Annotated in this window: 51 protein-coding genes (1 of these 51 running past the window's edge); 14 read left to right on the forward strand and 37 right to left on the reverse strand. The window is 72.7% G+C overall.

What is annotated here, in order from left to right; genetic code table 11:
* Positions 1-586 precede the first annotated feature (586 nt).
* Positions 587-1,330: an ABC transporter permease gene (locus ACFQ11_RS00005; protein ID WP_378295565.1), complete on the reverse strand. Its 744-nt coding sequence runs from the start codon at positions 1,328-1,330 to the stop codon at positions 587-589.
* Positions 1,327-2,223 (reverse strand): ABC transporter ATP-binding protein, encoded by an 897-nt coding sequence (locus ACFQ11_RS00010; protein WP_378295566.1) that lies wholly within the window; start codon positions 2,221-2,223, stop codon positions 1,327-1,329. The genes ACFQ11_RS00005 and ACFQ11_RS00010 overlap by 4 nt, the downstream gene beginning before the upstream one ends.
* A 101-nt stretch (positions 2,224-2,324) precedes the next feature.
* On the opposite strand from ACFQ11_RS00010, the gene ACFQ11_RS00015 reads away from it, so the two are divergent.
* The 4 genes from ACFQ11_RS00015 to ACFQ11_RS00030 all read left to right on the forward strand — a co-directional run bounded on the left by ACFQ11_RS00015 (position 2,325) and on the right by ACFQ11_RS00030 (position 7,134).
* Complete coding sequence (locus ACFQ11_RS00015) at positions 2,325-3,419, forward strand: sensor histidine kinase (RefSeq protein ID WP_378295567.1); 1,095 nt, start codon at positions 2,325-2,327, stop codon at positions 3,417-3,419.
* Complete coding sequence (locus ACFQ11_RS00020) at positions 3,416-4,072, forward strand: response regulator (RefSeq protein ID WP_378295568.1); 657 nt, start codon at positions 3,416-3,418, stop codon at positions 4,070-4,072. The genes ACFQ11_RS00015 and ACFQ11_RS00020 overlap by 4 nt, the downstream gene beginning before the upstream one ends.
* A gap of 167 nt (positions 4,073-4,239) precedes the next feature.
* Complete coding sequence (locus ACFQ11_RS00025) at positions 4,240-5,106, forward strand: helix-turn-helix domain-containing protein (protein WP_378295570.1); 867 nt, start codon at positions 4,240-4,242, stop codon at positions 5,104-5,106.
* Between the two features lie 72 nt (positions 5,107-5,178).
* Positions 5,179-7,134: an ABC1 kinase family protein gene (locus ACFQ11_RS00030; protein ID WP_378295571.1), complete on the forward strand. Its 1,956-nt coding sequence runs from the start codon at positions 5,179-5,181 to the stop codon at positions 7,132-7,134.
* Here the strand turns inward: ACFQ11_RS00030 and ACFQ11_RS00035 are convergent.
* Entirely contained in the window at positions 7,068-8,243 is a 1,176-nt protein-coding gene (locus tag ACFQ11_RS00035) for an MFS transporter (RefSeq protein WP_378295573.1), read from the reverse strand. The two genes, ACFQ11_RS00030 and ACFQ11_RS00035, sit on opposite strands and share 67 nt — an antisense overlap.
* 104 nt (positions 8,244-8,347) lie before the next feature.
* Here ACFQ11_RS00035 and ACFQ11_RS00040 point away from each other — a divergent pair, with 104 nt between their 5' ends.
* Together ACFQ11_RS00040 and ACFQ11_RS00045 are read left to right on the forward strand one after the other, a co-directional pair.
* A complete protein-coding gene (locus ACFQ11_RS00040) occupies positions 8,348-8,965 on the forward strand; it encodes an alpha-ketoglutarate-dependent dioxygenase AlkB (protein WP_378295574.1) in 618 nt (205 codons plus the stop codon).
* Positions 8,966-9,125: 160 nt separating this feature from the next.
* Positions 9,126-12,065: an AAA family ATPase gene (locus ACFQ11_RS00045; RefSeq protein ID WP_378295575.1), complete on the forward strand. Its 2,940-nt coding sequence runs from the start codon at positions 9,126-9,128 to the stop codon at positions 12,063-12,065.
* Positions 12,066-12,210: 145 nt separating this feature from the next.
* On the opposite strand, the gene ACFQ11_RS00050 is transcribed toward ACFQ11_RS00045, so the two are convergent.
* The 6 genes from ACFQ11_RS00050 to ACFQ11_RS00075 form a co-directional block, all read right to left on the reverse strand.
* Positions 12,211-13,086 (reverse strand): hypothetical protein, encoded by an 876-nt coding sequence (locus tag ACFQ11_RS00050; RefSeq protein WP_378295576.1) that lies wholly within the window; start codon positions 13,084-13,086, stop codon positions 12,211-12,213.
* Positions 13,087-13,188: 102 nt separating this feature from the next.
* Positions 13,189-15,702 carry an ATP-dependent Clp protease ATP-binding subunit gene (locus tag ACFQ11_RS00055; RefSeq protein WP_378295577.1) on the reverse strand — a complete coding sequence of 838 codons (2,514 nt, stop codon included), beginning with the start codon at positions 15,700-15,702 and terminating at the stop codon, positions 13,189-13,191.
* Between the two features lie 528 nt (positions 15,703-16,230).
* Positions 16,231-16,557, reverse strand: coding sequence for a histone-like nucleoid-structuring protein Lsr2 (locus ACFQ11_RS00060; RefSeq protein ID WP_026403522.1), 327 nt, complete (start codon positions 16,555-16,557; stop codon positions 16,231-16,233).
* A gap of 933 nt (positions 16,558-17,490) precedes the next feature.
* The gene (locus tag ACFQ11_RS00065; RefSeq protein WP_378295578.1) at positions 17,491-18,129 is read right to left on the reverse strand and encodes an RDD family protein; all 639 of its coding nucleotides are present in this window, start codon (positions 18,127-18,129) and stop codon (positions 17,491-17,493) included.
* Between the two features lie 17 nt (positions 18,130-18,146).
* Entirely contained in the window at positions 18,147-19,031 is an 885-nt protein-coding gene (locus tag ACFQ11_RS00070; protein ID WP_378295579.1) for an RDD family protein, read from the reverse strand.
* 4 nt (positions 19,032-19,035) lie between these two features.
* On the reverse strand, positions 19,036-19,551 hold the full coding sequence (locus ACFQ11_RS00075) for an amino-acid N-acetyltransferase (RefSeq protein ID WP_378295580.1): 516 nt from the start codon (positions 19,549-19,551) through the stop codon (positions 19,036-19,038).
* 371 nt (positions 19,552-19,922) lie between these two features.
* Here ACFQ11_RS00075 and ACFQ11_RS00080 point away from each other — a divergent pair, with 371 nt between their 5' ends.
* The gene (locus tag ACFQ11_RS00080) at positions 19,923-20,951 is read left to right on the forward strand and encodes a C40 family peptidase (RefSeq protein WP_378295581.1); all 1,029 of its coding nucleotides are present in this window, start codon (positions 19,923-19,925) and stop codon (positions 20,949-20,951) included.
* A gap of 200 nt (positions 20,952-21,151) precedes the next feature.
* On the opposite strand, the gene ACFQ11_RS00085 is transcribed toward ACFQ11_RS00080, so the two are convergent.
* Positions 21,152-21,382 (reverse strand): LuxR C-terminal-related transcriptional regulator, encoded by a 231-nt coding sequence (locus tag ACFQ11_RS00085; protein WP_026403525.1) that lies wholly within the window; start codon positions 21,380-21,382, stop codon positions 21,152-21,154.
* A gap of 473 nt (positions 21,383-21,855) precedes the next feature.
* Here ACFQ11_RS00085 and ACFQ11_RS00090 point away from each other — a divergent pair, with 473 nt between their 5' ends.
* Positions 21,856-22,974, forward strand: coding sequence for a LacI family DNA-binding transcriptional regulator (locus ACFQ11_RS00090; RefSeq protein ID WP_378295582.1), 1,119 nt, complete (start codon positions 21,856-21,858; stop codon positions 22,972-22,974).
* A 131-nt stretch (positions 22,975-23,105) separates the two neighbouring features.
* On the opposite strand, the gene lysX is transcribed toward ACFQ11_RS00090, so the two are convergent.
* Both lysX and ACFQ11_RS00100 read right to left on the reverse strand, forming a co-directional pair.
* Positions 23,106-24,596 (reverse strand): bifunctional lysylphosphatidylglycerol synthetase/lysine--tRNA ligase LysX, encoded by a 1,491-nt coding sequence (lysX, locus tag ACFQ11_RS00095; protein ID WP_378295583.1) that lies wholly within the window; start codon positions 24,594-24,596, stop codon positions 23,106-23,108.
* Complete coding sequence (locus tag ACFQ11_RS00100) at positions 24,593-25,594, reverse strand: LysR family transcriptional regulator (protein WP_378295584.1); 1,002 nt, start codon at positions 25,592-25,594, stop codon at positions 24,593-24,595. Before ACFQ11_RS00100 ends, lysX begins: the two co-directional genes overlap by 4 nt.
* Before the next feature lie 251 nt (positions 25,595-25,845).
* On the opposite strand from ACFQ11_RS00100, the gene ACFQ11_RS00105 reads away from it, so the two are divergent.
* Positions 25,846-27,000: an MFS transporter gene (locus tag ACFQ11_RS00105; RefSeq protein ID WP_378295585.1), complete on the forward strand. Its 1,155-nt coding sequence runs from the start codon at positions 25,846-25,848 to the stop codon at positions 26,998-27,000.
* Here ACFQ11_RS00105 and ACFQ11_RS00110 read toward each other — a convergent pair.
* From ACFQ11_RS00110 to ACFQ11_RS00160, 11 genes are all read right to left on the reverse strand, one after another.
* A complete protein-coding gene (locus tag ACFQ11_RS00110; protein WP_378295586.1) occupies positions 26,979-27,761 on the reverse strand; it encodes a type III pantothenate kinase in 783 nt (260 codons plus the stop codon). The two genes, ACFQ11_RS00105 and ACFQ11_RS00110, sit on opposite strands and share 22 nt — an antisense overlap.
* 14 nt (positions 27,762-27,775) lie before the next feature.
* Complete coding sequence (gene nadC / locus ACFQ11_RS00115; protein ID WP_378295587.1) at positions 27,776-28,633, reverse strand: carboxylating nicotinate-nucleotide diphosphorylase; 858 nt, start codon at positions 28,631-28,633, stop codon at positions 27,776-27,778.
* Complete coding sequence (locus tag ACFQ11_RS00120; RefSeq protein ID WP_378295589.1) at positions 28,630-30,285, reverse strand: L-aspartate oxidase; 1,656 nt, start codon at positions 30,283-30,285, stop codon at positions 28,630-28,632. The genes nadC and ACFQ11_RS00120 overlap by 4 nt, the downstream gene beginning before the upstream one ends.
* A gap of 156 nt (positions 30,286-30,441) precedes the next feature.
* Positions 30,442-30,867, reverse strand: a complete 426-nt coding sequence (gene panD, locus ACFQ11_RS00125) for an aspartate 1-decarboxylase (RefSeq protein ID WP_378295590.1) — start codon at positions 30,865-30,867, stop codon at positions 30,442-30,444.
* Positions 30,867-31,733 (reverse strand): pantoate--beta-alanine ligase, encoded by an 867-nt coding sequence (gene panC / locus ACFQ11_RS00130; RefSeq protein ID WP_378295591.1) that lies wholly within the window; start codon positions 31,731-31,733, stop codon positions 30,867-30,869. The genes panD and panC overlap by 1 nt, the downstream gene beginning before the upstream one ends.
* Before the next feature lie 70 nt (positions 31,734-31,803).
* Positions 31,804-32,733 (reverse strand): Rossmann-like and DUF2520 domain-containing protein, encoded by a 930-nt coding sequence (locus ACFQ11_RS00135; RefSeq protein WP_378295592.1) that lies wholly within the window; start codon positions 32,731-32,733, stop codon positions 31,804-31,806.
* A gap of 215 nt (positions 32,734-32,948) precedes the next feature.
* Complete coding sequence (locus ACFQ11_RS00140; protein WP_378295593.1) at positions 32,949-35,459, reverse strand: ABC transporter permease; 2,511 nt, start codon at positions 35,457-35,459, stop codon at positions 32,949-32,951.
* On the reverse strand, positions 35,459-36,232 hold the full coding sequence (locus ACFQ11_RS00145; RefSeq protein ID WP_378295594.1) for an ABC transporter ATP-binding protein: 774 nt from the start codon (positions 36,230-36,232) through the stop codon (positions 35,459-35,461). The genes ACFQ11_RS00140 and ACFQ11_RS00145 overlap by 1 nt, the downstream gene beginning before the upstream one ends.
* A 268-nt stretch (positions 36,233-36,500) precedes the next feature.
* On the reverse strand, positions 36,501-36,806 hold the full coding sequence (locus ACFQ11_RS00150; protein ID WP_378295595.1) for a chaplin family protein: 306 nt from the start codon (positions 36,804-36,806) through the stop codon (positions 36,501-36,503).
* Between the two features lie 142 nt (positions 36,807-36,948).
* Entirely contained in the window at positions 36,949-37,641 is a 693-nt protein-coding gene (locus ACFQ11_RS00155) for a response regulator transcription factor (protein WP_378295596.1), read from the reverse strand.
* Positions 37,634-38,827, reverse strand: a complete 1,194-nt coding sequence (locus ACFQ11_RS00160; protein WP_378295598.1) for a sensor histidine kinase — start codon at positions 38,825-38,827, stop codon at positions 37,634-37,636. Before ACFQ11_RS00160 ends, ACFQ11_RS00155 begins: the two co-directional genes overlap by 8 nt.
* A 110-nt stretch (positions 38,828-38,937) precedes the next feature.
* Between ACFQ11_RS00160 and ACFQ11_RS00165 the strand changes: the two genes are divergently transcribed.
* On the forward strand, positions 38,938-39,951 hold the full coding sequence (locus ACFQ11_RS00165) for an SAM-dependent methyltransferase (protein ID WP_378295599.1): 1,014 nt from the start codon (positions 38,938-38,940) through the stop codon (positions 39,949-39,951).
* Positions 39,952-40,124: 173 nt separating this feature from the next.
* On the opposite strand, the gene ACFQ11_RS00170 is transcribed toward ACFQ11_RS00165, so the two are convergent.
* On the reverse strand, positions 40,125-41,267 hold the full coding sequence (locus tag ACFQ11_RS00170) for an epoxide hydrolase family protein (protein ID WP_378295601.1): 1,143 nt from the start codon (positions 41,265-41,267) through the stop codon (positions 40,125-40,127).
* 63 nt (positions 41,268-41,330) lie between these two features.
* Here ACFQ11_RS00170 and ACFQ11_RS00175 point away from each other — a divergent pair, with 63 nt between their 5' ends.
* Positions 41,331-42,284, forward strand: a complete 954-nt coding sequence (locus tag ACFQ11_RS00175) for a helix-turn-helix transcriptional regulator (RefSeq protein WP_378295602.1) — start codon at positions 41,331-41,333, stop codon at positions 42,282-42,284.
* 58 nt (positions 42,285-42,342) lie between these two features.
* On the opposite strand, the gene ACFQ11_RS00180 is transcribed toward ACFQ11_RS00175, so the two are convergent.
* The 4 genes from ACFQ11_RS00180 to ACFQ11_RS00195 form a co-directional block, all read right to left on the reverse strand.
* Positions 42,343-43,488: an RNA polymerase sigma factor gene (locus tag ACFQ11_RS00180; RefSeq protein WP_378295896.1), complete on the reverse strand. Its 1,146-nt coding sequence runs from the start codon at positions 43,486-43,488 to the stop codon at positions 42,343-42,345.
* An 8-nt stretch (positions 43,489-43,496) separates the two neighbouring features.
* A complete protein-coding gene (locus ACFQ11_RS00185) occupies positions 43,497-43,904 on the reverse strand; it encodes a YciI family protein (protein WP_378295897.1) in 408 nt (135 codons plus the stop codon).
* Between the two features lie 292 nt (positions 43,905-44,196).
* Entirely contained in the window at positions 44,197-45,399 is a 1,203-nt protein-coding gene (locus ACFQ11_RS00190; protein ID WP_378295603.1) for a cytochrome P450, read from the reverse strand.
* Between the two features lie 175 nt (positions 45,400-45,574).
* Positions 45,575-46,984, reverse strand: coding sequence for an aminotransferase-like domain-containing protein (locus ACFQ11_RS00195; protein ID WP_378295604.1), 1,410 nt, complete (start codon positions 46,982-46,984; stop codon positions 45,575-45,577).
* On the opposite strand from ACFQ11_RS00195, the gene ACFQ11_RS00200 reads away from it, so the two are divergent.
* A complete protein-coding gene (locus tag ACFQ11_RS00200) occupies positions 46,983-47,924 on the forward strand; it encodes a DMT family transporter (protein WP_378295605.1) in 942 nt (313 codons plus the stop codon). The two genes, ACFQ11_RS00195 and ACFQ11_RS00200, sit on opposite strands and share 2 nt — an antisense overlap.
* A gap of 60 nt (positions 47,925-47,984) precedes the next feature.
* Entirely contained in the window at positions 47,985-48,392 is a 408-nt protein-coding gene (locus ACFQ11_RS00205) for a RidA family protein (RefSeq protein WP_378295607.1), read from the forward strand.
* Positions 48,393-48,454: 62 nt separating this feature from the next.
* On the opposite strand, the gene ACFQ11_RS00210 is transcribed toward ACFQ11_RS00205, so the two are convergent.
* The gene (locus ACFQ11_RS00210) at positions 48,455-49,783 is read right to left on the reverse strand and encodes a PH domain-containing protein (RefSeq protein WP_378295608.1); all 1,329 of its coding nucleotides are present in this window, start codon (positions 49,781-49,783) and stop codon (positions 48,455-48,457) included.
* A 203-nt stretch (positions 49,784-49,986) separates the two neighbouring features.
* The gene (locus tag ACFQ11_RS00215; protein ID WP_378295609.1) at positions 49,987-50,628 is read right to left on the reverse strand and encodes a PH domain-containing protein; all 642 of its coding nucleotides are present in this window, start codon (positions 50,626-50,628) and stop codon (positions 49,987-49,989) included.
* A gap of 78 nt (positions 50,629-50,706) precedes the next feature.
* Here ACFQ11_RS00215 and ACFQ11_RS00220 point away from each other — a divergent pair, with 78 nt between their 5' ends.
* Entirely contained in the window at positions 50,707-51,867 is a 1,161-nt protein-coding gene (locus ACFQ11_RS00220; protein ID WP_378295610.1) for an NADH-quinone oxidoreductase subunit D, read from the forward strand.
* Between the two features lie 243 nt (positions 51,868-52,110).
* Here ACFQ11_RS00220 and ACFQ11_RS00225 read toward each other — a convergent pair whose 3' ends face one another.
* From ACFQ11_RS00225 to ftsH, 7 genes are all read right to left on the reverse strand, one after another.
* Positions 52,111-52,587, reverse strand: coding sequence for a DUF3180 domain-containing protein (locus ACFQ11_RS00225; protein WP_378295611.1), 477 nt, complete (start codon positions 52,585-52,587; stop codon positions 52,111-52,113).
* On the reverse strand, positions 52,584-53,171 hold the full coding sequence (folK, locus tag ACFQ11_RS00230) for a 2-amino-4-hydroxy-6-hydroxymethyldihydropteridine diphosphokinase (protein WP_378295613.1): 588 nt from the start codon (positions 53,169-53,171) through the stop codon (positions 52,584-52,586). The genes ACFQ11_RS00225 and folK overlap by 4 nt, the downstream gene beginning before the upstream one ends.
* Positions 53,168-53,533 (reverse strand): dihydroneopterin aldolase, encoded by a 366-nt coding sequence (folB, locus tag ACFQ11_RS00235; RefSeq protein ID WP_026403549.1) that lies wholly within the window; start codon positions 53,531-53,533, stop codon positions 53,168-53,170. Before folB ends, folK begins: the two co-directional genes overlap by 4 nt.
* The gene (locus ACFQ11_RS00240; protein ID WP_378295614.1) at positions 53,530-53,967 is read right to left on the reverse strand and encodes a nuclear transport factor 2 family protein; all 438 of its coding nucleotides are present in this window, start codon (positions 53,965-53,967) and stop codon (positions 53,530-53,532) included. The genes folB and ACFQ11_RS00240 overlap by 4 nt, the downstream gene beginning before the upstream one ends.
* Complete coding sequence (folP, locus tag ACFQ11_RS00245) at positions 53,964-54,866, reverse strand: dihydropteroate synthase (RefSeq protein ID WP_378295615.1); 903 nt, start codon at positions 54,864-54,866, stop codon at positions 53,964-53,966. Before folP ends, ACFQ11_RS00240 begins: the two co-directional genes overlap by 4 nt.
* A 167-nt stretch (positions 54,867-55,033) precedes the next feature.
* Positions 55,034-55,648 carry a GTP cyclohydrolase I FolE gene (gene folE, locus ACFQ11_RS00250; protein WP_378295616.1) on the reverse strand — a complete coding sequence of 205 codons (615 nt, stop codon included), beginning with the start codon at positions 55,646-55,648 and terminating at the stop codon, positions 55,034-55,036.
* Between the two features lie 4 nt (positions 55,649-55,652).
* A protein-coding gene (gene ftsH, locus ACFQ11_RS00255; protein WP_378295618.1) for an ATP-dependent zinc metalloprotease FtsH crosses the window boundary here: on the reverse strand, positions 55,653-56,699 show its 3' portion. The gene runs 972 nt beyond the window's last position; the window shows 1,047 of its 2,019 coding nt (coding positions 973-2,019); its start codon lies beyond the right edge, outside the window; it ends in the stop codon at positions 55,653-55,655.

Below are 56,699 nucleotides of genomic sequence, written 5' to 3' on the forward strand. Positions count from 1 at the left end.
CGGGTTGTCGGACTCGGCCACCACGGCCTCCGTGCTCGCTTCGGTTGTCATGCGTCACTCCTTGATCAGGAGTTACACCGAAAACCGTACAGTCCCGTCTCAAGCCCTGACCCGCGCCCGTCCGGAGTTGGTCTTGTGGCCAGTGTCGGACTTTCGGGGACCGCCATGGACTGTCGGTACAACGCTATGTGGGAGGGGCCGACGGTCCATGGCGGCCCACGTCAATGCGGGGTGGTGTTCATGTCGGAGTCCGAGGTTGTGGGTGGCGGCGTTCAGGGTGAAGTGGAGGGGTCTTGGTTGGGGCGGGGGGTTGCGCTCTTTACTCCTGTGTTCGCTGTGTTCGCGGGGTGGCTGGCTGGGGTGGTGGCTCAGTTGGTGCCGGGGGCTGATTTGGACGAGACGCAGGTGACGGCGTTCATGGTGGCTGCTACTACTGCGGCGCTTGGGTCTGGGTGGAAGTGGTTGCAGGGGTGGCAGCAGCATGAGCGGTTCGTGGCGGAAGGGAAGGCCGCTCCGGTGAAACGGCGGGCTGCGCCGAAGTAGCCACTTCGGAGCAGACCTTGCAAGGCGCGTCCTGTGCAGGTGGTCACGCCCAGCGGAAGGTTTTGGCTGCTAGGGCTGTGCAGGTGAGGGTGGTAATGGCGAGGGCTGCCAAGGGGGCGAGTTCTGGGGTGGTGCCTGTCCAGGTCGCGGAGAGGGCTTCTAGGGCTGCGCCGTAGGGGAGGTGGGCGCCGATGGTGGCCAGCCAGGTGGGGAGGTTTTCGCGGGGGCCGAAGCCGCCGCCGGTGGCCATGGTGGCGAAGAAGGCGAGGAGGCCGATGGCCACGGCGGCGTTGGGGGACGGGGCCAGGGCGGCTATGAGGAGGCCGGCGGCGAACATGGCGGCCGTGGCCAGGGCGAAGGTGGCGGCTGCGGCGAGGGGGGCGCGCGGGAGGGCGGCGTCGAAGGCGAGCTTCGCGGTGAGCAGGGCGATCGTGGTGCCGATGAGGGTGTGGGCCAGGGCTACTGCGGCTTGGGCGGCGAGGACGGCCAGGGGGTTCGCGGGGGTCACGGAGAGGCGGCGGAGGATGCCCGACTTGCGGTAGGCCGCGATGAAGGACGGCATGTTCACGATGCCGATGAGCGCGACGATCATCGCGAGGGTCAGCGGGAGGACGTACGCGTCGAAAGCGGTGAGGCCGTCGTATTCGGGGGCCGGGTCGGACGTGCCCAGGCCGTTCATCACCATGATGAGGGTCGGGAGGGCGAAGGGGACGATCAGGCCGGCGGTGTCGCGGGCCACGAGCTTGGCCTCGGTCCAGGTGAGCAGGGCGTATGCGCGGGGTGTCACTCGAACCTCCGGCCGGTGAGGGCGAGGAACGCGTCCTCGAGGGTCGCTTCTTCGAGGCGGGTCTCCGTGGCGGTGACGCCGTGGTCGAGGAGGGTCGCGGTGACCGTGCGGAGGAGGTCGCCGCCGCCGGTGATGGTGGTTCGTGTGCCGTTGCCTTCGATCTTCTCGATGTCGGCGTTCGCGAAGATGGCCGGGTCGAGGGGTGTCGCGGTTTTCACGTGGACGCGCTGTGGTGCGTCCACGTGGGCGATCAGGTTGCCGGGGGTGTCGAGGGCGACGAGGCGGGCGCGGTCGATGACGGCGATGCGGTCGCAGAGGCGTTCGGCCTCGTCCATGAAGTGGGTGACGAGGAGGATCGTCACTCCGGTGTCGCGGATCTGGGTGATGAGGTCCCACGTGTCGCGGCGGGACTGGGGGTCGAGGCCGGTGGTGAGTTCGTCCAGGATCGCGATGCGGGGCTTGCCGATGAGGGCGAGGGCGATGGAGAGGCGCTGAGCCTCGCCGCCGGAGAGGGCACCGTACGGGGTGTTCCGGAGGTGTTCCAGGTTCAGGTCGGTGAGGAGTTGGGCCGGGTTTGCTCCGTTGGAGTAGAAGGAGCGGTAGAGGGCCACTGCTTCGCCCACTTTGAGCGCGTCGGGCAGGACGGTGTTCTGGAGCTGGACGCCGACGGTGCGGCGGAGCCGCTTGCGGTCGCGGACGGGGTCGAGGCCCAGGACGCGGACGCGGCCGGCGTCGGGACGGCGCAGGCCCGCGACGCACTCGACGGTGGTCGTCTTGCCGGCTCCGTTCGGTCCCAGGATGCCGAAGATCTCGCCGGGTTCGACGGTGAAGCCGATGCCGTCGGCGGCCAGGACGTCGCCGTAGCGCTTGGTCAGGGATTCGACTTCGATCACGGTCCGGACGCTAGGCCGCGCGACCCGGTTTGTCGGGTGCCGGACGTCACGTGACTTCCGGCACGGGTGGCCCCGCGCGGACGGGCCGTACGCTGCTGGGTATGGCCGACTCGCGTCTGGAACGGTGGGGGACGGCGTGCATGGTGGGCGTCTGCCTGGTCATCGCGTGTCCGGTGGCGCTGGCGCGACTGGGCGGAGAGCGTCCCACCGCGGGGCCCGTCTGGGTGTGGTGGGCCTGCTACGCCCTGTTCCTGGGGTTCCTGGTCGCCCTGTTCCTGGTGGCGCGGCCCGTCCTGCTGGGCGGGGTCGCGGTGGCGGCCGCGGGGGCGGTGCTGCTCGCGCCGGACGTCGCGTGGACGGCGATCCTGCTCGTGTTCGTCACCGCGATCGGCGCGCACGTGGCGGGGGGCCGCGCGACCGTGGGGCTGCTGGTCGTGAACAGCGGCGTCGTCGGGCTGGCGGCCGTCCTGCGGGACGGCTCCATGATGGACGTCGTGCTGTCATCGGCCATCTACGCGATGCTGCAGGTCTCGGCGGTGTGGGCGGTGCTGAGCGAGCGGCGGAACGCGGAGACGAGCGAGCGGCTGGCGGTCGCGAACGCCGAGCTGCGGGCGGCGACGGAGCTGCTGGCGGAGTCGAGCCGGTCCGGTGAGCGGCTGCGGATCGCGCGGGAGCTGCACGACCTGGTGGGGCATCAGCTGACGGCGCTGGTGCTGGAGCTGGAGGTCGCGGCGCACCGGAGCGGGGGGCCGGAGAAGGCGCACGTCGAGCGGGCCCGGGGGCTCGCGCGCGATCTGCTGGGGGACGTCCGGGTGGCGGTGGGGGAACTGCGGGGACGGTCGGTGCGGCTCGATCGGGCGCTGCAGGAGATCGTCGCGGACCTTCCCCGCCCGCGGGTGCACCTGCGGGTCGGCGACGTCGAGCCGGACGAGACGTCCGCGGCGGCGCTGGTCCGGTGCGTGCAGGAGATCGTGACGAACGCGATCCGGCACGCGGACGCCCGGAACCTGTGGGTCGAGGTCGCGCGGGACGGGGACGGTGTCGTGCTGAGCGCGCGGGACGACGGGTGCGGGACGAACGTCCTGCGGCTCGGGAACGGGCTCGCGGGGATGCGGGAGCGCGTGGCGCAGCTCGGCGGGGACGTCTCGTTCGACACGCGGAACGGGTTCGGCGTGCGGGTGCGGGTGCCGTCGTGATCCGGGTGTGCGTGGTGGACGACCAGACGCTCGTGCGGCAGGGCATCCGGCATCTGCTGGAGCTGTCGCCGGAGGTGACGGTCGCGGCGGAGGCCGCGGACGGGGACGAGGCGCTGCGGGTCGTCGCGGCCGATCCGCCGGACGTCCTGCTGCTGGACCTGCGGATGCCCGGACGGGACGGGATCGCGACGCTGACGGCGCTGCGCGAGCGGGGCGTCGAGGTCCCGACGCTGGTGCTGACGACGTTCGACGACGACGAGCTCGTCCTGCGGGCGCTGCGGGCGGGGGCGGACGGGTACCTGCTGAAGGACGTGACGCTGGAGGAGGTCGTCGGGGCGATCCGGACGCTCGCGGGCGGGGGCTCGCTGGTGCGTCCGGCGTTGACGGAGCGGCTGCTGCGCGCGGTGCCGCGGCTGCCGGAGCCGATCGACGATCTGCCGCCGCCGCGGCCGCTGACCGGGCGGGAGCTGGAGATCCTGCGGCTGCTGGCGGGCGGCTACGCGAACCGGGAGATCGCGGACGCGCTGCACCTGGCGGAGGGCACGGTGAAGAACCACGTGTCGAGCCTGCTGGCGAAGCTGGGGGTGCGGGACCGGACGCGGGCGGTGCTGCGGGCGCTGCAGCACGGGCTGCTCACCGAAAATGGATCTTGAACGGGCGGGGAAATGGGCGTCCGGTCCTTTTGGAACGGTCCTTGGCCTTTCTCGATTTACCGGACGGCGCAGAAGTTATATACCTCTGACCGGGGGTTCCCTGCGGAGACACCATTGTCTGTGAGAAGCTCCCATGGTCGTCGCGCTGGACGGACAATGGAGATCTTGTGCTGGGCAATGTGCAGGCGGGTCCGACGGCGTTGCGCATGCAGATCGGCGGGCGGCTGCGGCGGTTGCGGGAGCTGAACGGCATCGGACGCGCGGACGCGGGGCGCGCGATCCGCGGTTCGGCGTCCAAGATCAGCCGGTTGGAGCTGGGACGGCACGGGTTCAAGGAACGGGACGTGCGCGACCTGCTCGACCTCTACGGCGTGACGGACCCGGCGGAGCGGGAGACGCTGCTCGAACTCGTCCGGGAGGCGAGACGGCCCGGCTGGTGGGGCGCGTACGGGGACGCGGTGCCGAGCTGGTTCGAGCAGTACCTCGGGCTGGAGCAGTCGGCGTCGACCATCCGGACGTACGAGGTCCAGTACGTTCCGGGGCTGCTGCAGACACGGGAGTACGCGCGGGCGGTCATCGGCCTGGAGCACCACGACGCCCACCACGAGGGGCTCGACCGGCGGCTCACCGTCCGGATGAACCGGCAGGCGGTGCTGCACCGTCCGGTCGGCGCGGCGACGCTGTGGGCGATCATCGACGAGGCGGCGCTGCGCCGGCCGATCGGCGGGCCGGCGACGATGCGCGGCCAGCTGCGGCACCTGATCGACGTGGCCGAGTACCTGCACAACGTGAACGTCCAGGTCCTGCCGTTCTCGGCGGGCGGTCATCTGGCGCTGGGCGGGCCGATCACGATCATGCGGTTCGCGCAGCACGACCTGGAGGACGCGGTGTACCTCGAGCAGCTCACCGGGGCGCGGTACCCGGAGGGGCCGGAGGCGTCCCGCTACCAGGAGATCATGGACCTGCTGGCGATCCGCGCGGCGCGTCCCGCCCGGACCGTCGAGTTCCTCAAGGACCTGCTGAACGAGTTCTGATCCCCCGCCCGGGGGACGTCCTCGCCCGGATGCGGGAGGGTTCGCGGGGATTTCGCCGCTAAGGTCGCCCGCATGGATTCCGCCGTGACGGTCGTGGCGTTCGCCGCCGGGACTCTCCTCAACACACTGGCCCTGGCCTTCGGCGCGCGGCGGCTGCTGAACATGCGGTTCCCGCTGTTCCGGACGGTCGCGGCGGGCGCGGTCGGGCAGGCGGTGGCGAGCCCGGTCGCGGCCTCGCTGTTCGCGGGGATCGACCCGCAGCGGCAGGTGACGGCGACGCTGTGGTTCGTCGTGCTCGGCTTCGCGTGCGCGGTGCTCGTGTCGATGACCGTTCTGGTGCTGTGGGAGGCGTTCGTCCCGACCGGGTCGATCCCGTCGCCGCTGTACTGGTTCGGCAGCATCCGGTCGCGGCTGTCGCGGACGCGGCGGTACCGGCAGATCTCGTTCATCTTCCTCCGCCACGGCTTCGGCCCCTACCTGCGGGGACGCGCGAAGCGGGGGCCGAGCACGGAGAACGAGCGGGTGCGGCTCGCGCGGTCGCTGACGGAGGCGCTCGAGCAGGGCGGCGTCGCGTTCGTCAAGCTGGGGCAGGTCCTTTCGACGCGCCGGGACGTGCTGCCGCCGGAGTTCGTGGCCGAACTGGGACGGCTGCAGGACCGTGCGGCGCCCGTCCCGTGGGAGCGGATCGAGCAGGTGATCCGGGACGAGCTGGGCGCGGCCCCCGAGGACGTGTTCGCCGAGTTCGACCGGACGCCGCTGGCCGCGGCGTCGGTGGCGCAGGTGCACACGGCGCGGCTGCGGTCCGGCGAGGACGTCGTGGTGAAGATCCAGCGGCCGGGGATCCGGACGGTCGTGGAGCGCGACCTCGACATCGTCGGGCGGCTCGCGCGGACCCTCCACCAGCGGGCGGGGTGGGCGCGGGCGTTCGGGGTCGTCGACCTCGCCGACGGGTTCGCGGACGCGCTGAAGGAGGAGCTCGACTTCCGCGTGGAGGCGCGGAACATGGCGTCGGTCGGCGCCGCGCGCGGCGCGGACGTCCTGATCCCGCGGCCGTTCGACGACCTGTGCACGGGCCGGATCCTGGTGATGGAGCGGCTGGCGGGGACGGCGCTGAGCAAGGCGGGCCCGCTGATCGACGAGCGCGGGATGGACCGGTCGAAGCTCGCGCAGGCGCTGCTGGACACGGTGCTGCGGCAGATCGTCGTGGACGGCACGTTCCACGCCGACCCGCACCCCGGCAACATCCTGCTGCTCGACGACGGACGGCTCGGGCTGATCGACTTCGGGTCGGTGGGCCGTCTCGACGCGGAGCTGCGGGCGTGCCTGCAGCGGCTGCTGCTCGCGATGAACCGCGGGGACACGGTGGGCGTCACCGACGCGTTCCTCGAAATGGTCGCGCGTCCGGACGAACTGGACGAGCAGGGCCTCGCGCGGGCGCTGGGCGCGTTCATGGCGCGGCACCTCGGGCCGGGCAGCGCCCCCGACATGACGATGTTCACGGAGCTGTTCCGGCTGGTCGCGCGGTACGAGCTGGCGGTGCCGCCGGAGATCGCGGCGGTGTTCCGGGCGCTGGCGACGCTGGAGGGCGGGCTGACGGAGCTGGCCCCCGGGTTCGGCATCGTGGCGGAGGCGCAGGCGTTCGGCGAGACGTACCTGCGGGAGCGGCTGCGGCCGTCGTCGCTGCAGGAGGCGGTGTCGGACGAGGTGATGGGCATGCTGCCGATGCTGCGGCGGCTCCCCCGCCGGCTCGACCGCATCACCGCCGCCGCGGAGGCGGGGCGGCTGACGCTGAACGTGCGCCTGTTCGGCGACGAGCGCGACCGCCGCACCGTCACGGGCCTCCTGCAGCAGGTCCTCCTGACGATCCTCGCGTCGACCGCGGGGATCATGGCGGTGATGCTGCTCGGCCTCGACGGCGGCCCCGCGATGGCGAGGGACGTCACGCTGTACCAGTTCCTCGGCTACTGCATGCTCGTCGTCTGCTCCATCCTGGCCCTCCGCGTCCTGGTAGTGATCTTCCGAAGGTGACGCGCCCGCCGCGCGGCGCCAGGCCCGGCGCCGAGCAGCGGCGGGACGAGGAGGAACGCGGCTCCGGCCGTCGCCATAGCCGTCCCCGTCACGGCGACCAGGACGGGCACGGCGGGCTGCGCGACACCCCAGGACGCCCCGAAGAACGCGAACCAGCGTGGACGTTCGCGCTCCGGCGCGGTCTCGGCGACCACGGCCTGCCAGCGTCCCTGCAGGACGCTGTCGACGACGGCCCACGCCACGTACGCCGCGACGAGCAGCGGAACCGCTCGTCCCGCGGCCATCGCGAACGCGAGCACGCCGAGGACGGCGGCGCCCACCGCGAGGACCCGCCCGTGCGCGACCCCGTCGAGCCTGCGGCGGCCGAGGCGTCCGGTCAGCGGGGCCAGGACGGCGGCACAGGTCAGCGCCGCCCCGGGCAGCCACTCGGGCGCTCCGCGCTGCAGGAGGACGAGCGGCATGAACATGAGCACGGCCAGGTAGCCGCACCCGAACGCCGTCCCCGCGAGGGTGAGCCGGACGAGCGTCCCGGACGGCCGCCAGCGCGTGCTTCGCACGACGCCCCGGCGGACGGGCTCGCGCTCCAGGAAGACGTAAGCGACACCCGCCGCAGCCAGGCACGTCCCGGCGTCGACGACCGCGAGCCAGCGCGCACCGAGCGGGAGCAGGACCGCGGCCATCAGCCCGGCGACCGCCCCGGCCGCGACCAGTGACGTGCCGAGCAGCCCGTAGACGTCGGCGCGGCGTTCCCTCCTCGCAAGCCGGGCCAGTGACTCCTGGGTGGCGGGCTCATAGATCTCGAACGCGAGCCCGGCGAGCGTCACCGCGGCCAGCACCTGGACGGGCCCGCGCGCGGCGGCGAGCAGGAGGAGGGCCGCGCCCGTCGCGGTCAGGCCCGCGACGATCAGGGTGCGCGGCGGCAGCCGGTCGAGCAGCAGCCCGCCCAGCCAGCGGGACGCCAGCGCGGCCGCGCCGAAGACCGCGAGCGCCTCCGTGGCGAGGCCCGGGCCGGCGATGACCGCGAGGAACGGCATCACGTAGGCGCCGAGCTGGTTCAGGACGCGCACGCCGACGAGCGCCCGCACAGGGCGCGGCAACTCTCTCCACACCCGCGCACCCTACGGGCCGCCACCGACAGAATCCGGCGTGTCGTCGTCGCAGGTCGGCGCTGGACTTCGAACGGATGTTCGGGGCCGGCGGGTACGGTGGGGGCATGCTGCAAGGGTCGTTGCTGGACTTCACGGACGGGACGGGGCCGCGGCCGCTCACCGACGCGCGGCGGACCGGGCTGGCGCACGGGGCGTGGATCGACGTGCTCCCCGGCTGGATCCCCGATGCGGACGCGTTGTTCGAACGGCTGCTGTCGTCCGTCCCGTGGCGGGGCGAGCGGCGGCGCATGTACGAGCGGGTCGTGGACGTGCCGCGGCTGCTCGCGTTCTACGACGAGGGCACGCCGCTGCCCGACCCCGTGCTGGCCGACGCCAAGGCCGCGCTCGATGCCCACTACGCGTCCGAGCTGGGCGAACCGTTCCGGACGGCCGGGCTGTGCCTGTACCGGGACGGGCGCGACAGCGTCGCCTGGCACGGCGACACGATCGGGCGTGGCGCGACGCACGACACGATGGTCGCGATCCTGTCCGTGGGGGCGCCGCGCAGCCTGCTGCTGCGGCCGCGCGGCGGCGGGCGGACGATCCGCCGCGACCTCGGGCACGGCGACCTCATCGTGATGGGCGGGAGCTGCCAGCGGACGTGGGAGCACGCCGTCCCGAAGAGCGCCCGCGCCGCCGGGCCGCGCATCAGCGTCCAGTTCCGCCCCCGCGGCGTCCGCTGACGCTCCGGCCCGGTCCGGGGGCGTCCGCCCGTCCCCCGGCGTCCGCCACCGCCGGCCGCACCCCCGTTCGCGGTGCCCGCTGCTCGAACCCCTGTGCGCTCGTCCGGCGTCTCATCGGATGACACCATGGCGATGACTTGATCCGACCTTGGGAGGTCCGTTGCTGCGTCTCGTCGTGTCACAGACCGCCCCGCGAGCGTTCCGGTCGGTACTGGACGCGCTGCAGGCGCCCATGCCGGCCTACGGGCCGGTCCCGGCGGGGCGGCACGTCCTCATCGAACCGGGCCACTACCCGAACACCGTGATCCGCAGCCCGGAGGACTTCGTGCTCACCGCCGTCGGCGGGCCCGGCACGGTGACGCTGGACGGCGCAGCCGACGCGATCCTGGACCTCACCGGGCACGTCACCCTGCAGGGCCTGATCGTCCGCAACTGGAGCGACCTCGGTGCGGCGCTGGTCGTCTCCACGGGGAGCGTCCTCGCGGAGCAGTGCCAGTTCACGAGCCGGGCCGAGGCGGACGCCGTGCGGGCGAACGGCGGGGCGCGGCTGGCGCTCAAGGAGTGCCACGTCCAAGACGGCGCGGTCGTGTACGCGGGGGCCACCGGGCTCATGGAAGGCACCACCGTGACCGGCACCGCCCGGAACGCCGTGGCGCTGCGCACGGGCAGCGCGGTGACCATCCGATCATGCCGGATGGCGGACGTGGGCGGCAGCGGAGTGTGGGTGACCGAGGGCTCCCAGCCGCTGATCGAGCAGTGCACCATCAGCGGACCGGCCCAGGCCGGGATCCGGGTGGACGACCGGGGCGACGCGGCCGTCCGCAACTGCGCGCTGGAGCGGACGGGCATGGCGTCGCTGGTCGTCAAGGACAAGGGCGTCGTGCTCATCGAGGACTCCCTGATCGAGGATTCGGCCTCCGACGCCATGTCGGTCACGGCGGGCGGCTCGCTGACCGCGCGCCGCGTCCACGTGCGGCGCCCGCAGGTGAGCGGCCTGTTCGCCGAGCAGAGCGGCTGCTCGCTCGACGACTGCGAGATCCACGCCCCCGCGCTGAACGGCGTGTACGCCGCCGGGCGGGCGAACGTCCGGCTGACCGGCGGGAAGGTCGTCGGCGCGGCCGAGATCGGGGTGAGCGCCGCCGCCGGCGGGCTCGTCGTCGTCGACGGGACGGCGATCGGCGACTGCCGGCTCGTCGGGGTCAACGCGGACCCCGGCTCCGACGTGACCCTGCTGCGCTGCACGATCACCGACAACCCGGGCATGGGCGTGCTGTCGTCCGACGAGGCGAACCTCCGCATGGAGGGCGTGACCAGCGAACGCAACGGCATCCCGGACGTCATCGGCATGGAGTCGCAAGCCGGGACCGCGCCGGACGGGGCGGAGCCGGGCACGACGCCCGCGGCCGGCGCGCCCAGGGTGCCGGCGGACGAGCGGGCCGTCGACGCACTCCTCGCCGAACTCGAGGCCATGGTCGGGCTGGAGACGGTCAAGGACGAGATCAAGAAGCTCACCAACCTGCAGAAGGTGGCCGAGCAGCGCCGGCTGGCCGGGCTGCCGCCCGGCCCCGCGATCGGCCGGCACATGGTCTTCGCGGGCCCGCCCGGCACCGGCAAGACCACCGTCGCCCGGCTGTACGGCGCCATCCTCGCGGCGCTCGGCGTGGTGCGGCGCGGGCAGGTCGTGGAGGTGAGCCGCGCCGACCTGATCTCGGAGAACGTCGGCGGGACGGCCCCCAAGACCACCGAAGCGTTCGAGCGGGCCCGTGGCGGCGTGCTCTTCATCGACGAGGCACACGCACTCGCGCGCGAAACGTCCGGTCCCGACTTCGGCCGCGAGGCCGTCGACACGCTCGTCAAGCTCATGGAGGACCACCGCCACGACGTCGTCGTCATCGCCGCCGGCTACTCCGCGGAGATGCGCGAGTTCCTCAACTCCAACCCCGGTCTCAGCTCGCGCTTCTCCCGCACGATCGAGTTCGAGAACTACAGCCCGGCGGAACTGCTCCGGATCGTGGAGTCGCAGGCGCACCGGGACGGCTACCGGCTCTCCGAGGACGCCCGCGACGCGCTGCTCACCCACTTCACCACCGTCAAGCGCGGGGCGGGGTTCGGGAACGGGCGGGCCGCGCGGCGCGTCTTCGAGGCGGCGGTCGAGCGGCAGGCGCAGCGGCTCGCCGAACGGGACGACCTGCCGTCCGGCGACGAACTGTCCGAGCTGCGCGCCGAGGACCTCGACGTCGGCACCGGACTCGGCGTCCGGTTCGGAGAGGCCCGCGACTCCGCGCAGGTCCGCGGCATCCTCGACCGGCTCGACGCGATGACCGGGCTCGACGACGTCAAGCGGGAGATCCGCGACCTCCTCGACGTCCTCAGCGCCGCGCGCCGCCGCCGCGCCGCCGGCCTGGAGGTCGAGCCGTTCACCGGCCACCTCGTCTTCGCGGGACCGCCCGGCACCGGCAAGACCACCGTGGCCCGGCTGTACGGCGAACTGCTCGCCGCCCTCGGCGTCCTCGCGCAGGGCCAGGTCGTCGAGGCGGCGCGCGTCGACCTCGTCGGGCAGTACGTGGGGCACACCGCGCAGAAGACCGCGAACGTGTTCGACCGGGCGCGCGGCGGCGTCCTGTTCATCGACGAGGCGTACACGCTGTCCCGTCCGGGCGGCGGCGGGCACGACTTCGGGCAGGAGGCCATCGACACCCTCGTCAAGCTCATGGAGGACCACCGCGACGAGGTCGTCGTCATCGCCGCCGGGTACACGTCCGAGATGGAGGGGTTCATCGCGACGAACCCGGGCCTCGCGTCCCGCTTCGCCCGCACGCTCGAGTTCCGCCCCTACGACGTTCCCGGCCTGGTGTCGATCTTCCTGAGCAAGGCCGCGGCCGCCGACTACCTCGTCGCCGAGGAGACCCGCGAGGCCCTCACCGCGCACCTGGACGCCCACCGCGACCGGTTCCGCGACGGCAACGGCCGCGAGATCGACAAGCTGTTCCGCGCCGCCGTCACCGCGCACGCCCGCCGCACCGAGCACCTCGCGAACACCGGCACCGAACCGACCCGCGAACAGCTCTCCACCCTCACCCCCGAGGACATCCCCGAATGACGCCCTTCGGCCGCCTGTTTCGGGAGGTGCGGTGGCCCCAACGGCACCGCGCTCGATGGCGCAGCCGACGTGACCGTGCCGTTCTTCCACTGAGCGACCTCACCGCCGAGGGGCCGCAGGGCTTGCGCGCCGGAACCGTAGGGCATCAGTCGAACAGCTCCTCGACCGACGTGACCGTCGCGGCGCGCCGCAACCACTCCTCCAACTGTTCCCGATCGCCGCACTCCACGATGCGCCCGCGCGCCTCCTTGGAGACGCAGACCTTACGGGCCTCCAGCACCAAGAGGAGTGCTTTGATCTCCCCCTTGGCCTCGCCCTTGGCCTCGTACCGGCGAGCGAAGTCCGACTGCAGCTCGTAGTCGTTGGCCTGCATGTGTTCCTCCAGGAGTTTGCGAGCCACGGACGATGCCCGTGACAACCCGTAGTCATGGTACTGCGAGGCGATGTCGTGGTTCCAAAGTTCGGCCGCGCTGCGGACGGCGTGGAGAAAGCAGTCCTTGACGGCGTCCTGATCTGGGCCTTCGACGTGTGCGCCGGCGCTGAGGATGGCCAGTGCGGGGTATTTGCGCGCCTGTTCCGGATCGGTTACCGGCGGTAGCTCCCCCGGATGGAGGGTCAGGGGTTTGAGGTTCCAGTTCGGGTGGCCCATGCGGATGGGGTTGGAGCAGGCGCGGGCGACCTGCTCGTCCGGGCAGAAGACGAGCAGGATCGTGTCGCACTTGTGGCGCAGCCGGAAGTTCGCCACGTACGCGGGCCAACTGAAGCCCTTGCCTGGGTCGTCCCTCAACTGCGACTCGACGATGATCCCCAGGGAGGGCTTCTTCGGGTCGCCCACGAGGATGGTCGCGTCGCAGCGGAGTTCCTGCGGGTGGAATGCGTTGTAGGTCTCCGATGTCAGCGTTGCTTCACCGTCCGGCATTCGGGGGACCTCTTCGGGGAAGACGCTGCGCAGCAACTCGGGGACGAGATCTGGCTGCTTGCGCACCATCTCCAGCGGGAGCTCGTGGTTCTTCGATGGCATGTTCGAAGACTAACCGTTACTGACCAGTTACGTATCGTGTTCACCAAGAAGCGCCAAAAGGCCCGCATCGCCTGGGCGGTGCGGGCCTTTACGGCAGGACGGTCAGTCCTTGTTGAAGTTGACCGCGCCCTCGATCGGGGGCGGGCTGTCGGGAACGGTGGTCGGCTTCGGGACGCCCTTGAAGGTGAACTTCGCGTCCTCGCCGGTGCCCTCGGTGCCCACGATCACGATCTGGCCGGGCTTGAGCTCGCTGTAAAGGATCTTCTCCGACAGCTGGTCCTCGATCTCGCGCTGGATCGTGCGGCGCAGCGGCCGGGCGCCCAGGACGGGGTCGTAGCCGCGCTCGGCGAGCAGGTCCTTGGCCTCCTGGCGGAGCTCGATGCCCATGTCGCGGTCGCGGAGCCGCTCGTCCACCTTGGCGATCATCAGATCGACGATCTGGATGATCTCCTTCGGGGTGAGCTGGTGGAACACGACCGTGTCGTCGACACGGTTGAGGAACTCCGGCCGGAAGTGCTGCTTGAGCTCTTCGGAGACCTTGGCCTTCATCCGCTCGTACGAGCCCTGCTCGTCGTTCTGGCGGGCGAAGCCCATCGAGACGCCCTTGGAGATGTCCTTGGACCCCAGGTTCGTCGTCATGATGATGACGGTGTTCTTGAAGTCCACGACACGGCCCTGCGCGTCGGTGAGGCGGCCGTCCTCCAGGATCTGCAGGAGGCTGTTGAAGATGTCCTGGTGGGCCTTCTCGATCTCGTCGAACAGGACGACCGAGAACGGCTTACGGCGCACCTTCTCGGTGAGCTGGCCGCCCTCCTCGTACCCGACGTAGCCGGGCGGGGAGCCGAACAGGCGGGAGACCGTGTGCTTCTCCATGAACTCGGACATGTCGAGCTGGATCAGCGCGTCCTCGTCGCCGAACAGGAACTCGGCGAGCGTCTTGGACAGCTCGGTCTTACCGACGCCGGACGGGCCGGCGAAGATGAACGAGCCGCCGGGACGCTTCGGGTCCTTCAGGCCGGCGCGGGTGCGGCGGATCGACTGGGAGAGCGCGCGGATGGCGTCCTCCTGGCCGATGACCCGCTTGTGGAGCTCGTCCTCCATGCGCAGGAGGCGGGAGCTCTCCTCCTCGGTCAGCTTGAACACCGGGATGCCGGTGGCGGTGGCGAGGACCTCGGCGATGAGCTCGTCGGTGACCTCGGCGACGACGTCCATGTCGCCGGCCTTCCACTCCTTCTCCCGCTGCGCCTTCTGGCCGAGCAGCTGCTTCTCCGAGTCGCGGAGCGCGGCGGCCTTCTCGAAGTCCTGCGCGTCGATCGCGGACTCCTTGTCCCGGCGGACGTCGGCGATCTTCTCGTCGTACTCGCGCAGGTCCGGCGGCGCCGTCATGCGGCGGATCCGCATCCGGGAGCCGGCCTCGTCGATGAGGTCGATCGCCTTGTCCGGCAGGAACCGGTCGCTGATGTAGCGGTCGGCGAGCTGCGCGGCCGAGACGAGCGCGCCGTCGGTGATCGACACGCGGTGGTGCGCCTCGTAGCGGTCCCGCAGGCCCTTGAGGATCTCGATGGTGTGCGCCAGCGACGGCTCGGCGACCTGGATCGGCTGGAACCGGCGCTCGAGCGCGGCGTCCTTCTCCAGGTGCTTGCGGTACTCGTCGAGGGTGGTGGCGCCGATGGTCTGGAGCTCGCCGCGGGCCAGCATCGGCTTGAGGATGCTGGCGGCGTCGATCGCGCCCTCGGCGGCGCCCGCGCCGACGAGCGTGTGGAGCTCGTCGATGAACAGGATGATGTCGCCCCGGGTGCGGATCTCCTTCAGGACCTTCTTCAGCCGTTCCTCGAAGTCGCCGCGGTAGCGGGACCCGGCGACCAGCGCGCCGAGGTCGAGGGTGTACAGCTGCTTGTCCTTCAGCGTCTCGGGCACCTCGCCCTTGACGATCTTCTGGGAGAGGCCCTCGACGACGGCGGTCTTGCCGACGCCGGGTTCGCCCACGAGGACGGGGTTGTTCTTGGTGCGGCGGGACAGCACCTGCATGACCCGCTCGATCTCCTTGTCCCGGCCGATGACCGGGTCGAGCTTGCCCTCGCGCGCGGCCTGCGTCAGGTTGCGGCCGAACTGGTCGAGGACGAGGGAGGTGGAGGGAGCCGACTCCGAGGGGCCGCCCGAGGCGGCCGGCTCCTTGCCCTGGTAACCGTGCAGCAGCTGGATGACCTGCTGCCGCACCCGGTTCAGGTCGGCGCCCAGCTTCACCAGGACCTGCGCGGCGACGCCCTCGCCCTCGCGGATCAGGCCCAGCAGGATGTGCTCGGTGCCGATGTAGTTGTGGCCCAGCTGCAGCGCCTCGCGCAGTGACAGCTCAAGGACCTTCTTGGCGCGCGGAGTGAACGGGATGTGGCCCGACGGCGCCTGCTGGCCCTGGCCGATGATCTCCTCGACCTGCTGGCGCACCGCCTCAAGGCTGATCCCCAGGCTCTCCAGAGCCTTTGCGGCGACACCCTCACCCTCGTGGATCAGACCCAGGAGGATGTGCTCGGTGCCGATGTAGTTGTGGTTGAGCATCCTGGCTTCTTCTTGTGCCAGGACGACAACCCGCCGCGCGCGGTCGGTGAACCTCTCGAACATCTCGTCGCTCCTCACAGAGCGGTTGGGCAGAGTCCGGAACGTCCGGAACTGTCCTTCCGCATGCTAGCCCGCCCCGAGGAGGCCACCCGGTGCACTCCCACCAGGAGACGTTCCCCAGCTAAGCGCTGTTCAGTCTCATCCAACTACCGCATCGGTGCGTCATGTTCCCGCTACGCCCCAAGCGAACGGGGGCTTTCCGCAGGTAGTTCAGGGCGCGCCCGAGTCCGGAGAAGGTGTGCCTTGACGGCCGGGTCTACCTCGTCGCGCGCCCCGCGAAACGTCCGGAACGCTACGCCAGAAGCGAACGGGTTCGTTCGCCCGAACGGCGCCGATTCCGGGTCCGGCCGGACGCCCTTCTTCGGGCGCCGGACGGACGTGCGCGTGCGGTCCCCTCGTATAACGAAGTGGCGCGTCGAGTTCTTCCAGCCGAGGGACTTCACCCTCGACGGGTCCGGCCCGCCCGTTCGGCCCGGGTGCGGACGCGAACGGCCCGCCCCGCGGACGGAGGCGGGCCGTCGGCCGGCCGGGTCAGTGCGCCGCCTCGTACTTTTCGATCACGTGGGCGGGGATGCGGCCGCGCTCATTGACCTTGATGCCATTGTTCTTGGCCCAGGTCCGGATCTCGGCGCTGCGCTCACGGCTGGAGGCGCCCCGCTGCCGCCGCTTGTTGCGGCTGACGGTGCCCGCCTTGCGCGCCTTCTCCACGAACGGCTGCAGGGAATCCCGCAGCTTCTTTGCGTTGGCGTCACTCAGATCGATCTCGTAGGAGGCGCCGTCGAGCGAGAACGTCACGGTCTCGTCCGCCTCACCACCGTCGAGGTCGTCGAGGAGAAGCACCTGAACCTTCTGTGCCATGAGGACAGACCTTTCGCTGGAGCAAACTGCATTGGTTGACAAAGATATACCGCGATGTGCGTGGATGACAATTCAACACTCGCGAGGAAGTCCCCTTCCCCCCTGGTAACTCATCGTAATCGCCCTCATCGAATCCCGGAGGGCAGCGCTCGGTGGCCCGTCAGGTCGCGGGCGGGTCCGTATGAATTTGCGTGCGGGCGCCCGGCTCGGCGGATTTCGGGCGTGACCCACGTCACTGCCCACCCGCGCCGACCTGGGAGGTTAGCGGAGGCCATGCGGACGCCCCCGGTCCGGGGACGCCGCGGCGGCGAGGGTGGAAAAGGGTCTGCGGGGGACCTTAACAGGTACGGCGCGCCAACATCGCCCAGCACCGATTAACCCTGGCGTAACGGCACTAACCGCACCGGACGGGAAAGCACGGGGCCCGGGAGCCCCGGTGGCGCAGGGCTTACGGGCCGTCACCGGCGCATGTCGCTCGATAACGCCGCGGGGGCGGCGGGCGAAAATCGGTTGCCTCGGCGGCGGCGCGAAGTGTCCGTGCCGCCGCACCGGCCGAAGCGCGGCGGCCGGCCTCCATCCCGAAATCGGTTGATAAGCGACACAATCCGACCCGCCTCCCCACTTCCATGGGCGGCTGGAGTGCCCCGGCGCGCCCATCCCAAACCGGAGGGCTCGTCCGGGACGGGACAGATCCTCGGCGATTCGCGGCCGTAACCGGAACGAGCTGGGATTCGCCCGGGGAACGCGGGCGTCCGAAACGCGGAGGGCCACTCCCCAAAACCGGCGGTGCCGCCGCAGTTGTGCGGCCGATGGTCCACGGAAGGGAGCGGGGAAGCGGGCTCGGGGGCGGGCCGGTGGCGGGCACCGAAGCCCTTCGGGAAGGGGACCGGACGGGCGCCCGGGGGGCGCGTCCGCGGGCTTCTGAGAGGCCCGTCAGAACGTCGTGGAACGGACGTCCGGCCGTTTGACCACAACGGTGCCCGCGAGCCTGTCGTGGAGCGCCTGGCGGCTTCGTCCCTCGAACAGCAGGCCCGCGTTCGCGACCCAGAACACGCCCGCGAGCAGCCCGGCCACGGGAACGGGACGGGCCACGATCGGGACCGAGTAGACCGCCGCGCGGAGCGCGCCGCGCAGGGCGCCGAGCCGCGCGGGGTCGTCCGCCCGGGCGCCGCCGGGCCCGCCGTCCGGGCGGACGTCCGGGCGGACGTCCGGGGGCGGCGCGTCCTCGTCGTGCCGGTCGAGGACGGCCTCGGCCCGGACGGTCTCCGCGCGGACGACCTCGATCCCGGCGACGCGCTTGCCGGGCGTCCGTCCCCAGAGGGCGAGCTGGACGGCCTCGTACACGAGCAGGCAGCCGGCGACCGCCGGCGGCGCGACGAGGTCGAGGGCTCCGCCCGGCACCGTCTCGCGGAGGACGAGCATGACGGGCAGGCCGACGATCAGCGTGTCGACGATGCGGGCGAGGAGCCGCTGGCCCGGTTCGGCGAGCAGCCGAACGGCGGACGTCCCGTCCGTCCCGGGCGCCTCGGACGTCCCGGGCGGTTCCTCGAAGGCGGGCTGCGACGTCTCCATCGCCGTCCTCCCCGGCGTTAGCGGACGAACTCGGTGGTCTCGCCGTGCCCGTGGTCGTCGTGCCCGTGCCCGTCGTCGTACAGCGCGCGCTCGTCGATGACCAGGGTGTTGGAGAAGCGGTCGTGGAGGGCCTGGTGGAGGGGCTGGTCCCAGATCGCCCAGAGGTGGGCCATGACCATGCCGATCCAGACGAGCAGCATGCCGTAGGCGGCGTAGCTCCACACCATCACCGCGAGGACGAGGAAGAAGAACACACCGAGCTGGTACGCGATGTGCGTGATCCCGGCGCGCCAGACGCCCTGCGTCGTCGTCAGCGGCTCGCCCTCGGGCCGCGCCTGGACGACGCCGATGCCGAGGAGCCGCTTGCCCCACGTGCGTCCCCACAGGGCCAGCTGCACGGCCTCGTAGATGAACGGCAGCACCGAGAGCACGCAGAACAGCGTGAAGATGATGGGCCAGTTCCAGATGCCGCCCTCGTCCTCGGCCGTGCTCCCGGCCCGGTCGAGGCCGACCGTGCCGACGACGACCGGCAGGACGAGCGCGAACCCGAACACCGCGACGATCGAGTTGTCGATGATGCGGGCCCCGGCCCGGCGCAGGATGGGGGCCAGGGGCGTGCCGGCGTAGGAGTCTCCGTGGGACGGCGCCCCGTGATGCCCGTGGCCGGGGTCGTATCCCCCGCCGTAACCGCCGCCGTATGACGGGTCATAGGACGGTTGCTGCTGCCACTGCTGCTGCTGGGCGGGCTGCTGCTGCCATTGCTGCCGCGCCGGGGGTTGCGCGGGCTGCTGGGGGCGCTGCGGTTGCTGCCACTGGGGACCCTGGTACGAGGGCGGGGGGCCGTAGGACCCCTGACCCTGCGGCGGCTGGTACGGCCGGCCGCGGTGGGGGGATTCGCTCATTCGGTCAGTCCTCCAGGCGAAGCAACATCCGGGTGTTGCCCAAGGTATTCGGCTTCACCCTGTCGAGGTCCAGGAACTCGGCCACGCCTTCGTCGTACGAACGGAGAAGCTCCTCGTACACCTCTGGCGACACCGGAGTCCCCAGAAGCTGACGGAAACCGTGACGGGCGAAGAACTCCACTTCGAAGGTAAGGCAGAAGACCCTCCGGACGCCGAGTTCACGGGCGGTTTCGAGCAGCCGCGCGACGATCCGGTGGCCGATTCCGCGCCCGCCGTACCCCTTGTCGACGGCGACCGAGCGCACCTCCGCGAGGTCCTCCCACATCACGTGCAGGGCACCGCAGCCGATGACGCGGCCGCCCGCCTGGGCGTCCTCGGCGACCCAGAATTCCTGGACGTCCTCGTAGAGCGTCACCGTGGTCTTCTTCAGCAGGCGTCGTCCCGACCCGGCGTACATGTCGACCAGCCTGCGGATCTCCCTGACGTCGGCGGTGCGTGCACGCCGGATCTCGACTTCCACAAACAGGCGACATTACCGAACCTCGCGCCCCGGTACGGACGCCGCGCACGGGACACGGGCGGTGACCTGCGTCTTCGCGCGTTCTTGTTGGAAACCCGCACGGGTTCCGTTAGTGTCCTGCGCTGATGTCGGCCCGCTGCGGAAGCGGGCCGGACCGCCCCGTCCGAGGGCCACCGGCCGTTCCGGACGGCGGGGCGTTCCGTTTTTCGCCGGCGCCCGGGGTCGTGTTCCCGGAGGAGCCGCACCGTCAGGGTGATCCACCAGACCGCATGGCCCCGTGCCGCGCCGCGAGCGCCGTGGACGGTCGTCCGGGCCTCCGGCCGCCCGGGTCCCGGAGCCGCGCCCGGCAGGCGACGAGGAGAGGAGATCGCATGGAGCCCCCGCGTCCCGCGTCCCGTCCGCGCCGCACCGGCCTCGCCCGCCGTCCGGCCGCGCTCGTCCTCGGCCGGACGGCGACGGTGGCCGCGGCGCTCGCCGTCGTCTCGGCGGCCCCGCACGCCGCCGTCCCGCGGTACGGCTCGGCGGCGCTCGCCGACCCGGGGCCGTCCGCCGGGAACCTCGCCTCCGAGGCGTACCGGCTCGCCGACGAGTTCGAGAAGCTCACCGAGCAGTACAACGGCCTCCGGGTGAGGCTGGACCAGGCGGAGCGGGCCGCCGAGGCGTCCAAGGTGAACGCCGAGAAGCAGCGCGGGGCGTTCGAGGCGCTGCGGAAGGAGATCGGACGTCTCGCCGCGGCCCGGTACATGCACGGCGGGGACGACCCGGCCGTCACGTTCGTCGCGTCCCAGGACCCGCAGGCCGTCCTCGACCAGGCCGCCACCTTCGACTACTTCGCCGAGCAGCAGAGCACCGAAGTCGTCACGTACATGCGGGCGATGCAGGCCGCCGAACGCGCGCGCAAGTCCGCCGAGCAGCGCGCCGCGCAGGCGACCGGGCTGAAAAGGCAGGTCGAGGAGCAGCGCGAGAAGATCACGCGGGAGTACGAGAAGATCCGCGGCAAGGTGATCAAGCGGGCGCCGGAGAAGCTCGCCGAACTGCCGGTGATCGGCACGGGCAAGGCGGCGCGCGCGCTGAAGCACGCGATGAGCAAGCTCGGACGTCCGTATGTGTGGGGCGCGGCCGGTCCGGGCAGCTTCGACTGCTCGGGGCTGACGATGTGGGCCTACAAGCAGGTCGGGATCAACCTGCCGCACTACACCGGCAGCCAGTTCGCCTCGGGCGTGCGCGTCTCACGGAGCGAGCTGCAGCCGGGCGACCTGGTGTTCTTCCACTCCGACCTGCACCACATGGGCATGTACGTCGGCGACGGGAAGATGATCCACGCGCCGCACACCGGCGACGTCGTCCGGATCGCGCCCATGGCGGGACGGCCGTTCGCGGGCGGCGTGCGCGTCGCGTGAAACGGGCGTCGCGTGAAACGGGCGTCGGTGAACCGGGCGGCCGTGGGAACAACGTCCGCGGCGGCGCCTCCCGGAGGGACCTACCTGCCGGGGAGCCGGCGCCGCCGCCGCGGGGTCGGACGGAGTTCGCGTCGGTGAGTGTGCCGCCTGGTCCTGCCGGTGACGCCCGCCTTCCCCCGGGCGGACGCCGCGTGCGCACGCTAGATGAGCTGCCTCCGGGCCGCCCACACCACGGCCTCGATGGGGGTGCCGACCTCCAGCCGGTCGCAGATGGTGCGCAACCGGCGGCGCAGGGTCCGCGCGCTCAGTTCCAGCTTTCGTGCCGCCACATCGGCGGTGACACCGCTCGCGATCTGGGCCAGCAGTCGGATCTCCTCCTCGCTCAGCCCGAACTCGTCGGTGCCACGACGTGCGAGTGTGGCCTGTTCCACTCCGTCCTCCCTCGTCCGTGGTGATGACCGCGGGGATGCAGCCGTCCGCTGCACAGGCACGGGTTCGGCCTCGTGTACGCGCGTTGGGTTGCCGGGTCCGGAGCCCTCCGGACTAGATCATCAGGTTCCCTTGCTGTCTCACGAGCTTGGCCGGAGGTGGCCGATCGGCCGATTGCGGGGATGCGCGGGGGAACTCCGGGTGACGATTCAGTCGTTGGCCTTCCGGACGACACGGGCTCTGGTCGCCAGCCATCCGCGCCCGTCCCTTCCTCGGATCCACCTGGTCCTCGCCGCAGGCGAAGATCATGAATCGTTTCAAGCTACGCTTCGGCTCGGAACGCTAGGCGGCCGGATCCGGCCCGTCAAGCGGTGGTCAAATGCCTTGTGTGCTCGTATGGTCGCCTTGTGTGACGGGCCGTTCGAGCCCGCGCGATAGAGAATGCCGCTACCTGGGAGAACGTGCCCGGGGGCGGATGAGGAGCGAGTTGCCACAGACCAGTATCCGTGAGGTGGCGAAGCGAGCCGGGGTCTCAGTTGGGACCGTTTCGAATGTCCTAAACCGGCCAGACCTCGTGGCCGAAGCCACCCGTGACCGTGTGCGCGCTGCGATCGACGAGCTCGGGTTCGTCCGCAACGAGTCCGCCCGCCGACTGCGCCAGGGCCCCCGCCCGGGCCGGCCCGGCGGCGCGGAGACCGCCGACGGGACGATCGACGGGACGATCGACGGGGCCGCCGGCGACGGGGCGGCCGGCGCCGCGTCCGCGGGTGCGCGTCGCGAGCCCCGCCGCGCCTTCGGCGTCATCGTCGAGGACCTGACGAACCCCTACGCGAGCGACGTCGCGCGGGGCGCCGAACTCGCGCTGAACGAGGCGGGCCACGACGCCCTGTGGATCTCCAGCGACAACTCGTCGGTCAAGGAGCGGCGCTCGCTCGATCTGCTCGCGGAGCACCGGGTGGCCGGAGCCCTCATCATCCCGGTCGGGCTCGGTCCCCGCCGCATCGCCGAGCTGCGCGCCGCCGGGCTCAGCGTCGTGCTGATCGACCGGGACGCGTCCGACGCGTGCTCCGCCCGGGTCGACCACGTCGCGGGCGGCGAGACCGCGGCCGCGCACCTGCTCGCCGCGGGCTGCGCCCGGGTGGCGTTCGTGACCGGACGGCCCGAGCCGGCGCCGTGCGTCCACCGGCGGGACGGCGCGGCCCGCATGCTCGTCGAGGCGGGCCTCGACACGCCCCGGGTGCTGGTGCAGGAGGCGCTCAGCATCACCGAGGGACGGGCGGCGGCGCAGCGGATCCTGGCGATGTCGCCGCGCCCGGACGGCGTGTTCTGCGCCAACGACCTCCTCGCCATCGGGCTGATCAACGAGCTGACGCGGCTGGGCGTCCGGGTGCCCGCCGACATCGCGGTCATCGGCTACGACGACATCGAGCTCGCCGCCAGCGCCGCCGTGCCGATCACCACGATCCGGCAGCCGCGCCGCGAACTCGGCTGGGAGGCCGCCGAACTGGCCCTCGCCGAGATCCGCGAGGGCCGGTCGCACCAGCACCGGCAGGTCGTGCTGAAGCCCGAGCTCGTCGTCCGCGACTCCGCCTGAGCACGCCCCGGGACACGGGCCCGGACGGACGGGACGGCTCAGGCGGCCGCGCGCGGCGGCGCGGAGCACGTCCCGCCCGCAGCGGGCCACTCGGGCTTGACCGGCTACTCGGGCTACTCGGGCTTGACGGGCTACTCGGGCTTGACCAGGGGGAACAGGATCGTCTCCCGGATGCCCTTGCCGGTGAAGGCCATGATCATCCGGTCGATGCCGGCGCCCATCCCGCCGGTCGGCGGCATCGCGTACTCGAGCGCCCGCAGGAAGTCCTCGTCCAGTTGCATGGCCTCGGGGTCGCCGCCCGCGGCCAGCAGCGACTGCTCGGTGAGCCGGCGGCGCTGCTCGATCGGGTCGATCAGCTCCGAGTAGGCGGTGCCGAGCTCGGTGCCGAAGCCGATGAGGTCCCACTTCTCGGTGAGCAGCGGCTCCTCGCGGTGCTGCCGGGTCAGCGGGGAGGTCTCCACCGGGAAGTCCATGACGAACGTCGGCTGGACGAGCGTGTGCTCGATCAGCTCCTCGAAGATCTCCTGGACGAGCTTGCCCTGGCCCCACTTGGGGTCCCAGCTCACGCCGCGCCCGTCCGCGAGCTTGCGGACGGCCTCGAGCGGCGTGTGCGGGGTGACCTCCTCGCCGAGCGCCTCCGACACCGACCCGTACAGCGTGATCCGCGGCCACTCGGTCACGCCGAGGTCGATCTCCTGGCCGTCGTGGACGACGACCGTGGTGTCCAGCGCGGCGACGACCGCCTTCTGGTACATCCGCTGGGTCAGGTCGGCCATGTCGTTGTAGTCGAGATACGTCCCGTACGCCTCGAGCATCGTGAACTCGGGGTTGTGCGTCGAGTCGGCGCCTTCGTTGCGGAAGTTCCGGTTGATCTCGAAGACCTTCTCGATCCCGCCGACGACGAGCCGCTTCAGGTACAGCTCGATGGCGATCCGCAGGTAGAGGTCCATGCCGTACGCGTTGATGTGCGTGGTGAACGGGCGCGCCGTCGCACCGCCGTGGACGGGCTGCAGCATCGGCGTCTCGACCTCGAGGTAGCCCTCGTCGTGCCAGAAGTCGCGGACGGCGCGCACGGTGGCGCTGCGGATCCGCGCCATCCGGCGGGCCTCGTCGTTGACGATCAGGTCGACGTACCGCTGCCGCACCCGCGCCTCGGGGTCGGTGAGGCCGGCGTGCTTCTCCGGCAGCGGGCGCAGGCACTTGGACGTGATCGCGAACCGGTCGGCCATGATCGACAGCTCGCCGCGCCGGGACGTGATCACCTCGCCCTCGACGCCGATGTGGTCGCCGAGGTCGACCTCGCGCTTCCAGAAGTCGAGCTGCTCCTGCCCGACGTTCGCGAGCGACAGCATCACCTGGATCTCGCCGCCGCCGTCGCGGATCGTCGCGAAGCACAGCTTGCCGCCGTTGCGGACGAGCATGACCCGCCCGGTGACGCCGGCCCGCTCGCCCGTCTCGGTGCCCGGCTCCAGGTCGGGGTGTTTCTCGCGGACCTCGGTGATGGTCGCAGTGCGCGGGAAGGACACCGGGTAGGGGTCGATCCCGCTCTCGCGCAGCCGGTCGAGCTTCTCCCGGCGAACGCGCATCTGCTCCGGAAGGTCATCGAGGGTCTCGTCACTCACCCCTCAAGGCTATCGAGCCCGCTCAGTGCCCCGCGAACCACTTGAGCGGACGCGTCCGGCGCGAGCGGTCCGGGTCCGGCCGTCCCTCGCAGCACGGGGCCCGCGTCGCGGGCCAGCGCGGCCGCCAGCGCCCGGAACGCCCGCACCGGGCCGCTCGGGTCGCCGCGGCGCGTCGCGAGGACGCTGCTGTCCCAGGGCGCGTCCACGATCGGGACGTACCGGACGCCGGGCCACGGGTAGAAGCGGGCGAACGACGCGAGCGCCGAACCGACGCCGCGTCCGGCGGCGACGCTCAGCAGCACGTCCTGCGGGGTGCGGGCCAGGTCGGGCCCGCGCCGTCCCCGCTCGCCGTTGACCGCGCGGGTGAAGTACAGGTAGTCGGCGAACACGGCGGGGGTGAAGTCGGGCACCTCGACGATCGGCAGGTCGAGGACGTCCGCGAGCCGCAGCGTCGCGGCGTCCCCGAACGGTCCGTCCGCGGGGACGCACACGATCCGCGGCTCGGTCGTCAGCACGTCGACGTCGATGCGCTCGTCGTCGGGCGCGGGACGGACGAACGCGACGTCCACGCGGTTCTCGACGAGCGCGGTGACGTGCTCGGTGAAGTCGAGCGGTTCGATGGCGAGCCGCACGTCGGGACGGGCGCGGCGGAACGCGCGCACGATCGCGGGGGTGAGCTCGGCGGACCCGTGCCCCATGATCCCGACGCGCAGCACCGTCCCGCCGGTGCCCGGGCGCGCGCCGCCGCCCGGTTCGGCGGCCGCCGCGACGGCGGCGTTCGCGGCGGCGACCGCCGCGCGGGCGTGCGGCACGAACCGTTCGCCGGCTTCGGTGAGCCGCAGCGGGGAGCGTTCCAGCAGCCGGACGCCGAGGTCGCGTTCGAGCCGCTGGACGTGCGCGGTCACGGCGGGCGGCGACAGGAACAGCCGCGCCGCAGCGCGCGCGAACTGCCCCTCCTCCACGACCGCGAGGAACGACGCCAGTTCCCGCAGTTCCATGCCGTTCACGTTAATCGCCCCGAATGCCGCAGCGGGAGCCCACGCGACCGGCGTCACACGGCGCCCGCCGGGCGTGCGGTCCGGCGGTCCGGGCGGACGCGCCGGCGGGCGGGCCGAGCCGGCACACCACGACCCGCACGGACACCGGCGGGCGGGACCGTCCGCGCAGGGGCCGACGCCCCGCCGGGCGGGCGGTTCGCGAAACGTGAAGGGGCCGGGCTGGGCGGGCGCGGGCGCCATAGACAGGGATCATGGACAAGTCGGGGTCGTCTCCCGGGCGCTGGCTCCCGGTGGCGCTGATCATGTTCGGCGTCGGCTGGGGCGCCAACCAGTTCGCGTCGCTGCTCGGGCTCTACACCGAGCGGCTGCACCTCGGCGGCGGCGCCGCGCAGGCGATGTTCGGCGTGTACGCGCTCGGGCTCGTGCCCGGTCTCGCGGCCGGCGGGCCGCTGTCCGACCGGTTCGGGCGCCGCCGCGTCGCGCTGCCGGCCGCGTGCGCGTCCGGCCCGGTGACGCTCGTCCTGATGGCCGGGGCGGCGGTGCCGGAGCTGCTGTACGCGGGACGGCTGCTCGCGGGGGCGGTGACGGGCGCGGTCCTCGCGGCGGGCACCGCGTGGGTCAAGGAGCTGGCGCCCGGGCCGGGCGTGCGGGCCACCGCGCTGGCGGTGTCGGCCGGGTTCGGCGCCGGGCCGCTCGCGGCGGCGCTGATCGCGCAGTGGGCGCCGCTCCCGCTGGTCACCGCGTACGCGCCGCACCTGCTGATCATGGCGGTGACGGTGCCCGCGGCGGCGCGCGTCCCGGACGTCCGGCACGTCCGGCGGGCCTCGGGAGGGCTGCGGCTCGACGGGCTGCGGCGGCCCGCGTTCCGCACGTCGGTCGTCCCGGTCGCGATCTGGACGTTCGCCGCGCCGACGAGCGCGTTCGCGCTGCTGCCGTCGGTCGTCCCGGTGCGGCAGGCGCCGCTCGTCCACGCGGGCCTGGTCACCGCGCTGACGCTCGGCGCGGGCATGGCGGCGCAGCCGTTCGCGCGGCGGCTGGAGGCGCGGCATCCGCGGCTCGTCGCCCGCGCCGGGCTGGCCGCCGTGTCGGCCGGGCTGCTGGTGGCCGCGCTGACGGTCGCGCTGCGCGAGCCCGCGCTGACCGCGGCGGCGGCCGTCCCGCTGGGCCTCGGCTACGGGTTCGTGCTGACCTACAGCCTCGGCGAGACGGCCCGCATCGCCGCGCCGGACGAGCTGGCGGGCCTGACGGCCGTCGCGTACGCGGTGATCTACGCGGGGATGTTCACGCCGCTGCTGCTGACCGTGCTGGCGCGGGCCGTCCCGATGGCGCTGCTCCTGGCCGTCCTGTCCGGGCTCGCGGCGTTGTGCCTGCTGCGGACGGGCCGTCAGGCCGTGTTGCGCTCGTAGATCAGCCGGAGCCCGATGAGGGTGAGCCACGGCTCGAACACGTCGATGCTGCGGGACTCCTCGAGGACGAGCGGGGCGAGCCCGCCGGTCGCGATGACGGTGACCTCGTCGGGGTCGGCGGCGAGCTCGTCGGCCATCCGCTCGACGATCCCGTCGACCTGGCCGGCGAACCCGAAGATGATCCCGGACTGGAGCGCCTCGACGGTGTTCTTGGCGATGACGTTGCGCGGCCGCACGAGCTCGATCTTGTGGAGCTGGGCGCCGCGCGACGACAGCGCGTCTATCGAGATCTCGATGCCGGGGGCGATGGCGCCGCCGACGTACTCGCCCTTGGCGGAGACGGCGTCGAACGTGGTCGCGGTGCCGAAGTCGACGACGAGCGCGGGGCCGCCGTGGGTGTGCACGGCGGCGAGCGCGTTCACGACCCGGTCGGCGCCGACCTCCTTGGGGTTGTCCATCCGGACGGGCACCCCGGTCTTGACGCCCGGTTCCACGATCACCGCGGGGACGTCACCGTAGTAGCGGCGGCACATCTCCCGCATCTCGTGCAGCACGGACGGGACGGTCGAGCACAGCGCGATGCCGCTGATGTCGGTCTCGGCGAGCAGCGGGCTCTGCTGCACCAGGCCCTGCAGGACCACGGCGATCTCGTCGGCGGTGCGCCGGGGATCGGTGTTGATCCGCCAGTGCTCGATCACCTCCTCGCCCTCGAACAGGCCGAGCACGGTCTGGGTGTTACCGACGTCGATGGTGAGCAGCATCAGGTCCCCGCTGGTCAGGTGAAGTCAAGGCCGATGTCGAACACGCGCGCCGAGTGCGTCAGCGCGCCGACGGCAAGGTAGTCCACTCCGGTCACGGCGACGTCTCGGGCCCGCTCCAGGGTAAGGCCACCGCTCGCCTCGAGTTCCGCCCGCCCCGCCACAAGCCGGACGGCCTCGGACATTTCGGCGTCCGTCATGTTGTCGAGCAGGATCGCGCGCGCGCCCGCGGCCAGCGCCTCCTCCACCTGCGCGAGGGTGTCGCACTCCACCTGGACGTGCAACGCGGGGTACACGTCCCGGACGGCCTGGAAGGCGCGGGTGACCGATCCGGCCGCGGCGACGTGGTTGTCCTTGATGAGCGCGGCGTCGTGCAGGCCCATGCGGTGGTTGACGCCGCCGCCGCAGCGCACCGCGTACTTCTGGAGGGCGCGCAGGCCGGGGAGGGTCTTGCGGGTGTCGCGGACGCGCGCCTTCGTGCCGTCGACGGCGTCCGCCCAGCGCCGCGTCGCCGTCGCTATTCCGGACAGGTGCGTCAGCAGGTTGAGGGCCGTCCGTTCCGCGCGCAGCACCGCCCGGGTCGGGCCGCTCACCGAGAGGAGCACCTGCCCGGGGACGACCCGGCCGCCGTCCGCGACCTTCGCCTCGTGCACCACGCCGAGCAGGTCGAACACGACCGCGGCGACCGGGACGCCCGCGACGACGCCCTCCTCGCGGGCGGTGAAGTCCCCGGTGGCGGTGTCGCCCGGTGCGAAGATCGGCTCGCTGGTGACGTCGGTGTCGCCGTCCTCGGCGAGCGCCGCCCGCACAAGGTTCTCCACAGCCTGTGGATCGAGCCCGGCGGCCCGCAGCGCCGCGTCCGTCTCGGGTGTCATGCGCGTGTCCCCTTCGCGGGTTCGTAGGTGGTGACCAGTTCGGTGCGATCGTTCCCCGCGGCCGTCCGGGCGAGCCGGGTGACCAGGTGGCCGCGCCAGCGCGCGTCGGAACGTTCCGGGAAGTCCTCGCGCCAGTGGCTGCCGCGCGTCTCCTCGCGGCGCCGGGCGGCGGCGACGATCGCGGACGCGACCGTGTGCAGGTTCGTGACCTCCCACGCCTCCACGCCGGGGGCGGCGCCCGCGCCGGGGAGGGCGGCGAGTTCGCGGGCCGCGGCGGCCAGGCCGTCCGCGCCGCGCAGGACGCCCGCGTACCCGGTCATGATCCGCTGGACGTCCGCCCGCCGCGCCGGGTCCAGCAGGGCGCCCGCGCCCGGCCCGGGCCGCGCCGGCGGGGCGTCCGCCGCGTTCGCGAGGTCGCCGGGGAGGGCGGCGGCGATCCGCGCGGCGAACACGAGCCCCTCGAGCAGCGAGTTGGACGCGAGCCGGTTCGCGCCGTGCACGCCCGTGCAGGCGACCTCGCCGCACGCGTACAGGCCGGGGACGGACGTGCGCCCGTGCAGGTCCGTGCGGACGCCGCCGCTCGCGTAGTGCGCGGCGGGGACGACCGGGATCGGCTCGGTGACGGGGTCGATGCCGTGGTGCCGGCACGCGGCGAGGATCGTCGGGAAGCGCGACTCCCACATCGCGGCGCCGAGGTGCCGCCCGTCCAGGAGCATGCAGGCCGCGCCGGTCTCCCGCATCCGGTTCATGATCCCCTTGGCGACGACGTCGCGCGGCGCGAGCTCGGCGAGTTCGTGGCGCCCGACCATGAACCGTTCGCCCGCGAGGTCGGTCAGGTGGGCGCCCTCGCCCCGGACGGCCTCCGAGATGAGGGGCTGCTGCCCGCGCGCCCCCTCCCCGAGCCAGAGCACGGTGGGGTGGAACTGGACGAACTCGAGATCGGTGACGTCCGCGCCCGCACGCAACGCGAGGGCCACGCCGTCGCCCGTGGACACTTCGGGGTTCGTGGTGGCGGAGAAGACCTGCCCGAGCCCGCCGGTCGCGAGGACGACGGCGCGTGCACGGACGGCGCCCACGCCCGCGGGCTGGCCCTCTCCCATCACGTGCAGGGTGATCCCGGCGGCGCGGCCGTCCGCGTCCTTGAGCAGGTCGAGGACGAGCGCGTGCTCGATCACCTCGACGCCGGAGTCCTTGAGCGCGGCGAGCAGCGCCCGGCTGATCTCCGCGCCGGTCGCGTCGCCGCCCGCGTGCGCGATGCGGCGCCGCCGGTGCCCGCCCTCGCGGGTCAGCGCGATGGACCCGCCGTCGGCCCGGTCGAACGCCGCACCGAGGTCGATGAGGTCGCGGACGGCGTCCGGCCCCTCGGTGACCAGGGCGCGGACGGCGTCCTCGTCGCACAGCCCGACCCCGGCGACGAGCGTGTCGGCCAGGTGCTCGGCGGGGGTGTCGTCGGGGGCGAGGGCGGCGGCGATCCCGCCCTGCGCCCAGCGCGTGGAGCCGGCGTCCAGCAGCGCCTTCGTGACGAGCAGGACGCGCCCGTGCGGGCGGCAGCGGAGCGCGGCGACGAGACCGGCGATGCCGGAGCCGACGACGACGATGTCGGCGCGGGCGGTCCAGCCGGGTTCGGGGGCGGTCAGCGCGGAAGGGATCATGGGCCCTCCTCCGGGGGCTCGATTCTCGTCATTGTGACACTAACCCCCGGCCGGACTATTCCCCGGCCCCCGAACAAGGCGGGCGGGCCGCCCGGAGACCCGGACGGCCCGCCCGTCGCGACCGGTCGAACGCGGGGCCCGCCGCAGAAAGGCCGCTCAGCGGCCCGACGGCGACAGCACGTCCCCGCGGACGCCGTCCCCGCCGGGGACCGGCTCGGCGGGGTCGGTGCCCAGCGAGATGATCCGGTTGGAACGGTCGACGTGCACCACCTGCGGGACGAACTCGCGCGCCTCGGCGTCGCTGAGCTGCGCGTAACTGATGATGATCACCAGGTCGCCGGGCTGCACCAGCCGGGCCGCCGCCCCGTTGATCCCGATCACGCCGGAGCCGCGCTCGCCCGCGATCAGGTACGTCTCCAGCCGGGCCCCGTTGTCGATGTCGACGATGTGGACCTGCTCGCCGGGCAGCAGGTCGGCGGCGTCCATCAGGTCCTGGTCGATGGTCAGCGACCCCACGTAGTGCAGGTCCGCCTGGGTCACCGTGGCGCGGTGGATCTTCGACTTGAACATCGTCCGGAACATCAGTGCTCCTTGGTGAGCTGGAGGGGAACGTTGTCGATCAGGTGGGTGGCGCCGACGCGTCCGGCGACGGCGAGCACGGCCGGCCCGGCGTGGTCGGCGGTGACCTCGGTGAACGTCGCCGGGTCGACGAGCACGAGGTAGTCGGGTTCCAGCGGCGGCTCGGCCGCCGCGGCCGCGGCCAGCTCCGCGCGGGCCGCACCGAGCACCGCGTCCGGACCGGCCCCCGCCGCGGCGGCGTCCGCACCGGCCCGCAGCGCCCGCGACAGCGCGAGCGCGGTGCGGCGCTCGTCCGGCGACAGGTAGCGGTTGCGGCTCGACAGCGCCAGCCCGTCCGGCTCCCGGACGGTCGGCGCGCCGACGATCTCCACGGGCACGTTCAGATCCGCGACCATCCGGCGGATCAGGGCGAGCTGCTGCGCGTCCTTCTCCCCGAAGACGGCCACATCGGGACGTACCAGGTTCAACAACTTCAGGACGACGGTGAGCATTCCGTCGAAGTGGCCCGGACGGGACGCGCCCTCGACCACGGAACCCATCGGCCCCGACTTCAGCGTCACCTGCGGCTCCGCCGGATACATCACGTCGCGGGTCGGCGCGAACACCACGTCCACGCCCACGCGCGCGCACGCCGCGACGTCGTCCTCGAACGTCCGGGGGTATCGGTCGAAGTCCTCACCGGGGCCGAACTGCAGCGGGTTCACGAAGATGCTGACGGCCACGCCGTCCGCACGCGCGCGCGCCTCCCGCATCAGGGACAGATGCCCCTCGTGCAGCGCCCCCATGGTCGGGACGAGCGCCAGCGTGCCGGGCACGGACTTCCGGGCGGCGGCCAGCTCCTCCCGCGTCCTCGCGATGACGGGCGTCACGACGCTCCCCTCGACTCGTTCTCGTCCTGCCGCGGCCCGTCCGGCCGCGGTCCGTACCGGTACAAGACGGTCAGTCCGCCAGTGCCTCGAGGAGCCGTTCGGCGTCCTCCGGCTTGAGCATCCCGGCGCCGAGCGCCCGGTCGGCGGTCAGCCGGGCCAGCGCGACGTAGGCGCGGCGGCTCTCCGGCGACACCTTCCCGAGCTCCGCGACGTGATCGGCGACCGTCCCCGCGTCGCCGCGCGCGACCGGTCCGGTCAGCCCGTCGATGCCGAGCCGCAGCGCGTTGTCGAGCGCCGCGCCCAGCAGCGGCCCGAGCATCGCGCCCGGCTCGTCCACCCCGGCGCCGCGCAGCAGGTCCATCGCCTCGACGACCAGCGTGACCAGGTGGTTCGCGCCGCCCGCGAGCGCCGCGTGGTACAGCGGCCGCCGCTCCTCGGGGATCCACACCGGCTCCCCGCCCATCTCGACGACGAGCGCCTCGGCGACCGGCCGCAGCGGCTCCGGCGCGGTGACGCCGAACGAGATCCCGGCGAGCCGCGCGACGTCGTCGGGGCGTCCGGTGAACGTCATCACCGGGTGCAGCGCCAGCGGCAGCGCGCCCGCGCGGGTCAGCGGGTCCAGGACGGCCGCGCCGAACCGGCCGCTGGTGTGCACGACCAGCTTGCCCGCGACCGGGACGCCCGCCGCGGCGAACCCCGCGGCCAGATCGGGCAACTGGTCGTCGGGCACGGTCAGCAGCACCAGGTCGGCGGCGGTCACCGCGCCCCGCGGGTCGGTGACGGCCGCGCCGGGCAGCCGGTCGGCCGCCCGCTCCCGCGACCGCGCCGACACGGCCGTCGCGGCCACGACGCGGTGCCCGGCCAGTTCGAGCGCCGAGCCGAGCGCCGAGCCGACGCGGCCCGCGCCCACGACGCCGACCGACAGCCGGGCGGGCCGGTCCTCCGGGGCGCCGGGCTGCTCGTTTCCGGACGCGGCGGGAGGCGTGCCGTGCGAATCCATCGTTCGTTCCAGTCCTCGAAACGTAGGTACCGGACGTTTGCGCGGCCCAGGTTACCCAGGAACGCGGCCCGCGTCCGCCGTCGGGGCCGTCCCGTCCGGAACCGACCCCGGACACGGCGGCGCGCCGCCCCGCCGGCCGGTCGGCCGGGGAGCGGCGCGCCGCCCTGCCGGGCCTGGCTCCGCGGTGGACGCCGGGCTACTCGGTGGACGCCGGGCTACTCGGTGGACAGCGACTCGACGATGGACGCCTTCGCGGCGCGGCGCGCGGGCATGACGGCGGCGAGCACCCCCGCCACCGCGGCCAGCACGATGAACCCCGCGATCTGCCCGTAGGGCAGGGCGAACACCGAACTCTCGCCCATCGCCTCCGTCGCCGCCCAGCCGAACGCGATGCCGAGCACGACCCCGGTGAGCGCGCCGATCACCGCCATGACCAGCGCCTCGATCGACAGCATGCGGCGCAGCTGCCGCTTGGTGATGCCGAGGGCGCGCAGCAGCGCCGACTCCCGGGTGCGCTCCACCACCGACAGCGTCAGCGTGTTCGCGATGCCGAACAGCGCGATGATGATCGCCAGGCCGAGCAGCCCGCCGAAGATCATCAGCATGGTGTCGACGGAGTCGTTCAGGGTGTCCTTGAACTCCGCGACCGACATCACCCGGACCGTCGGGTACGGCTGTGCGGCGGTGTCGATCGCCTTCCGCGCGGCGTTCGGGTCCGCCCCGTCCGCCATCTTCACCATGATCGCCGACGGGTCGCGGACGGTGAAGTAGCGGTCGAAGTCCGCCTCGGGCACCAGGAACGCGCCGAACGCGGGCGTCTTGTGGAACCCGACGACCTTCACCTGAGCGGTGCCCCGCTCCGTGGCGATACGCGCGGTGTCGCCGACGGAAAGCCCCCTGTCCTTGGCGGTGTACTCCTCCACCAGCGCCGTGCCCGGCCGCAGCGCCGACAGCGACCCCTCCGTGACGGCCGGCTTCAGCGTCGTCCCGAGCGCCGACGCGGTCACCGTCGACACCACCAGCTCGTCGCCGCCGATCTCGGCCCGCGTGTCCCGCAGCTCGATGACCCGGGAGAACTCCGGACGCTGCCGCAGTGCGCCGGCGAGCGCGTGCGGCACCCGGTCGTCCTCGCCGCCGAACTGCGTGTTCACCTGGAACTCGACCGGGAACTGCTCCTCGAGCTGCGCGACCGACGTCGCCTTGCCGCTCGCCGCGACCACCGCGAACAGGCTCATCAGCCCGACCCCGACGGTCAGCGCGATCGTCGTCGTCGCCGTCCGGCGCGGCGCGCGGCGCGCGTTCGCCACCGCGAGCCGTCCCGGCACGCCCCCGGCCCGCGCCGGGATCGCGCCCGCGAACCGGCCCAGCGGCCGCACCAGCGCGGGCATCGCCGCGATCACCCCGGCGAAGAACACGGCCCCGCCCAGGGCGACCAGGTACATCGCGGTCTCGCCCTTCTCCATCACGAGGGAGGCGTAGCCGCCGACCGCCAGGCCCGCCGCGGCGAACAGGACGGCGAACAGCGTCCGGACGACGCCCAGGCGGAACCGCCCGCTGCCCGGCTCCAGCTCCGCGCGCAGCGCCGTCACCGGCGAGACGCGCGTCGCCGCGCGGGCCGGCAGCAGCGCGGACCCCACGGTCACGACGACGCCGACCGCGAGCCCGACCACGACCGTCCGGACGGCCAGCGCCGGCGCGGCCACCGGGATCGCGTCGTTGAACCGGTGCACCAGCGCGAGCAGCCCCCAGCCGAGCCCCAGCCCGGCGGCCAGCCCCAGCACCGACCCGACCAGGCCCACCACCGCGGACTCGGTCACCACGCCGCCGAACACCTGCCGCCGCGTCGCGCCGACGCAGCGCAGCAGCGCCATCTCGCGCATCCGCTGCGCGATGAGGATCGAGAACGTGTTGTAGATGACGAGGGCGGAGACCAGCATCGCGACCATGCCGAACAGCAGCAGCCCCGTCCGGATGATCTCGGTGTCGGCGCCCGCCTCCTCCGCGAGGATCGCCCCCAGCTCCTCGCCGGTGTGCACCTCGTACGAGCCGCCGACGGCCGCGGCGACCGCGGCCTCGTCCGCCCCGAGGACGTCCAGCTCCCGGTACGTCTTCTCGCCCGTCATCCGCAGCGCCGTCGCGGTGTCGAACCCGACCGCGCCCCGGTAGCTCGCCTCCTGGTCGATGCCGAAGTCGACCAGTCCGACGACCGTGAAGCGGTGCGGCCGCTTCCGCTCGTCCAGGACGGTCGCGGCCTCGCCGACCTCGAACCCCTCCCGCTCGGCCAGATCCGTGTGGATCACGACCTCGCCGACGCCGCGCGGCGCGCGCCCCGCGTCGACCTCGTACCGCAGCAGTTCCCCGGACGGCACCGACAGCCCGACCGTCGGCATGTCGCCGACCGCCTTGCCGTCCTCGCCGACGAGCGCCGCGTCGCCCCGCACCAGCCCGGCGACCTTCGTGACGCCCGGAAGCGCCCGCACCTTCTCCAGGACGTCCTGCGGGACACCGTTCTCACCGTCGGGGCCCTCGCCCGCGCCGTCGCCCGGCAGGACCGCGACGTCGACCTTCCCCGCCGACTTCGCGAACGTCTGCCCGAACGCCTTGTCGACCGTGTCGGTCAGGACGAACGTCCCGGCGATGAACCCGACCCCGAGCGTGATCGCCACGGCCGTCAGGAGCAGCCGCAGCTTGTGGGCCCGCAGGCCCGCCAGCGTCGTCTTCAGCATCAGGCCCCCAGGTTCTTCAGCCGGTCCAGCACCGTCTCCGGCGTCGGCCCGTGGATCTCGCTGACGATCTCGCCGTCGCGCAGGAACACCACCCGGTCCGCGTACGAGGCCGCCACCGGGTCGTGCGTCACCATGACGATCGTCTGGCCCATCTCCCGGACGGACGAGCGCAGGAACTCGAGGACTTCGGCGCCCGCACGGGAGTCGAGGTTGCCGGTTGGTTCGTCCGCGAAGATGACCTCGGGACGGGCGACGAGGGCGCGCGCGCACGCCACGCGCTGCTGCTGGCCGCCCGACAGCTCGTTCGGACGGTGCGACAGGCGATCCCGCAGGCCCACGACGTCCACGACCTGGTCGAACCACTGCCGGTCCGGCTTGCGGCCCGCGAGGTCCATCGGCAGCAGGATGTTCTGCTCGGCGGTGAGCGTCGGCAGCAGGTTGAACGCCTGGAAGACGAACCCGACGCGCTCCCGCCGCAGCATCGTGAGCTGCCGGTCGTTCATGCCGGTGATCTCCGCGTCCCCGAGGGTGATCCGCCCGCCGCTGACCGTGTCGAGCCCGGCCAGGCAGTGCATCAGCGTCGACTTCCCGGACCCCGACGGGCCCATGATCGCGGTGAACGCGCCGCGCGCGAACCCGACGCTGACGCCGCGCAGCGCGTGGACGGCCGCGTCACCGGCGCCGTACACCTTCGACACCTCCGCGGCGACGACGGCCGGCGGTGCGGCGGCGGCGGGAGATCCTCCGGCGGGGCCGGTGAACGTGCTGGTCACGGTGACTCCTTCGTGGACGGTTACGACCATCGACCACGCTAGGAATCCGCCGCCCCCGTGCCATCGCCCGCACGGCCACGGTCCGCATCGGCATCGAGGCTGCCTCCGGGCGCCGCGTACGACCTGAGTCGTACGCCCGGATCAGCCCTCGCACCGACCCGGGCGGAACGTGCCGGGGCGGGACGTGCCGGGGCGGGACGTGCCGGGAGAGACCAAACGCCGGCGGCCCCCTTCGGGCCCCCGGCGTTCGGCGTTCGGTCGTCGACGGTCAGTCGAAGTCGACCTCCGCGCCGCCCTTGCAGCCGGCACCGGCGTTGCCGAGGACGGCGACCGCGTTGCCGCAGACGTTGACCGGGACCGAGATCGGGGCGATGACCTGGGTACCGCCCAGGATGCTGAAGTTCCCGCTCGTCTTGTTGTTCGAGAACGAACCGCCGTCGTGCTTCTTGCCGTGGTGGCCGTCCCAGCCGCCCGCGTAGGCGGCGGGAGCGGCGGCGAGGGCCGAGGCGGTGATGGCGAAGCCGAGTACGCCGGTCGCGGCGAGCTTCTTGATCACGAGAGTCCTCCCGTACATGGGCTTTATGGGCCCGAGCTGACATTGCCCGACGCAGTCCGCGAAGACGACGTCGCGTACGGTAGTTACCCAGCTACTTTCTGGTAAGCCAACAGAAAGGCCCATGATGAAGGCAAAAAGTCACCACGGAGTGATCAACTCGTTACCCAGAGTTACCGCTTTGACCGCTTTTCACCAGACCCGTCTCATACGCGAAGACCACCGCCTGAACGCGATCCCGCAAATCGAGCTTTGTCAGGATCCGGCCCATATGCGTCTTCACGGTCGCCTCCGACACGTAGAGCCGCCCGGCGATCTCCGCGTTCGACATGCCCCGCGCGACCAGCCGCAGTACCTCGCCCTCCCGCTCGGTCAGGCTCTCGAGCGCCCCGCCCGCCGCCGCCCGATCGGCGTCCGGCAGATGCACCGCGAACCGGTCCAGCAGCCGCCTCGTCGTGCTCGGCGCCACCACCGCGTCCCCCGAGTGCACCGCCTTGATCGCCTCGATGAGGTGCGCCGGGCCCGCGTCCTTGAGCAGGAACCCGCCCGCCCCCGCCTTGATCGCCGCGAACGCGTACTCGTCGAGGTCGAACGTCGTCAGGATGACGACCTTCGGCCGCTCCCCGCCCGCCACGATCCGGCGGGTCGCCTCGATCCCGTCCATCCGCGGCATCCGGACGTCCATCAGCACCACGTCCGCCCGCGTCGCCCGCAGCAGCTCCAGCGCCCGGACGCCGTCACCGGCCTCCCCCACCACCTCGATGTCCGGCTGCGCGTCGAGGACCATCGCGAACCCCGTCCGCACCAGCTCCTGATCGTCCACCAGAACGACCCGGATGGGTCCGTCCTCACCCATTCCGGAAACTCCTCTCGGCCGATTCGTCCTCCCCGGTGGGGATCCGGGCCAGCACCCCGAAACCACCGCCCGCCCGGGGCTCCGCCCGGACCGTGCCGCCGTACACCGCCGCGCGCTCCCGCATCCCGACCAGGCCGTGCCCCCGGCCGTCCCCGCCGGGCGCCGCCGCGCCGCGGCCGTCGTCCTCCACCCGGACCTCGACGGCGTCCCCGCCGTACCGCAGCCGAACCAGCGCCGACGCCCGCGGCCCGCCGTGCTTGAGGGTATTGGTCAGCGCCTCCTGGACGATCCGGAAGACCGTGAGCTGGCGGCCCTGCGACAGCTCCGGCGGCGTGCCCTCCACCTCGAACGTCACCGGCAGCCCCGACGCGCGCACCTGCCCCACCAGGTCGTCGAGGTCCGCCACCCCCGGCTGCGGCGCGTACGCACCCGCGTCGTCGCCCTCCCGCAGCACCCCCAGCAGCCGCCGCATCTCGCCCAGCGCGTACCGTCCGGTCGTGGAGATCGCCTCCAGCGCCTGCCGGGCCCGCCCCACATCGTGCTCGATCGCGTACGACGCGCCGTCCGCCTGCACCACGATCACGCTGACGTTGTGCGCCACCACGTCGTGCAGCTCGCGCGCGATGCTCGCCCGCTCCGCGGCCATCGCCATCTTCACCTCGGCGTCGCGCTCCCGCTCCAGCCGCTCCGCCCGCTCCTCCAGCGACCGCAGGTACGCCCGCCGCGTCCGCATGTGCAGCCCGAGCAGCCACACCCCCGCGGTCACCACCGTCAGCATCACGAACGTGTACCGGCGGTCGGCGCCGCCCTCCGGATACCGGTACGACGCCATCACCGCGCCGATCTCCACGACCAGCGCCGCGGCCACCCCCCACCGCAGCGTGAACCCGGCCGTCACCGTGTACAGGCCCATCAGCACCGCCATGTTGGCCGGCACCGGGACGATCCCGGCGGCGCACTGCACGCCCGACACCAGCGCGACCACCGCGAAGACCGTCCGCGGGAAGGTCCGCCGCAGCACCATCGGGGCCAGCAGCGCGACCGTGAGCACGATGTACTGCACGACGGGCACGCCGTACGAGCCGCCCACGAACCCCGGCAGCGACATCAGCGCGACGGGCGCCGCGAGGAAGGCGTCGACCAGCGCCGTCTTACCCCGAAGCCACTCCCACATCCTCCCGACCATGCGGACAGGCTACGTATCGCCTGGTCCGCCCCGGATCAGCCGCAAGTCGGACGGCGATCCGCCGCGAGGATGGTCCGCCCCGGACCGTCGCCCACGGTAACGTCGCATCCGTGTTGGTCACCGAGTGGGTGCCCTGGCGCACCGCGATGGAGCGGGCACTGTACGGGGAGCGGGGGTTCTACCGGCGCGGCGAGCGCCCCTCCGACCATTTCCGCACCTCCGTGCACGCGTCGCCCCGGTTCGCCGCCGCCGTCGCCCGGCTGCTCACCGACGTCGACACGTCCCTCGGGCACCCGTCCCGCCTCGACCTCGTCGACATCGGGGCCGGCTCCGGCGCGCTCCTCACGAACGTCCTCGCCTGCGCCGCCCCCGAACTCCGCGCGCGCCTTCGTCCCACCGCCGTGGAGATCGCCCCGCACCCCGCGGGCCCCGCCCACGTGACGTGGCGCCGCGACCTCCCCGACTCCTTCACCGGCCTCGCGATCGCCAACGAATGGCTCGACAACGTCCCCCTCGACGTGGTCGAACGCACCCCCGACGGCGTCCGCACGATGCTCGTCGACCCCTCCAGCGGCGCCGAACGCCCCGGGCCCGAGCCGTCCGCCGAGGACCGCGCGTGGCTCGACCGCTGGTGGCCGCTCACCGAACCGGGCGACCGCGCCGAGGTCGGCCGTCCCCGCTGCGCCGCCTGGGGCGCCGTCCTGCGCCGCCTGTCCCGCGGCCTCGCGATCGCCGTCGACTACGCGCACACCCGCGCGTCCCGCCCCCCGTACGGCACCCTGGCCGGGTACCGCGACGGCGCCACCGTCCCCGCCGTCCCCGACGGGTCCTGCGACGTCACCGCCCACGTCGCCCTCGACGCCTGCGCCGTCGAAGGCGAGCGCGCGGGCGCCACCGCGACCGTCCTCACCACCCAGCGCACCGCCCTGCGCGCCCTCGGCCTCACCGGCGCCCGACCCCCGGTCGACCTCGCCCACCGCGACCCCCGCGCCTACGTCGCCGCCCTCTGCCACGCGGGCGAAGACGCCGAACTGACCGACCCGTCCGGCCTGGGCGGCTTCACCTGGCTGGCCCAGTCGAAGCACATCCCCCTCCCCGCCCCCCTCACCGCCCCGCCCACCTAGGGCGGGTTCTCGAAGCGGTCGGCGCCACCTCGGTCTCGCCTGCGGTTCTACGGGCGGGACGAGATCGAGGCGTCGCCGAACGCCACCGGGTTCGAGGCCGGCGAGCTCCTGGACGTGCCGGACCGGCCGGGCCCTGAACGGGTCCCCGTGCCCCGCCGGCCCCGGCACGGCAGTCAGGAAAGGCCGCGGAAGAAGGCGCGGATGTCGTCCGCGAGCAGCTCCGTCTCCTCCATGGCGGGGAAGTGACCGCCCTCGGTGAACTCGCTCCAGTGACCGATCGCCTTCCACGGGTCCATCACGCGGCGCACGAGCGGGTTGGTGTCGAACACGGCCCATCCGGACGGCACGCCGGAGGGCATGAACAAGTCGACTCCGGAGTGCTCGGACTCGTAGTAGAACTGCGCACTCGACGCGCCGCTGCGGGTGAACCAGTACAGGCCGATGTTCGTGAGGAGCTGGTCGCGGTCGACCGACTCGTCCGGCGTCCGGTGGTCGCCGCCTGTCCTGGTCTTGAACTTCTCGGCGATCCACGCCAGCTGACCGACCGGCGAATCGGTGAGCGCCGCGCCGATCGTGTCGGGGCGGTGGTTCTGCATCCCGAGATAGCCGCGGTCGGCCGCGTCCTCGGCGCGCACCGCCTCGAGCTGGGCGATCTCGTCATCGGACAGTCCGTCGGGACAAGGGAACCTGTCGCCGACCAACCCGAGCCACCGGGGGTCGCATCCGATGTGCGTGCCGATGACGCGCTCCGGGTAGAGCCCCGCGAGGCGGCCGGTGATGCCCGCGCCGATGTCGGTGCCGTGGGCCCCGAACCTCTCGTACCCGAGGCGCGTCATGATCTCGGCGTAGGCCTCCGTCGTCCGCGCCAGCTCCCAGCCGGTCCCGGACAGCGGGGTGGAGAACCCGAAGCCGGGCGGCGACGGGACGACCACGTGGAACTCGTCGGCCAGCAGCGGGATGAGTCGCCGGTACTCGACGAACGAACCCGGCCAGCCGTGGTTCAGGAGCAGCGGGGCGGCCTCCGGGTTCGTCGACCGCACGTGGACGACGTGGAACGTCTGGCCGTCGACGACCGTCGTGAACTGCTCGTACTCGTTGAGCCGCTCCTCCTGCGCGCGCCAGTCGAACCCGTCGCGCCAATACTCGGCGAGCTCCTTCAGGTACACCGGCGGGATGCCGCGGCTGAAGTCGGCGCGGTCGTCTCGGCCCGGCACGGGGATCGGCCACCGCGTGTGCGCCAGCCGGTTGCGCAGGTCGTCGATGTCGGCCTGCGGGATGTCGATGCGGAACGGGGTGAGCGCTTTGTTCTCGTCCATGACACCGACACTCCCAGGCAATGCGGCAGAAAAGCTTCCGCGATTGCTGAAATGATGGGGAGCGTGTTGGAGACCTCGGCCCGCCTCCTCGAACTGCTGTCCTTGCTCCAGCTCAAGCGCGACTGGACGAGCTCCGAGCTCGCCGGCCGGCTCGGCGTGAGCACGCGGACCGTGCGCGCCGACATCGGCAAGCTGCGGTCGCTCGGCTATCCCGTGGACGCGCGCCCCGGCGTCGCGGGCGGGTACCGGCTGGCCGCCGGGACGGCGATGCCCCCGCTGCTGCTCGACGACGACGAGGCCGTCGCCGTCGCGGTCGGACTGGGCGCGGTCGCGACGCAGAGGCTCGGCGTCGAGGAGACATCGCTCACCGCGCTCGCGAAGCTGGAGCAGGTGCTGCCCGCGCGCCTGCGCCGGCGCGTCGAGGCGGTGCGCGAGGCGACGAGCGTCGTCCCCGGGGCCGCACCGCTCGATCTCTCCGTTCTCGGCGCGGTCGCGGCCGCGATCCGCGGCCGCGAACGGCTCCGGTTCGGATACACCAAGCGCGGGGGCGGCGAAGGGCCCCGCCGCACCGAACCGCAGCGGCTGGTGAGCTGGGGGTCCCTCTGGTACCTGCTCGCGTGGGATCTCGACCGTGACGACTGGCGGGTCTTCCGTGTCGACCGCATGGTTCCGCACCCGCCGACGGGCGAACGGTTCCGGCCGCGCGTGATCCCCGAGGACGATGTCGTCGAGTACGTCGTCGGGCGCGTCAGCAAGGCGGCCTGGACGTACCGCGCCCGGGTGCTCGTGCACGCTCCCGCCGCCGAGGTCGCCGCGAAGATCCCCATCCCGCTCGATATCGAGGTGGTCGACGAGTCCACGTGCCGTGTCGAAGTGGGCTCCGCCGACCCGGACCGGCTCGCGCTGTGGATGGCACAGCTCGACGTCGACATCGAGGTGATCGACGGAGACGGGCTCGCGGCGGCGTTCGACCGCCTCGCGACGAGGTTCCGCCGCGCGGCGGGCGGCGCGTCCTGACCCCCGTCCCGCCCCACCTCCCGAGCCGCCCGGTGTGGGGTGCGGGCGCGGACGGGTGTCAGTCGGGGGTGCGGGTGTTGAGGCGGGCGGCCTGGCGGGTCAGGTGGTCGCGTTCGGCCAGGTTGGGCGCCTTCCGGGCCGCTTCGGCGTACAAGCGGGCGGCCGTCGCCGGGTCGCCGGCGCGCTCGTGGAGGTACGCCGCCGCCGCGGTGTGGCGGGGCAGGGAGGCGTCCAGCGCGGCGAGCGCCGCCAGCCCGGCCCGGGGCCCGTCGGCCTCGCCGACCGCCACCGCGCGGTTGAGCCGGACGACCGGGTTGTCGGTCAGGCGCACGAGCTCGTCGTACCACTCGACGATCTGCACCCAGTCGGTCTCCTCGGCGGTGGGCGCGTCGGCGTGCAGCGCCGCGATCGCGGCCTGGGCCTGGAACTCGCCCAGCCGGTCGCGGGCGAGGGCGGCCTGCAGGATGGCGACCCCCTCGGCGATCGCCGCGGTGTCCCACCGGCCGCGGTCCTGCTCGGCGAGCGGCACCAGCCCGCCGTCGGGCGCGGTCCGGGCGGCGCGCCGGGCGTGGTGGAGCAGCATGAGCGCGAGCAGGCCCGCCACCTCCGGGTGGTCGATCGCGGCCGCGAGCCGCCGGGTCAGCCGGATGGCCTCGGCTGCCAGGTCCACGTCCCCGGAGTAGCCCTCGTTGAAGACCAGGTAGAGGACGCGCAGCACGGTGGCGACGTCGCCGGGCCGGTCGAACCGCACCCCGGAGACGGTGCGTTTGGCCCGGCTGATCCGCTGCGCCATGGTCGCCTCGGGCACCAGGTACGCCTGGGCGATCTGGCGGGTGGTCAGCCCGCCCACCGCGCGCAGCGTGAGGGCGACCGCCGATGCGGGCGTCAGCGACGGGTGGGCGCACAGGAAGTAGAGCCGGAGCGTGTCGTCCGCCTCGGGCGCGGGCCCCGGTGCCGGTTCCTCCTCGAGGAGCTCCTCGCGGCGGCGGCGGGCGGCGTCCGCCCGCGCGGTGTCGAGGAACCGGCGCCATGCCACGGTGACCAGCCAGCCCTTCGGGTCGCGCGGCGGGTCGTCCGGCCAGACGCGCAGCGCCTCGACCAGCGCGTCCTGCACGGCGTCCTCGGCCGCCGCGAAGTCGGCCCCGCGGCGGACGAGGATTCCGAGGACGTTCGGCGTGAGACTCCGCAGCAGCACCTCGTCCATCCGAGCGGTCATTCCGTGATCGTGGGCGCCTCGCCCAGGAACGGGCGCACCTCGAGCCACTCGTGGACGGGCTTCCCGCCCGCCCCGGGGGCGGCCGACAGCTCCCCGGCCAGCTCGACGGCGCGCTCGTACCCGTCGACGTCGATGATCATCCAGCCGGCGATGAGGTCCTTGGTCTCGGCGAACGGGCCGTCGGTGACCGGCGGGCGCCGCTCGCCGTCGTACCGCACCCACGTCCCCTCGGGGGCGAGCGCCTGGCTGTCGACGTACTCGCCGGTCTCCTCGAGCCGGGCCGCGAAGTCGTTCATGTACTGCACGTGCGCCGAGATCTCGTCCGGCGTCCACTGGTCCATCGGCACGTCGTTGACCGAGGCCGGGGCACCGCGGTAGTGCTTCAGCAGCAGGTACTTCGCCATCGTGTTCTCCTCGATGCTCGTACGACCCATCTTGGTCGCGTTCGCCCCTGGGACGTAGCCGTTCACGCGTTCTCGACATCGCCGCGCGAGTTTTTTTGGGCTTTCGTGGACGAGCCCGCGCGAGCCGTCCGACGGCCGGCACCGGCCCGGGCCGCCGCCGGGCGCGCATGCGGGCTCGCGCCGGCGCCCGCCGAAGCCAGCGACTCCGTCTGGACGGGCCGTCAGCCGTGTCCGGGGCCTCGGGCGCCCGAGGCGCCCCGCCGCCAGCCGGGTGTCCGCGCGGGGCGGCCGGTCAGCATTCGACGTGCAGGGCCTCCAAGCCGCGCAGCACGAAGCCGGGCTTCCACTCGGGTTCGGCGGTCAGGCGCATTCCGGGTGCGGCCTTCAGGAGCGCGCCGAAGGACTCGGCCAGCTCGATGCGGCCGAGGGGCGCGCCCAGGCAGTAGTGGATGCCGAGGCCGAACGTGATGTGCGGGTTCGGGTCGCGGCTCAGGTCGAGCCGGTCCGGGTCGGGGAAGACGGCGGGGTCGCGGTTGGCGGACGCGAACAGCAGCGCGACCTCGGCGCCGCGGGGAATGTCGACCCCGGCGACGGTGACGTCCTCCAGGACCCAGCGTTCGAACATCGGGGCCGGGGTGTCGTAGCGCAGCAGTTCCTCGACGGCGGTGGGGACGAGGGCCGGGTCGGCGCGGAGCCGTGCCAGCTCGCCGGGGTTGCGGAACAGCGACCACCAGCCGTTGCCGGTGGCGTTCACCGTGGCCTCGTGCCCGGCGTTGAGGAGGAGGACGCAGGTGCCGATCAGTTCGTCCTCGGTGAGCCGGTCGCCCTCGTCGGCCACCTGCGCGAGCGCGCTGATCAGGTCGTCGCGCGGTTCGTCCCGGCGGGAGCGGGCCAGGCCGCGCAGGTAGTCGGAGAACTCGACGGCGGCGCGGACGGCCGTCCGCTGGGTCTCCTCGGACGGGTTGAGCTCGTACATCCCGCAGATGTCGGCCGACCAGGGGCGCAGGAGGGGACGGTCTTCCGGCGGGACGCCCAGCATCTCGGCGATCACGTTCACCGGGAGCGGTTCGGCGACCTCCGCGAGCAGGTCGCCGCCGCCCTCGGCCGCGAGCGCGTCCGCCAGTTCCCCGGCGAGTCTTCGGATGGTGGGCCGCAGCCCCTCCACCATGCGCGCGGTGAACGCCTTGGACACCAGCCGCCGCAACCGGGTGTGGGTGGGCGGTTCGACGTCCAGCATCCCGGCGCGGATCAGATCCCAGAACGGTCTGAGGAACTCGGCCTCCGCCGGTCTGCCGAACTCCTCGTGGGTCGCCACGTGCAGGTACGAGCGGCCGAGCCGACGGTCCCGCAGGAGCGCGTCGACGTCCTCGTACCGGCTGATCACCCATTGGTCCGTCGGCTCGTGGAAGAACACCGGACGTTCGTCCCGGAGCCGCTCGAACACGGGATAGGGGTCGGCCACGAAATCGGGCGACCACGGGTCATAGGACATCATCCCCGAACGATATTTCGCGATGGTGCGCGCGTGTCCAGGCTGTTTCACGGGACGCCTCCGTGCTCGGTGATCGGAACCGGTCCGCCCATCCCCCGCGCTGGGCGGACCGGCCACTTCATGCTCGATCACGGCGCCGCCGACGGTGACGGAGATCTCGGCCTGTGGACAACTCTCGTCAGCCGTGCTGCCGGGCGAGCATCTCGCCGATGACGCGGGCGCCGTCGGGGAACGCGCCGGGGTTCGGGCCCGCGTAGCCGAGCCGCAGGTAGGCGCCGGTCGGTTCGGCGGGGAACCACTCGTCGCCGGGCGCGACGACGACACCGGCGGCCTCGCAGTCCCGGACGAGCCGCGGCAGGTCGGTGGCGTCCGGCAGCCGCACCCACAGGTTCAGCCCGCCCTGCGGGACGTCGAGCCGGGCGGCGGGGACGTGCTCCCGCAGCGCGCCGGCCAGGAGGTCGCGGCGGGCGGCGAGCTGCCGGCGGACGCCCCGCAGGTGCGTGCGCCAGGCGGGCTGGGTGACGACGTCGAGCGCGACGGCCTGCAGGACGCCGCTGACGTACATCGACTCGGCCTGCGCGTCGGCGAGGATGCGTTCGCGGGCGGGCCCCCGCGCGACGACCCCCGCGACGCGCACCGCGGGCGAGACGCTCTTGGTCAGCGACCGCAGGTACACGACGTGCCCGGCGTCGTCGCGGGCCGCGACCGGGGACGCGTCCGCGGCGATGCCGAAGTCGTGCGCCCAGTCGTCCTCGATGAGGAACGCGCCGTGCCGCCGGACGAGCTCGAGGACGCGGTCGGCGGCGTCCGGGGACCAGCGGGCGCCCGTCGGGTTGGCGAAGTTCGGCTGGGCGTAGAAGGCGCGCGCCCCGGTCCGCTCGAAGGCGCGCGCCAGTTCGTCCGGGTCCGGCCCGTCGATGCCGCTGGGGACGGGCACGATCCGCACGCCCGTCTGGGCGGCGGCGAGGATCGCGCCCCAGTACGTCGGGGACTCCGCGAGGAGGGGACGGCCCGCGCCGACGAGGGCGCGGAAGGCGCCGCCGAGCCCGCTCTGGCTGCCGGGGACGACGATGACGTCGCTCGGCGCCGGGGGCGCGGCCCACGCCGGGGCCGCGGCGCCGAGCTCGGCCGCGAACCACGCCTGCAGGTCCGGCAGCCCGGCGGACGGGGGACGGCCCACGGCCGCGTCGCCGCGCGCCGCACGGGCGAACGCCGTCCTCACCAGGCGCTCGGGCAGCAGTTCGCGGTCGGGGTAGCCGGAGTGCAGGGCGATCACGTCGTTGGGCGCGCTCCGCAACGCCGCGGACGTGCGCGGGAGCGGGTTCCGGGGCGACCCGAGCGCGGCGGTCTGCCATCCGTAGTCGTTGGGGCGCGGCATCCGGACGGCGCGGACGAACGTGCCCACACCGGGCCGGCTCTCGACCATCCCCTGTGACGCCAGGGTACGCAGCGCCTTCTGCACCGTGACGGGGCTCGCCCCGTACTGCGCGACCAGGGCTCGCGTGGACGGCAGTCTCGCCCCGGGCGCGGCGGCGGCGATCCACTCCCGGAGCCCCGCGACGATCCGCGCACTGCTATCGTCATTCATGAAGCTAGATAGTAGCGCTACTCGCTCGGAGCCCACTCCGCTATCGCGGGCCGGGCTGTGGTGGGGGCTCCTCGGTGTCGCGGCGTTCTCGTTCACCGTCCCGTTCACCCGTATCGCCGTACAAGGCGGCGGGATGTCGCCGCTGTTCGCGGGCTCCGGCCGCGCGGTCGTCGCCGCGGCCCTCGCGGCCACCGCGCTGGCCGTCACGGGGCAGCGCCCGCCGCGCGGCGTCCAATGGGCCCGCGTCGCGGTCGTCGCGGGCGGGGTCGTCGCCGGGTTCCCGCTGCTGACCTCGTTCGCGCTCACCACCGCCCCGGCGAGCCACGGGGCCGTCGTGATCGCGTTGCTGCCCGCGGCGACGGCGGTGACGGCCGTGCTGCGGGCGCACGAACGCCGGCCGGCGTCGTTCTGGCTCACCGCGGCCGTCGGCGCGGTCGCCGCCGTCGCGTTCGCGTCCCTGCAGGGCGGCGGGCTCGGCGGGCCGCACGGGTCGGACCTGCTGCTGTTCGGCGCCGTCCTCGCGGCCGCGATCGGCTACGCCGAGGGCGGCCTCCTCGCGCGTGAACTCGGCGCGTGGCAGACCGTGTCCTGGGCGCTCGTGGTGGCGGCGCCGCCGATGCTCCTCGCCACCGCGGCGTCGCTCGACCGGCGCCCCCTGACCGCGGGCCCGGTCGAATGGGCGGCGTTCGCGTACCTCGGCGTCGTCAGCATGTTCCTCGGCTTCTTCGCCTGGTACCGGGGCCTCGCGATCGGGCCGATGGCGCGGGTGGGGCAGGTCCAGCTCGTCCAGCCGGTCATGACGATCTCCTGGGCCGCGCTGTTCCTGCACGAGCCGCTCTCCTGGCCGACCGTCCTCGGCGGGGTCGCCGTCATCGCCTGCGCGGCGGCCGCCGTACGCACCCGCCGGGGACGACGCGGGAATCCCGCGAAATCCACGTGAGGTCCGCTTTCCTCTCTGGGACGATCACGAGACCGGTGATCACCTCACAGAGGAGCTTCCGTGCCCCGTGCCGTCACCCTGATCCGTTCCGCGTCCCTGTCGGACGTCGCCGAGTACGCCTACGCCGCCACCGCCCCCGCCGAAGCCAGGCTGATCTTCCTCGCGGGGGCGTGCCCGCTCGGCGGGGACGGCTCCACCGTCGCGATCGGCGACTACGCGGGGCAGGCGGCCCGGTGCGTCGAGAACCTGCGGACCGCGCTCGCGGACGCCGGCGCCTCGCTCGAGGACGTCATCAGCACCCGGGTCCTCGTCGCGTCCGCCCGCCAGGAGGATCTGGTGACGTCCTGGCAGGTCGTCCGGGACGCGTTCGGGGACCACGACGTGCCCAGCACCCTGATGGGCGTGACCGTGCTCGGCTACGACGACCAGCTCGTGGAGCTGGAGGCCGTCGCCGCGGTCCTCGACTGACGGACGGGACGGGCGCCGGCGCGCGGCGGGCGTTGCCGGCACGGGCGGTGCCGGGACGGGCGTCAGCGCGCGGCCCAGTGGGACGGGTCGCCCGCCGCCTCGCGCGCCGCGCGCGCCCGCCGGGCCGTCGAGTCGACGATCGCGCGCGCCTCGCCCAGTTCCCGGTCGGCAGCGGCGACATGAACGGAACCCGGCGGCGCGTCCACATGGACGGTCGCCAACCCCAGGAGCCTCTGGAGCGGGTTCACGGTCAGACGGACGCTCTGCGCGCGCGCGTGGGCGATCACGTCCGTCCGCCGACAGGGCCAGCCGTGCCGTGTCACGAACACGACGTCGTCGGTGCCCGCACCGTCCGGGCGGTCGATCGTGACCGACTTGGCGGACGCCGGGACGAGCGGGACGGCGTCCACGTGCGTCCCCGGGAACACCTGCGAGACCAGGTGCATCGCGACGTGGCGCGGCGCGACCGGAAGGAGCGTCGAGGACAGCGCCTGCCGGTCGCCCGCGTACCCCGCCACCGTGATCTCGACGCGGGCCCAGCCGAGGCTCCGCCAGATCCCCGGCTCGACGATCCCGACGGCCTGCACGCGGCCGGGCGGGAGCGTCTGCATGCGCGTCTCGAGGAGCCCGTACCGGAGCCTGATCCCGTCAGGTGACAGGGCGACCCGGAAGTTCGCGTACATCACCATGGGGGCGACCACGGCGCGGAGGAGGCCGAGGAGGATCGGCACGGTGACGGCCAGAATGCCGCCCTCCGTGTACACCACCATGAACACCAGGGTGCCGAGGAACAGCAGGATCGTCCCTATTACCGGCCAACGCAGGAGAAGGGACGAGAAGAGCGCGCCGAAGGGGACCCGCCACACGTGCCGTTCGGGTGCCTCCGGGGTGTGCCCGGGGAGTCCGGCGGCGAGGGCGAGGAGTTCGGCGCGCAACTGCTGAGCGGAGTTCCGCCCCAGGTAGCGCAGGACGATCTCGCTCTGCTCGCCGCCGGCCAGCTCCACCCGGACCTCGGCGAGGGCGAACACGCGGGTCACGAGCGGCCGGACGATGTCGACGGCCTGGATCCGCGACAGCGGGATGCGGCGCTTGCGCTTGCGCAGCAGGCCCGTCTCCACGACCAGGTCGTCGCCGTCGACCCGGAACCGCAGCGCCAGCCACGTCCACAGGCCCGTCCCGATCGCGATCGCCGCCATCGGCACCGACACGATCAGGAACCTCGCGACCACCTCCGGGGTGAGCGCGAGGACGATGCCCTCGTCCGTCTGGGTCAGCAGGAGCGGGAACCCCAGCAGGACGAAGTAGACGATCAGGAAGACGAACGCGCGAAGCGGCGCGGTCGCCCAGTGCAGCCTGTGGGTGCCCTCGGAGAACCGCCGCGGAGGCGGCATCGGATGGCCGTAGGGCGGCCCCGGGTACGGATGCCCCTGGTACGGCCCCGGCGGCCCATAGGGAGGACGCGGGGGCCCGTAAGGCCCATGCGGACCTGGTTGACCATGCGGACCTGGTTGACCGTACGGGCCGGGGCGTCCCTGCGGACCGTAAGGACCGGGCGGGGGACCGTACGGACCGGGCGGCGGGCCGTAGGGGCCGTTCACAGGCCCATGCTCCTCTCCTCGCCCTTCTGCGCGAGACGGTCGCGCAGCAGCGCGGCCTCAGCGGCGGGCAGGCCCGGGACGGTCGCGTCCGTGGCGGCCGCCGCGGTGTGCATGCGGACGGTCGCGATGCCCATCCAGCGCTCCAGCAGCCCCGCCGTGACGTCGACGAACTGCATCCGTCCGTACGGGACGACGATGAGGCGCTTGACGAACACACCGTGCGTCAGGATGAGGTCGTCGGCCCGCTCGGCGTATCCGAAGGAGCGGCGGTCGAGTTCGGCCACGATCCCGATGACGGCGACCGCCAGGACGACCGCGGCGCCCCACATCCCCGCGGCGGCGAGGCCACCGTCACGCCCGAGCAGGAAAATGCCCAGAGCGCCCACGGGGACGGCCCAGAGCGCGGCCGTCAACGCCCGCTGCCAGGTGTGCCGCTTGGAGATCGGCCACCACTTCTGCCCGCCGCCGGGGGCGAACGCCTCGTCCGGACGGTACTGGGGCGGTGCGGCGACCGGGGCGTTCGGGGCGTCTCCCGGCACGGGCCGCCCCGGCGCTCCCTGCACGGGTCCCTGCGGCATCGGGCCGGGCGGCGGCCGCGCGGCGGGGTCGTACGGCTGTCCGCCGTGGTTCGGGTTCATCGGACCCTAGTCAACCGGAAACGGGCATCGGCCGCCATGGGAGCATGGCACGGTGACCCGAGCGGCGGAGACGCGACCATGACCACCGAACGGATCGTCGGGATCGGCGCGGGCTCGAACTCCTTGGGCAAGGAGCTCGCGACCGAGGACATGACCCTGAACATCGGGCCGCAGCACCCGTCCACGCACGGAGTGCTCCGGCTCCGGCTGACCCTGGACGGGGAACGCATCTCGGCGGCCGAACCCATCGTCGGGTACATGCACCGGGGCGCGGAGAAACTGTTCGAGGTCCGCGACTTCCGCCAGATCATCGTGCTGGCGAACCGGCACGATTGGCTGTCGGCGTTCTCCAGCGAACTGGGCGTCGTCCTGGCGGTGGAGCGGATGCTGGGCATGGAGGTGCCGGTCCGGGCCGTGTGGGCCAGGACGCTGCTCGCCGAGTTGAACCGGATACTCAACCACCTCATGTTCCTGGGGTCGTACCCCCTGGAAGTGGGTGCGATGACCCCGATCTTCTACGCGTTCCGTGAGCGCGAGGAGCTGCAGCGGGTCATGGAGGAGATCTCCGGCGGCCGCATGCACTACATGTTCAACCGCGTGGGCGGCCTGAAGGACGACCTGCCCGCCGGCTGGACGGGACGCGCGCGCCACGCGATCTCGGTCGTGCGGGGCCGGATGAGCGACATCGCCGACCTCATACTCGGCAACGAGATCTTCCGCGCGCGCACACGCGGGGTGGGTGTGCTCACCGAAGAGCAGATCCTGCAGTACGGGGTCTCCGGCCCGATCGCACGCGCGTCCGGGGTGGACTTCGACCTCCGCAGGGACGAACCGTACCTCGCCTACGACGAACTGGACGTCCGCGTGGTCACCCGGACCGAGGGCGACGCACTCGCACGCTTCGAGTGCCTCCTCGACCAGGTGCACGCGTCCCTGGACCTCGCCGACGCCTGCCTGGACCGGCTCGCCGAACTGCCGAAGGGCCCGATCAACCAGCGCCTTCCGAAGGTCCTGAAGGTGCCGGAGGGCCACACCTACGCGTGGACGGAGAACCCGCTCGGCATCAACGGCTACTACCTGGTGTCGCGCGGGGAGAAGACGCCGTGGCGGCTGAAGCTGCGCTCCGCGTCGTTCAACAACGTCCAGGTGCTCGCCGAACTCCTCCCCGGCACCCTCGTCGCCGACATGATCGCGATCCTGGGTTCCATGTTCTTCGTCGTCGGCGACATCGACAAATGACCGCCGCACGGCCTCCGGGCGCCGGGCGCCCTACGGCCGCGCGTGAGAGCACCCGTCTCCCCGAAGGCACCCGCGCAACGCACGCGTAGGCGCGGGGAGACGCGCTGTCTCCCTCCCACCGGCGACCACGCGACACGCGCGTCGGCGCGTGAGAGACGCACCCGCCTCCCTCGAGGGCGCCCACACGACGCACACGTAGGCACCCGGGAGACGCACGCGTAGGCGCGGGGGATCGGTGGCGGGTCAGGCTCTGGACGCGCCGTTGCGGGGGTCCTCGTCGTCGTCGGGGCCGCCGGGGACGCGGCACGCGTATTCGAGGAAGTAGGCGGCGGCCACCAGGACGGCCGCGGCCAGGAAGGTCGCGCCGCTGGCGAAGAAGTCGTGCCGGGGCGTCGGCTTGTCGAGGGCGTCGACGACGCTGAACGCGAACCCGCCGAACACGCCCGCGATCACCGCGGCGGCGTGCGCGCTGGCCTTGCCGAGGGCCGCCAGGCGCGCGACGGCGAGGGGCTCGACGGGGCGCGTGCCGGGCTTGCGGCGGATGCGGCGCAGCACGTTGTAGCCGCTGATCCCCTCGGCGAGCGCCAGGAGCAGCAGCGTCGGCACCGTCGTCCACGGCAGCGGCGGCAACGCCAGGTAGGCCGTGCGGAGCACCGCCCAGGTGATCACCGCGACGACGACCAGCAGGCCGGCGAGGAAGAGCGGGCGCGACGGCTTCATGCAGGCTGCTGCAGGGTCAGGTCCGTCCGGCGGCGCACGGCCGACGGGCCGCCCTCCGCGAGTTTCGCCTCCGCGAGGTCGCCGACGCGGCCGTGCCCGGGCAGCAGGACGTCCGGCTCGATGTCGGCCCAGGGGACGAGGACGAACGCGCGCTCGTGCGCGCGCGGGTGCGGGAGCGTCAGGTCGGGGTCGTCGGAGGCGATGTCACCGAAGACCACGATGTCGATGTCGAGGGTGCGCGGCCCCCATCGGACCTCCCTGACCCGCTGCATGGAGTTCTCGATGTTGAGGACGCGTTCCAGGAGGTTTTCCGGGGGGAGCCGGGTGTCGGCCACGAGAACGACGTTGAGGTAGTCGTCCTGGGGCGGGATCGACTCTCCGGGGGGTGCGTACGGGGCCGTCTCGTAGACCGGGGAGAACGCCACGAAGTCGAGTCCGGGGGCGTCGAACAGCGCGTCGACGGCCTCCTGGATGTTGTCCAGGCGGTCGCCGAGGTTGCTGCCGATGGAGAAGACGACCCGGTGGTGGACGAGCATGTGCCCGCCGGTCGCGGTGCGGTCGGGCATGCGGTCGTACGCGGTCATGGGCGACTCCTCTGGATCTTCACGGCCACGTCCGTGAAGGGGTGCGGCACCGGGGCGTTCGGCTTGTGGACGGTGATCTCGACCTCTGAGACCGCCGCGTCCTCCAGACATATCTTCGCCAGCCGCTCGGCCAGCGTTTCGATCAGGTCGACGGGCTCGCCCCCGACCGCGGCGACCAGCCGGTCGGCCAGGGACCCGTAGTCGACGGTGAGCGACAGGTCGTCGTCCGCCGCCGCCGGGCGGGTGTCCAGGCCGAGGACGGCGTCCACGACGAACTCCTGGCCGAGTTCCCGTTCCGCCGGGAGGCAACCGTGCCTGCCTCTGGCCCGCAGGCCGCGCAGTTCGATGCGGTCGAGACTCATTCTTCCTCTGTATCAGCGACGTTCAGCACGGGCGAACCATGGTGAAGCAGGAGCCGCCATTCTTCTCCGGCGCGAACGAACACGTTGGTGGCCACGATGCTTCCCCCTGCCAGGAATCCGGCCTCCGTGTCCTCGTCGGCGGTCAGGACGTTCTCCTTGCAGGTGACCACTGCGTGGTCCCCGTACACGTCCGTCTCGACGTCGGTCAGCACGAACTGGATGTAGGTGGTGTTGGCCATGATGAGGGCCCATGACCGCAGCACCTCCTCGCGTCCGCGCAGCATGGTCCAGCCCGGGTGTACGCAGGAGACGGCCGGGGCGTACGGGCCGTCCGCCCAGACGGCCGCCATGCGGTCGTAGTCGCCGGCCTCGAACGCGGCGTAGAACTCGGCGTGCACCTCACCGACGTCCGCGCGGTTCACCGGAGCGCTCATGGCCGGCCGCTCCCCGGGCCGGCGCCGGGGCGGTCGCCCTGGCCGCCCCCTGCGGCGCGTACCGCGGCGGCGACGCGCACGGCGTCGGCGTTCGGACGGACGCGGTGCACGCGCACGCACCATCCGCCGGCGGCCGCGACGAGCGACGTGATCGCGACCGTGGCGTCGTCGCATTCGCCGAACGGCCGCGGCGTCCCTTCCGCGTCGGTGAGGAGCCTGCCGAGGAAACTCTTGCGGGACGCTCCGACCAGGACGGGGTAGCCCGTGCTCGTGAACGCGTCCAGATGCGCCAGCAGGGACCAGTTGTGCCCGGCGGTCGGATTCTTCGCGAAACCGAGGCCCGGATCCAGGATCACCTTGGCCGGGTCCAGCCCTTCTTGCAGGACGACCTCCACGCGTTGCAGCAACTCGTCGCGTACTTCGCGGACGACATCCTGGTACACGGCGCGGGTCTGCATGTCGTGGCTGTGCCCGCGCCAGTGCATCACGACGTACGGGACGCCCGCGCGCGCGACCGCACGGGGCATGTCGGGGTCGGCGAGGCCGCCGCTCACGTCGTTGACGAGCCGGGCGCCCGCCTCGATCGCGGCCTCCGCGACCTCGGCGCGCATGGTGTCCACGCTGACCGGGACGCCCTCGGCGGTGAGCGCCTCGATGACCGGCACGATGCGGCGCAGCTCCTCCTCGCGGGAGACGCGCTGCGCGCCCGGACGGGTCGACTCGCCGCCCACGTCGACGATGTCGGCGCCCTCGGCGGCCAGGTTGAGCCCGTGGTGGATCGCCTTCTCGTGGTCGAACCAGGCGCCGCCGTCCGAGAAGGAGTCGGGGGTCACGTTGACCACGCCCATGACGAGGCACCGCCCCGGCGCGGGCAGGCCTGGAACGTCGGCAGTGGTCATGGCATCAACCCTATGTCGTGGTCTCGGTATGTCGATCTCGCGCCCCGATCACCGGCCCGCCGGGCCCGGCGCTCGCCCCCCAGCCCTCCCCGTAAGCGCCGGAACGGGCCTCAGCGCGTCGCTGAGGCCCGTTCCGGCGTCGATGTGCACTCGCGGTGGGGTCGGGGTCAGGAGCGGCCCAGGATCAGGCTCATCGCCTCGGCGCGCGTCTCGGGGTGATCGCGGAAGTCGCCGCGGACCGCGGACGTCACCGTCCGCGCGCCCGGCTTGCGGACGCCGCGCATCGTCATGCACAGATGCTCGGCCTCGATCACCACGATGGCGCCGCGCGGCTCCAGGACGTTCATGAGCGCGTCCGCGACCTGGCTCGTCAGACGCTCCTGCACCTGCGGGCGCCGCGCGTACACGTCCACGACCCGGGCCAGCTTCGACAGACCGGTGATCTGCCCCTTCTGGTTCGGCGTGTACCCGACGTGGGCCACACCGTGGAACGGGACGAGATGGTGCTCGCACACGCTGTACACCCCGATGTCCTTCACCAGGACCATTTCCTCATGGCCGGCGTCGAACACCGTGGTGAGCGCCTCTTCGGGTCGCTGCCGCAGGCCGGCGAACTGCTCGGCGTACGCGCGCGCGACCCGCGCGGGGGTGTCGCGGAGCCCGTCGCGATCGGGGTCCTCCCCGATCGCGAACAGGATCTCGCGCACGGCCTTCTCGATCCTGCCGTGATCGAACCCGGGGGGCGCGTCGGGCAGGGGGGCGTCGTCGAACGGATCGGTCAAGGGGTCAGCCTTCGCCCTTGAGCGGGTCGGTGGTCTCCGTGCTCGGAACGCCGCTCTGCCCGTTGCCCTGCCCGTTGCCCTTGGTGAGGTCGGTGACCTCCTGGGGGCCCATCAGGGCGAGCTCCTTGGCCGTCAGTACCGGCGGGCGGTCCGACGGCAGGCGCTTGCCGTACCCGGTGTAGGAGTTCTGGTGCGGCCGCTTCTGGATCGGCGCGAAGATCTGGAGGACCTGGTCCTTGGACAGGGTCTCCTTCTCCATCAGGTTCACGACGAGCTCGTCCAGGACGTCCCGGTACTCGGTGAGGATCTCCCACGCGGTGTCGTGCGCCGCCTCGATGTAGCGCCGGACCTCGTCGTCGATCGCGGACGCGATGTCCTCGGAGTAGTCGCGCTCGTGGCCCATGTCGCGGCCGAGGAACACCTCGCCCTGGCCCGAGCCGAACTTGCGGGCGCCGAGGCGCTCGCTCATCCCGTACTCGGTCACCATGTTGCGCGCGATCGCGCTGGCCTTCTCGATGTCGTTCGCCGCGCCGGTCGTCGGCTCGTGGAACACGAGCTCCTCGGCCGTCCGGCCGCCCAGCAGCATGGCGAGCTGGTCGGTCATCTCCGAGCGCGTCGTGAGGAACTTGTCCTCCATCGGCAGGGTCATGGTGTAGCCCAGGGCCCGGCCGCGCGGCAGGATCGTCACCTTGTGCACGGGGTCGGAGTTCGGCAGCGCGTGCGCCACCAGCGCGTGCCCGCCCTCGTGGTAGGCGATGATCTTCTTTTCCTTCTCCGACATCACGCGGGTCTTGCGTTCCGGCCCGGCCATGACGCGGTCGATGGACTCCTCGAGGGTGTCCATGTCGATCAGCTTGCGGTCGAACCGCGCGGTCAGCAGCGCCGCCTCGTTGATCACGTTGGACAGGTCGGCGCCGGTGAACCCGGGCGTGCGCCGCGCGATGACGTCCAGGTCGACGTCCGGGGCGAACGGCTTGCCGCGCCCGTGCACGCGCAGGATGCCCTTGCGGCCCTCCAGGTCCGGGCGGTCGACGGTGACCTGGCGGTCGAA

The sequence above is a fragment of the Actinomadura sediminis genome (assembly GCF_042675525.1).
Classification (GTDB): domain Bacteria; phylum Actinomycetota; class Actinomycetes; order Streptosporangiales; family Streptosporangiaceae; genus Spirillospora; species Spirillospora sediminis.

Bases quoted from the DNA above. Each gene is read 5' to 3' on its own strand.
- ACFQ11_RS00015 (WP_378295567.1), top strand. From the start codon at position 2,325: ATGGCCGACTCGCGTCTGGAACGGTGGGGGACGGCGTGCATGGTGGGC.
- ACFQ11_RS00030 (WP_378295571.1), top strand. From the start codon at position 5,179: ATGGATTCCGCCGTGACGGTCGTGGCGTTCGCCGCCGGGACTCTCCTC.
- ACFQ11_RS00040 (WP_378295574.1), top strand. From the start codon at position 8,348: ATGCTGCAAGGGTCGTTGCTGGACTTCACGGACGGGACGGGGCCGCGG.
- ACFQ11_RS00050 (WP_378295576.1), bottom strand. From the start codon at position 13,086: ATGCCATCGAAGAACCACGAGCTCCCGCTGGAGATGGTGCGCAAGCAG.
- ACFQ11_RS00055 (WP_378295577.1), bottom strand. From the start codon at position 15,702: ATGTTCGAGAGGTTCACCGACCGCGCGCGGCGGGTTGTCGTCCTGGCA.
- ACFQ11_RS00060 (WP_026403522.1), bottom strand. From the start codon at position 16,557: ATGGCACAGAAGGTTCAGGTGCTTCTCCTCGACGACCTCGACGGTGGT.
- ACFQ11_RS00065 (WP_378295578.1), bottom strand. From the start codon at position 18,129: ATGGAGACGTCGCAGCCCGCCTTCGAGGAACCGCCCGGGACGTCCGAG.
- ACFQ11_RS00070 (WP_378295579.1), bottom strand. From the start codon at position 19,031: ATGAGCGAATCCCCCCACCGCGGCCGGCCGTACCAGCCGCCGCAGGGT.
- ACFQ11_RS00080 (WP_378295581.1), top strand. From the start codon at position 19,923: ATGGAGCCCCCGCGTCCCGCGTCCCGTCCGCGCCGCACCGGCCTCGCC.
- ACFQ11_RS00090 (WP_378295582.1), top strand. From the start codon at position 21,856: ATGAGGAGCGAGTTGCCACAGACCAGTATCCGTGAGGTGGCGAAGCGA.
- ACFQ11_RS00100 (WP_378295584.1), bottom strand. From the start codon at position 25,594: ATGGAACTGCGGGAACTGGCGTCGTTCCTCGCGGTCGTGGAGGAGGGG.
- ACFQ11_RS00105 (WP_378295585.1), top strand. From the start codon at position 25,846: ATGGACAAGTCGGGGTCGTCTCCCGGGCGCTGGCTCCCGGTGGCGCTG.
- ACFQ11_RS00110 (WP_378295586.1), bottom strand. From the start codon at position 27,761: ATGCTGCTCACCATCGACGTCGGTAACACCCAGACCGTGCTCGGCCTG.
- nadC (WP_378295587.1), bottom strand. From the start codon at position 28,633: ATGACACCCGAGACGGACGCGGCGCTGCGGGCCGCCGGGCTCGATCCA.
- ACFQ11_RS00120 (WP_378295589.1), bottom strand. From the start codon at position 30,285: ATGATCCCTTCCGCGCTGACCGCCCCCGAACCCGGCTGGACCGCCCGC.
- panD (WP_378295590.1), bottom strand. From the start codon at position 30,867: ATGTTCCGGACGATGTTCAAGTCGAAGATCCACCGCGCCACGGTGACC.
- ACFQ11_RS00135 (WP_378295592.1), bottom strand. From the start codon at position 32,733: ATGGATTCGCACGGCACGCCTCCCGCCGCGTCCGGAAACGAGCAGCCC.
- ACFQ11_RS00140 (WP_378295593.1), bottom strand. From the start codon at position 35,459: ATGCTGAAGACGACGCTGGCGGGCCTGCGGGCCCACAAGCTGCGGCTG.
- ACFQ11_RS00150 (WP_378295595.1), bottom strand. From the start codon at position 36,806: ATGTACGGGAGGACTCTCGTGATCAAGAAGCTCGCCGCGACCGGCGTA.
- ACFQ11_RS00155 (WP_378295596.1), bottom strand. From the start codon at position 37,641: ATGGGTGAGGACGGACCCATCCGGGTCGTTCTGGTGGACGATCAGGAG.
- ACFQ11_RS00160 (WP_378295598.1), bottom strand. From the start codon at position 38,827: ATGGTCGGGAGGATGTGGGAGTGGCTTCGGGGTAAGACGGCGCTGGTC.
- ACFQ11_RS00170 (WP_378295601.1), bottom strand. From the start codon at position 41,267: ATGGACGAGAACAAAGCGCTCACCCCGTTCCGCATCGACATCCCGCAG.
- ACFQ11_RS00180 (WP_378295896.1), bottom strand. From the start codon at position 43,488: ATGGACGAGGTGCTGCTGCGGAGTCTCACGCCGAACGTCCTCGGAATC.
- ACFQ11_RS00185 (WP_378295897.1), bottom strand. From the start codon at position 43,904: ATGGCGAAGTACCTGCTGCTGAAGCACTACCGCGGTGCCCCGGCCTCG.
- ACFQ11_RS00190 (WP_378295603.1), bottom strand. From the start codon at position 45,399: ATGATGTCCTATGACCCGTGGTCGCCCGATTTCGTGGCCGACCCCTAT.
- ACFQ11_RS00200 (WP_378295605.1), top strand. From the start codon at position 46,983: ATGAAGCTAGATAGTAGCGCTACTCGCTCGGAGCCCACTCCGCTATCG.
- ACFQ11_RS00195 (WP_378295604.1), bottom strand. From the start codon at position 46,984: ATGAATGACGATAGCAGTGCGCGGATCGTCGCGGGGCTCCGGGAGTGG.
- ACFQ11_RS00210 (WP_378295608.1), bottom strand. From the start codon at position 49,783: ATGCCGCCTCCGCGGCGGTTCTCCGAGGGCACCCACAGGCTGCACTGG.
- ACFQ11_RS00215 (WP_378295609.1), bottom strand. From the start codon at position 50,628: ATGAACCCGAACCACGGCGGACAGCCGTACGACCCCGCCGCGCGGCCG.
- ACFQ11_RS00220 (WP_378295610.1), top strand. From the start codon at position 50,707: ATGACCACCGAACGGATCGTCGGGATCGGCGCGGGCTCGAACTCCTTG.
- ACFQ11_RS00225 (WP_378295611.1), bottom strand. From the start codon at position 52,587: ATGAAGCCGTCGCGCCCGCTCTTCCTCGCCGGCCTGCTGGTCGTCGTC.
- folK (WP_378295613.1), bottom strand. From the start codon at position 53,171: ATGACCGCGTACGACCGCATGCCCGACCGCACCGCGACCGGCGGGCAC.
- folB (WP_026403549.1), bottom strand. From the start codon at position 53,533: ATGAGTCTCGACCGCATCGAACTGCGCGGCCTGCGGGCCAGAGGCAGG.
- ACFQ11_RS00240 (WP_378295614.1), bottom strand. From the start codon at position 53,967: ATGAGCGCTCCGGTGAACCGCGCGGACGTCGGTGAGGTGCACGCCGAG.
- folP (WP_378295615.1), bottom strand. From the start codon at position 54,866: ATGACCACTGCCGACGTTCCAGGCCTGCCCGCGCCGGGGCGGTGCCTC.